Origin of the sequence: Arthrobacter sp. JSM 101049, from assembly GCF_041679245.1 — a bacterium.
Taxonomy (GTDB): Bacteria; Actinomycetota; Actinomycetes; order Actinomycetales; family Micrococcaceae; genus Arthrobacter_H.
The window spans coordinates 790,417-846,847 of the sequence record NZ_JBGFFC010000002.1 but is presented as its reverse complement, the minus strand read 5'-3'; the positions used below and the strand labels follow the sequence as shown (position 1 = coordinate 846,847).

At 70.2% G+C, this 56,431-nt stretch carries 54 protein-coding genes, 1 tRNA gene and 3 riboswitches (1 of these 58 cut by a window edge); of the genes, 37 read left to right on the top strand and 18 right to left on the bottom strand.

Features of this window, described 5'->3' with window-relative positions; translation table 11 throughout:
- Positions 1-347 precede the first annotated feature (347 nt).
- The 16 genes from AB8M85_RS09170 (at position 348) to csrA (ending at position 13,068) form a co-directional block, all read left to right on the top strand.
- Positions 348-956: a flagellar hook-length control protein FliK gene (locus AB8M85_RS09170; protein ID WP_372698472.1), complete on the top strand. Its 609-nt coding sequence runs from the start codon at positions 348-350 to the stop codon at positions 954-956.
- Positions 957-967: 11 nt separating this feature from the next.
- Positions 968-1,456, top strand: a complete 489-nt coding sequence (locus tag AB8M85_RS09165) for a flagellar hook assembly protein FlgD (RefSeq protein WP_372698471.1) — start codon at positions 968-970, stop codon at positions 1,454-1,456.
- Positions 1,457-1,515: 59 nt separating this feature from the next.
- On the top strand, positions 1,516-2,349 hold the full coding sequence (locus tag AB8M85_RS09160) for a flagellar hook-basal body complex protein (protein ID WP_372698470.1): 834 nt from the start codon (positions 1,516-1,518) through the stop codon (positions 2,347-2,349).
- Positions 2,350-2,456: 107 nt separating this feature from the next.
- Positions 2,457-2,717, top strand: a complete 261-nt coding sequence (locus tag AB8M85_RS09155; RefSeq protein WP_372698469.1) for a flagellar FlbD family protein — start codon at positions 2,457-2,459, stop codon at positions 2,715-2,717.
- Between the two features lie 3 nt (positions 2,718-2,720).
- A complete protein-coding gene (locus AB8M85_RS09150) occupies positions 2,721-3,536 on the top strand; it encodes a motility protein A (protein WP_372698468.1) in 816 nt (271 codons plus the stop codon).
- Complete coding sequence (locus AB8M85_RS09145) at positions 3,533-4,360, top strand: flagellar motor protein MotB (RefSeq protein WP_372698467.1); 828 nt, start codon at positions 3,533-3,535, stop codon at positions 4,358-4,360. Before AB8M85_RS09150 ends, AB8M85_RS09145 begins: the two co-directional genes overlap by 4 nt.
- 87 nt (positions 4,361-4,447) lie before the next feature.
- Positions 4,448-5,377 (top strand): flagellar motor switch protein FliM, encoded by a 930-nt coding sequence (locus AB8M85_RS09140; RefSeq protein ID WP_372698466.1) that lies wholly within the window; start codon positions 4,448-4,450, stop codon positions 5,375-5,377.
- Positions 5,374-6,120, top strand: coding sequence for a flagellar motor switch protein FliN (gene fliN / locus AB8M85_RS09135; protein WP_372698465.1), 747 nt, complete (start codon positions 5,374-5,376; stop codon positions 6,118-6,120). Before AB8M85_RS09140 ends, fliN begins: the two co-directional genes overlap by 4 nt.
- Complete coding sequence (fliO, locus tag AB8M85_RS09130; RefSeq protein ID WP_372698464.1) at positions 6,121-6,690, top strand: flagellar biosynthetic protein FliO; 570 nt, start codon at positions 6,121-6,123, stop codon at positions 6,688-6,690.
- Complete coding sequence (gene fliP, locus AB8M85_RS09125) at positions 6,669-7,511, top strand: flagellar type III secretion system pore protein FliP (RefSeq protein ID WP_372698463.1); 843 nt, start codon at positions 6,669-6,671, stop codon at positions 7,509-7,511. The genes fliO and fliP overlap by 22 nt, the downstream gene beginning before the upstream one ends.
- A 1-nt stretch (position 7,512) precedes the next feature.
- Positions 7,513-7,788 (top strand): flagellar biosynthesis protein FliQ, encoded by a 276-nt coding sequence (fliQ, locus tag AB8M85_RS09120; RefSeq protein ID WP_372698462.1) that lies wholly within the window; start codon positions 7,513-7,515, stop codon positions 7,786-7,788.
- Position 7,789: 1 nt separating this feature from the next.
- Positions 7,790-8,551: a flagellar biosynthetic protein FliR gene (fliR, locus tag AB8M85_RS09115; protein ID WP_372698461.1), complete on the top strand. Its 762-nt coding sequence runs from the start codon at positions 7,790-7,792 to the stop codon at positions 8,549-8,551.
- The gene (locus AB8M85_RS09110) at positions 8,551-9,732 is read left to right on the top strand and encodes an EscU/YscU/HrcU family type III secretion system export apparatus switch protein (protein ID WP_372698460.1); all 1,182 of its coding nucleotides are present in this window, start codon (positions 8,551-8,553) and stop codon (positions 9,730-9,732) included. Before fliR ends, AB8M85_RS09110 begins: the two co-directional genes overlap by 1 nt.
- Positions 9,729-11,780, top strand: coding sequence for a flagellar biosynthesis protein FlhA (locus AB8M85_RS09105; protein WP_372698459.1), 2,052 nt, complete (start codon positions 9,729-9,731; stop codon positions 11,778-11,780). The genes AB8M85_RS09110 and AB8M85_RS09105 overlap by 4 nt, the downstream gene beginning before the upstream one ends.
- On the top strand, positions 11,755-12,801 hold the full coding sequence (locus AB8M85_RS09100) for a hypothetical protein (RefSeq protein ID WP_372698458.1): 1,047 nt from the start codon (positions 11,755-11,757) through the stop codon (positions 12,799-12,801). The genes AB8M85_RS09105 and AB8M85_RS09100 overlap by 26 nt, the downstream gene beginning before the upstream one ends.
- A 9-nt stretch (positions 12,802-12,810) precedes the next feature.
- Positions 12,811-13,068: a carbon storage regulator CsrA gene (csrA, locus tag AB8M85_RS09095; protein ID WP_372698457.1), complete on the top strand. Its 258-nt coding sequence runs from the start codon at positions 12,811-12,813 to the stop codon at positions 13,066-13,068.
- A gap of 46 nt (positions 13,069-13,114) precedes the next feature.
- Here csrA and AB8M85_RS09090 read toward each other — a convergent pair whose 3' ends face one another.
- The 4 genes from AB8M85_RS09090 to AB8M85_RS09075 form a co-directional block, all read right to left on the bottom strand.
- Positions 13,115-13,405, bottom strand: a complete 291-nt coding sequence (locus tag AB8M85_RS09090) for a WXG100 family type VII secretion target (RefSeq protein ID WP_372698456.1) — start codon at positions 13,403-13,405, stop codon at positions 13,115-13,117.
- Positions 13,406-13,525: 120 nt separating this feature from the next.
- Entirely contained in the window at positions 13,526-15,013 is a 1,488-nt protein-coding gene (locus AB8M85_RS09085; protein WP_372698455.1) for a sensor histidine kinase, read from the bottom strand.
- 10 nt (positions 15,014-15,023) lie between these two features.
- Positions 15,024-15,734, bottom strand: coding sequence for a response regulator transcription factor (locus tag AB8M85_RS09080; RefSeq protein WP_372698454.1), 711 nt, complete (start codon positions 15,732-15,734; stop codon positions 15,024-15,026).
- Positions 15,735-15,821: 87 nt separating this feature from the next.
- Positions 15,822-16,049: a hypothetical protein gene (locus AB8M85_RS09075; RefSeq protein WP_372698453.1), complete on the bottom strand. Its 228-nt coding sequence runs from the start codon at positions 16,047-16,049 to the stop codon at positions 15,822-15,824.
- 197 nt (positions 16,050-16,246) lie between these two features.
- Here AB8M85_RS09075 and AB8M85_RS09070 point away from each other — a divergent pair, with 197 nt between their 5' ends.
- Positions 16,247-16,630 (top strand): cold-shock protein, encoded by a 384-nt coding sequence (locus AB8M85_RS09070; RefSeq protein WP_372698452.1) that lies wholly within the window; start codon positions 16,247-16,249, stop codon positions 16,628-16,630.
- A 2-nt stretch (positions 16,631-16,632) separates the two neighbouring features.
- On the top strand, positions 16,633-17,256 hold the full coding sequence (locus AB8M85_RS09065; protein ID WP_372698451.1) for a DUF3027 domain-containing protein: 624 nt from the start codon (positions 16,633-16,635) through the stop codon (positions 17,254-17,256).
- 112 nt (positions 17,257-17,368) lie between these two features.
- Here the strand turns inward: AB8M85_RS09065 and serC are convergent, their stop codons facing one another.
- A complete protein-coding gene (gene serC, locus AB8M85_RS09060; RefSeq protein WP_372698450.1) occupies positions 17,369-18,490 on the bottom strand; it encodes a phosphoserine transaminase in 1,122 nt (373 codons plus the stop codon).
- Between the two features lie 180 nt (positions 18,491-18,670).
- On the opposite strand from serC, the gene AB8M85_RS09055 reads away from it, so the two are divergent.
- The 11 genes from AB8M85_RS09055 (at position 18,671) to AB8M85_RS09005 (ending at position 31,490) form a co-directional block, all read left to right on the top strand.
- Positions 18,671-19,366, top strand: coding sequence for a metal-dependent transcriptional regulator (locus AB8M85_RS09055; protein WP_372698449.1), 696 nt, complete (start codon positions 18,671-18,673; stop codon positions 19,364-19,366).
- A gap of 105 nt (positions 19,367-19,471) precedes the next feature.
- Positions 19,472-19,648: riboswitch (cyclic di-AMP (ydaO/yuaA leader) on the top strand.
- 48 nt (positions 19,649-19,696) lie between these two features.
- Complete coding sequence (locus AB8M85_RS09050) at positions 19,697-20,596, top strand: M23 family metallopeptidase (RefSeq protein ID WP_372698448.1); 900 nt, start codon at positions 19,697-19,699, stop codon at positions 20,594-20,596.
- A 117-nt stretch (positions 20,597-20,713) separates the two neighbouring features.
- Positions 20,714-20,907: riboswitch (cyclic di-AMP (ydaO/yuaA leader) on the top strand.
- Between the two features lie 6 nt (positions 20,908-20,913).
- Positions 20,914-21,789 carry a C40 family peptidase gene (locus tag AB8M85_RS09045; protein WP_372698447.1) on the top strand — a complete coding sequence of 292 codons (876 nt, stop codon included), beginning with the start codon at positions 20,914-20,916 and terminating at the stop codon, positions 21,787-21,789.
- A gap of 215 nt (positions 21,790-22,004) precedes the next feature.
- The gene (locus tag AB8M85_RS09040) at positions 22,005-22,502 is read left to right on the top strand and encodes an HNH endonuclease (protein ID WP_372698446.1); all 498 of its coding nucleotides are present in this window, start codon (positions 22,005-22,007) and stop codon (positions 22,500-22,502) included.
- Positions 22,499-23,260: an NTP transferase domain-containing protein gene (locus AB8M85_RS09035; RefSeq protein WP_372698445.1), complete on the top strand. Its 762-nt coding sequence runs from the start codon at positions 22,499-22,501 to the stop codon at positions 23,258-23,260. The genes AB8M85_RS09040 and AB8M85_RS09035 overlap by 4 nt, the downstream gene beginning before the upstream one ends.
- Before the next feature lie 23 nt (positions 23,261-23,283).
- On the top strand, positions 23,284-23,556 hold the full coding sequence (locus AB8M85_RS09030; protein ID WP_372698444.1) for a DUF6457 domain-containing protein: 273 nt from the start codon (positions 23,284-23,286) through the stop codon (positions 23,554-23,556).
- The gene (locus AB8M85_RS09025) at positions 23,556-24,773 is read left to right on the top strand and encodes a molybdopterin molybdotransferase MoeA (RefSeq protein WP_372698443.1); all 1,218 of its coding nucleotides are present in this window, start codon (positions 23,556-23,558) and stop codon (positions 24,771-24,773) included. The genes AB8M85_RS09030 and AB8M85_RS09025 overlap by 1 nt, the downstream gene beginning before the upstream one ends.
- Before the next feature lie 61 nt (positions 24,774-24,834).
- Positions 24,835-25,725: a formate dehydrogenase accessory sulfurtransferase FdhD gene (fdhD, locus tag AB8M85_RS09020; protein WP_372698442.1), complete on the top strand. Its 891-nt coding sequence runs from the start codon at positions 24,835-24,837 to the stop codon at positions 25,723-25,725.
- 10 nt (positions 25,726-25,735) lie between these two features.
- A complete protein-coding gene (locus AB8M85_RS09015; protein WP_372698441.1) occupies positions 25,736-28,093 on the top strand; it encodes an FdhF/YdeP family oxidoreductase in 2,358 nt (785 codons plus the stop codon).
- Positions 28,094-28,172: 79 nt separating this feature from the next.
- On the top strand, positions 28,173-30,068 hold the full coding sequence (locus AB8M85_RS09010; RefSeq protein WP_372698440.1) for an ABC transporter ATP-binding protein: 1,896 nt from the start codon (positions 28,173-28,175) through the stop codon (positions 30,066-30,068).
- A gap of 192 nt (positions 30,069-30,260) precedes the next feature.
- Positions 30,261-31,490 carry an ROK family protein gene (locus tag AB8M85_RS09005; protein WP_372698439.1) on the top strand — a complete coding sequence of 410 codons (1,230 nt, stop codon included), beginning with the start codon at positions 30,261-30,263 and terminating at the stop codon, positions 31,488-31,490.
- 402 nt (positions 31,491-31,892) lie between these two features.
- On the opposite strand, the gene AB8M85_RS09000 is transcribed toward AB8M85_RS09005, so the two are convergent.
- A tRNA-Arg gene (locus AB8M85_RS09000) sits at positions 31,893-31,966 on the bottom strand.
- 120 nt (positions 31,967-32,086) lie between these two features.
- The gene (locus AB8M85_RS08995) at positions 32,087-32,803 is read right to left on the bottom strand and encodes a hypothetical protein (protein WP_372698438.1); all 717 of its coding nucleotides are present in this window, start codon (positions 32,801-32,803) and stop codon (positions 32,087-32,089) included.
- A 75-nt stretch (positions 32,804-32,878) separates the two neighbouring features.
- Here AB8M85_RS08995 and pcrA point away from each other — a divergent pair, with 75 nt between their 5' ends.
- The 3 genes from pcrA to sucD all read left to right on the top strand — a co-directional run bounded on the left by pcrA (position 32,879) and on the right by sucD (position 37,636).
- Positions 32,879-35,299 carry a DNA helicase PcrA gene (gene pcrA / locus AB8M85_RS08990; protein WP_372698437.1) on the top strand — a complete coding sequence of 807 codons (2,421 nt, stop codon included), beginning with the start codon at positions 32,879-32,881 and terminating at the stop codon, positions 35,297-35,299.
- 230 nt (positions 35,300-35,529) lie between these two features.
- Entirely contained in the window at positions 35,530-36,696 is a 1,167-nt protein-coding gene (sucC, locus tag AB8M85_RS08985; protein WP_372698436.1) for an ADP-forming succinate--CoA ligase subunit beta, read from the top strand.
- 19 nt (positions 36,697-36,715) lie between these two features.
- Complete coding sequence (gene sucD, locus AB8M85_RS08980; protein WP_372698435.1) at positions 36,716-37,636, top strand: succinate--CoA ligase subunit alpha; 921 nt, start codon at positions 36,716-36,718, stop codon at positions 37,634-37,636.
- Between the two features lie 104 nt (positions 37,637-37,740).
- Here sucD and AB8M85_RS08975 read toward each other — a convergent pair whose 3' ends face one another.
- From AB8M85_RS08975 to AB8M85_RS08965, 3 genes are read right to left on the bottom strand one after another with little or no spacing between them, the layout of a single operon-like run.
- Positions 37,741-39,309, bottom strand: coding sequence for an APC family permease (locus tag AB8M85_RS08975; protein ID WP_372698434.1), 1,569 nt, complete (start codon positions 39,307-39,309; stop codon positions 37,741-37,743).
- Positions 39,306-40,376 carry an agmatine/peptidylarginine deiminase gene (locus AB8M85_RS08970; protein WP_372698433.1) on the bottom strand — a complete coding sequence of 357 codons (1,071 nt, stop codon included), beginning with the start codon at positions 40,374-40,376 and terminating at the stop codon, positions 39,306-39,308. Before AB8M85_RS08970 ends, AB8M85_RS08975 begins: the two co-directional genes overlap by 4 nt.
- Entirely contained in the window at positions 40,373-41,383 is a 1,011-nt protein-coding gene (locus AB8M85_RS08965; RefSeq protein WP_372698432.1) for a nitrilase-related carbon-nitrogen hydrolase, read from the bottom strand. The genes AB8M85_RS08970 and AB8M85_RS08965 overlap by 4 nt, the downstream gene beginning before the upstream one ends.
- Positions 41,384-41,567: 184 nt before the next feature.
- Here AB8M85_RS08965 and AB8M85_RS08960 point away from each other — a divergent pair, with 184 nt between their 5' ends.
- Positions 41,568-42,314: a TetR/AcrR family transcriptional regulator gene (locus AB8M85_RS08960; protein ID WP_372698431.1), complete on the top strand. Its 747-nt coding sequence runs from the start codon at positions 41,568-41,570 to the stop codon at positions 42,312-42,314.
- 81 nt (positions 42,315-42,395) lie between these two features.
- Complete coding sequence (locus tag AB8M85_RS08955) at positions 42,396-43,478, top strand: zinc-binding dehydrogenase (protein WP_372698430.1); 1,083 nt, start codon at positions 42,396-42,398, stop codon at positions 43,476-43,478.
- Positions 43,479-43,660: 182 nt separating this feature from the next.
- On the opposite strand, the gene AB8M85_RS08950 is transcribed toward AB8M85_RS08955, so the two are convergent.
- Together AB8M85_RS08950 and AB8M85_RS08945 are read right to left on the bottom strand one after the other, a co-directional pair.
- On the bottom strand, positions 43,661-44,095 hold the full coding sequence (locus AB8M85_RS08950) for a universal stress protein (RefSeq protein ID WP_372698429.1): 435 nt from the start codon (positions 44,093-44,095) through the stop codon (positions 43,661-43,663).
- Between the two features lie 86 nt (positions 44,096-44,181).
- Positions 44,182-45,222: a YeiH family protein gene (locus tag AB8M85_RS08945; protein WP_372698428.1), complete on the bottom strand. Its 1,041-nt coding sequence runs from the start codon at positions 45,220-45,222 to the stop codon at positions 44,182-44,184.
- 70 nt (positions 45,223-45,292) lie between these two features.
- Between AB8M85_RS08945 and AB8M85_RS08940 the strand changes: the two genes are divergently transcribed.
- Entirely contained in the window at positions 45,293-46,189 is an 897-nt protein-coding gene (locus AB8M85_RS08940; protein WP_372698427.1) for a LysR family transcriptional regulator, read from the top strand.
- 347 nt (positions 46,190-46,536) lie between these two features.
- On the opposite strand, the gene AB8M85_RS08935 is transcribed toward AB8M85_RS08940, so the two are convergent.
- From AB8M85_RS08935 to AB8M85_RS08925, 3 genes are all read right to left on the bottom strand, one after another.
- The gene (locus tag AB8M85_RS08935; RefSeq protein ID WP_372698426.1) at positions 46,537-46,935 is read right to left on the bottom strand and encodes a hypothetical protein; all 399 of its coding nucleotides are present in this window, start codon (positions 46,933-46,935) and stop codon (positions 46,537-46,539) included.
- A gap of 252 nt (positions 46,936-47,187) precedes the next feature.
- Positions 47,188-48,396 (bottom strand): globin domain-containing protein, encoded by a 1,209-nt coding sequence (locus AB8M85_RS08930; protein WP_372698559.1) that lies wholly within the window; start codon positions 48,394-48,396, stop codon positions 47,188-47,190.
- 119 nt (positions 48,397-48,515) lie between these two features.
- Positions 48,516-51,959 (bottom strand): SNF2-related protein, encoded by a 3,444-nt coding sequence (locus tag AB8M85_RS08925; protein ID WP_372698425.1) that lies wholly within the window; start codon positions 51,957-51,959, stop codon positions 48,516-48,518.
- A gap of 110 nt (positions 51,960-52,069) precedes the next feature.
- Here AB8M85_RS08925 and AB8M85_RS08920 point away from each other — a divergent pair, with 110 nt between their 5' ends.
- The gene (locus tag AB8M85_RS08920; RefSeq protein ID WP_372698424.1) at positions 52,070-53,284 is read left to right on the top strand and encodes an LOG family protein; all 1,215 of its coding nucleotides are present in this window, start codon (positions 52,070-52,072) and stop codon (positions 53,282-53,284) included.
- Positions 53,285-53,386: 102 nt separating this feature from the next.
- On the top strand, positions 53,387-54,379 hold the full coding sequence (locus AB8M85_RS08915) for an SRPBCC family protein (RefSeq protein WP_372698423.1): 993 nt from the start codon (positions 53,387-53,389) through the stop codon (positions 54,377-54,379).
- A gap of 18 nt (positions 54,380-54,397) precedes the next feature.
- On the opposite strand, the gene AB8M85_RS08910 is transcribed toward AB8M85_RS08915, so the two are convergent.
- The 3 genes from AB8M85_RS08910 to AB8M85_RS08900 all read right to left on the bottom strand — a co-directional run.
- Positions 54,398-55,555, bottom strand: coding sequence for a VIT1/CCC1 transporter family protein (locus tag AB8M85_RS08910; RefSeq protein ID WP_372698422.1), 1,158 nt, complete (start codon positions 55,553-55,555; stop codon positions 54,398-54,400).
- Between the two features lie 235 nt (positions 55,556-55,790).
- Positions 55,791-56,069 carry a hypothetical protein gene (locus tag AB8M85_RS08905; RefSeq protein ID WP_372698421.1) on the bottom strand — a complete coding sequence of 93 codons (279 nt, stop codon included), beginning with the start codon at positions 56,067-56,069 and terminating at the stop codon, positions 55,791-55,793.
- Positions 56,070-56,080: 11 nt separating this feature from the next.
- Positions 56,081-56,191, bottom strand: a riboswitch (SAM riboswitch).
- A gap of 180 nt (positions 56,192-56,371) precedes the next feature.
- Positions 56,372-56,431, bottom strand: the 3' end of a protein-coding gene (locus tag AB8M85_RS08900; protein WP_372698420.1) for a sodium:solute symporter. 1,467 nt of this gene lie beyond the right edge of the window; the window shows 60 of its 1,527 coding nt (coding positions 1,468-1,527); the start codon falls outside the window, past its right edge — the gene reads right to left on this strand; its stop codon occupies positions 56,372-56,374.

Below are 56,431 nucleotides of genomic sequence, written 5' to 3'. Positions count from 1 at the left end.
GCGCCGCTGCGTCGGCCAGCCCCGCTGCGGCACCGGTGCAGGTGCCGGCCAACGGTGGCACGACAGCCCGTGCGAACGGCGCTCCCATCGGCACTGCGGCATCAGCCGCCCAGATGCCCGAGTTATCGCCCTCAGGACCTGCCGTATCGGGCGAAAAGTCAGGCGTCACGTCGGATCGAGCTGCCGTGCAGGCTACTGCAACGGCTCGCACCCCAGCGGTCGCACCTTCGGGAGGCACTCCTGCTCAGGTGTCTGTGCCGACCACGGCGCCTGCGGAAGCCCACGTTCTTACGGCGACCCAAGCTCCTACGGCAACCCCCGCCCCTGCGGTGGCAGGACCTGGTCCCGTGCCAGTCCTGACCGGAGCCTCCGCCGTGCCGGCCAGCACCCCCGTTGCTGCTGTACCGGCGCCGGCACCGTTGAACCAGCAGCTCGCTGGTCCCATCGCCACCCTGGCAGCCGGCCCCCACGGCGATCGGACACTGACCGTGAATGTCGCTCCCGAAGGGCTGGGGCCGGTCACCGTCAAGGCCCACCTCGGAGCCGACGGCCTGCGCGTAGAGCTGCTGGCCCCTACGGATGCAGGCCGGGATGCCTTGCGCGGCATGCTTGGGGACCTGCGGCGCGACCTCGCTGTTCTCGGTCACGGTTCGGTGGGGTTATCGACGCCTGCACGACAGGATGCCGGATTCGCCGGCACCGGTGGGGGAGCGCAGCAAGGACAGACGCAAGCTGGCGCCGGCCAAACCGGAACCGGAGGGCAATCCGGCTCTGCCGGTCACCCGATGGGCGCGGAACAGGGAGCCGCCGACCGCGGGCCGACCCGGGATTCAGCCGCCGGTTCCACTGCCGGCGGACCACGGGAAGGCGCTTCCGCCTTCGTCCCCGCATCCGAGGCGGCGGGGACAGCGTCCGGCTCCAACCCGTATTCCACGCAGCTCGACGTCTTGGCTTAGGAAGGAACACCATGACCGTCCCACCCATCGAGGCGAGCCAGATCGGCACGACCGCCGCTCCCGTCCGCACCCCGAAGAAGACCATGGACAGCGAGGTCTTCATGCACCTGCTCGTCACCCAGCTGGCCAACCAGGACCCGAGCTCGCCCATGGACACCAACCAGATGATCGCCCAGACCACGCAGCTGGCCTCCATGGAGCGGCTCAACGCGCTCAGCGCCACGCAGGACACGGCGCTCGCCGTCCAGCAGCGCTCGGCAGCGGCTTCGCTCATCGGCCGGGAAGTGACCGCCGCGGGGGACGAGCCGCTGACCGGGGTGGTTACCGCCGTCTCCTTCGCCGGGCTCGAGCCCACCGTCACGATCGGCACCACCCAGGTTCCGTATTCGCAGATCGCCTCCATCCGCACAACCGAGTCTGCCGCCGGAACCGAGACGGGGGACTCAACAGACACGGACCCGGCGACTGGAACCGAACCCCCGGCAACCACCACCGCCTAGACCACCACACGACAGCACGACCAACCCGCTTCACCGACAGCTTTCCAGAAAGGCACATCATGCTCCGCTCGCTGTACTCCGGAATCTCAGGCCTCCGCGCACACCAGACCATGCTCGACGTCACCGGCAACAACATCGCCAACGTCAATACCGCAGGCTTCAAGTCCTCCTCCACGCAGTTCCAGGACACCCTGTCCCAGATGACCCAGGGCGGGACCACGCCCCAACCCGGAACCGCGGGCTCGAACCCGGCCCAGGTCGGCCTCGGTGTCCAGGTTGCCGGGGTCAGCACGAACTTCGGCCAAGGCTCGACACAGAACACCGGCAAGGCCACGGACATGATGATTTCCGGCAACGGGTTCTTCGTCACCAAGCACGGGGACACCACGGTGCTCACCCGCTCCGGAGCCTTCGACTTCGACGGCATCGGACAGCTGGTCAGCCCCGACGGTGGCATCGTCCAGGGCTGGATGGCCACCGATGGTGTGCTCGACACGACCTCCGATACCAAGAACATCAAGTTGAATCCGAATCTCGAGGGTCTGGAGTCCTACACCTTGGGCTCCGACGGCACCTTAACCGGTAACTTCAGTGACGGGAGGCAAGAGACCATCGCCCGCATCGCTCTGGGTACCGTGGCCAACCCGGCTGGCCTGCAGAAGGCCGGCGGCTCGGGCTACACCGCCACCGCCAACTCCGGGGCCGTGGACATCGTCTCCTCCGGCGAGCAGGGGACCGGTGCGATCATCGGCGGCGCGCTGGAGATGTCCAACGTGGACCTCTCCCAGGAATTCACCAACCTGATCGTTGCCCAGCGCGGCTTCCAGGCCAACGCGCGGATCATCACCACCAGCGACGAGGTCCTGCAGGAACTGGCGAACCTCAAGCGCTAATCCGGGCGGCGGCGCCGTACACCGTGACGCGGGCCTCCCAACAGGGGCGGCCAACGGCTAACGGCGCCGCGCCCGCTGCCGAGAGTGGGTCGTGAAAGGACGGGCCCATGATCGTCGTGACCCGGCTGAACACCAGCCGCTTCGCGATCAATCCCGACCTCATCGAACGGATCCAGGAAAACCCGGACACCGTGCTGGTCATGGTGAACGGCGCGAAGTACGTGGTGGTGGAATCCATGGATGAGGTCATCGGCTTGATCGCGCAATTCCGTGCCCGCGTCGTCTCCCTAGCGCGCGGCCTGGATTCCGCGGTGCCTGACAACCTGCCCCCTGATGGAACACTCCCGCTGCGCCCGAGGACGGTCTAACCGATGGATCCCGCAACCCTGATAGGTCTCGTGCTGGCCTTTGGCGCCATGTTCACGATGCTGATCATGGAGGGCGCCAGCATCACGTCCATCCTGCTGCCCGCACCGATGATCCTGGTGTTCTTCGGGACCATCGCCGTCGGCGTCGCCAGCGGCACGATCAAGGACGCCCTGGTCGCCGTCAAGGCGCTGCCCAAGGCCTTCAAGGGCAAGATCGAATCGCCCAAGGCACTCATCGACCGGCTGGTTTCCCTCGCCGAGGTCGCCCGCAAGGACGGCTTGCTGGCCATGGAACACGAGGCCGCCGAAACCAAGGACCCTTTCCTGGCACGGGCCCTGCAGAACCTCGCCGACGGAATGGACGGCGAGGACCTGCGCCTGCAGCTTGAGGACGACATCGCCACCAAGGAGAACACCGACGCGATCGGTCACAAGTTCTTCTCCACCATGGGCGGCTTCGCACCCACCGTCGGGATCATCGGCACCGTCGTCTCGCTGACCCACGTGCTCGAGAACCTCTCCAAACCCGATGAACTGGGGCACATGATCGCCGCCGCCTTCGTCGCCACCCTCTGGGGGCTGGTCTCGGCGAACTTCATGTGGCTGCCCATCGGCGCCCGGCTTAAGCGCCTCTCCGAACTCGAGACCGGGCGGATGGAACTGGTGATGGAAGGCGTGCTGTCCATCCAGGCCGGCAGCCAGCCGATGCTGCTGGCAGAACGCCTGCGGGCCATGGTCCCGCCCCATGAACTGGCCGAGGAGAAGAAGGGCAAGGGCGGCGACGACGCCCCGCTGGACGGACTGCAGGAAGCGGCATGAGCCGCGGCCGGGGCGGACGGGGCGGACGCCGCAAACGGCAGGAGGAAGGCCACGGCGGCGAGGAACGCTGGATGGCCTCCTACATGGACATGGTCACGGTCCTCATGTGCCTGTTCATCGTCCTCTACGCCATGTCCACCGTCGACCAGGCCAAGTTCGAGAAGCTCAAGACCTCGCTGGCCACCGGCTTCGGCGTCGAGCAGTCGCAAACCGTCGACACCGCCGAGGGCCTGGTCGTCCCCCCGGAGGACACCGGCAAGGAGGGCATGTTCACCGACCAGGAACTGGCGCTGGAAACCCAACAGGACCTGCGCCGGATGGCGGAGGCCGAACGGGCCGACCTGGAGGAGCTCAAGCACCGGATCGAAGTCCGGCTGGAGGAGACCGGGCACCGCGGCGCGGCCGACTTCACGATCGACCAACGCGGGTTGACCATCCGGCTGGTCAGCGCCGAGACCTTCTTCGAACCCAACAGCGCGGACTTGACGGGCAACGCCGTCGAGGTGCTCGAGGCCATTGCCCCCGTGTTGGCACCCACCAAACGCTCCTTCGAAGTCGAGGGGTTCGCCGACGTGGTCCAACCCGTCGACCCGTATCCGACCAACTGGGAACTCTCGGCCAGCCGCGCCACCCGGGTGCTGCGCACCCTGGTGGAGGACGGCGGGATCCGCGGAAACCGCATCGCCTCCGTCGGCTACGGGGACGCCCGCCCCCTGCCCGGGAACAAGGACCTGTCCCTGAACCGCCGCGTCGACGTCGTCGTCCTGTCCGACCAGCCCGAAAGCGTGCGGTCGCTGCTGCCAACCGCCGCCGCCCGCCGGTAGGAAGGGAAACGGCCGGCGGAAGCACGCCGACCGGGAAACCGGACCGAGCTGCTAACGCCGGAGTCGGGGCGTCCGATAGTGGACCCCGTGACAGTCTCGTCAGTGGACCGGCCCGCTGTGGGGGCGCCCGATCCCGAAATCCCGTTCTCCCGTTCCGTGCAGGTCTATGACTTCCGCCGGCCCGCCACCCTGGCCCGCGAGCACTCCCGCGTGCTCGAGTTGGCCTTCGAGACATTCGCCCGGCAGTGGGGCACGCAGCTGACCGCCAAGGTGCGCGTCATGTCGCAGGTGACCCTGCTCAGCGTCTGCATGGACACCTACGACGACTACGTCTCACAGCTCCCCGACACCACCGCCATGATCCTGTGCGAGATCGAGGGCTTCGAAGCCAAGGCGGTCGTGCAGTTCCCGGCCGCGGGTGCCCTGAATTGGGCCTCCCACATGCTCGGCAGCCCCACGGCCGTCGACGTCCCCGAACGCAACTTCACCCGCATCGAACTCTCCCTGCTGCGCCGGATGCTCGATGAGACGCTCGAGGACCTGCACTACTCGCTGGGCGCCCTGCTGACACAGCCGCTGACCGTCGACTCCGTGCAGTACAACTCCCAGTTCGCCCAGGCCGCCGCCAAGTCGGAAGTCGTCATCGTCGCGGCGTTCGACGTCCGCGTGGGGGATCGGACGATCATCTCCACCATTGCCCTGCCGGCAGACGCGGTGCTCCCACAGCTGGGGGCCGCCCACGAGATGACCACCGCCTCCGAGGGGGACCCCGCCGAGCAGCTGGCCCGGCAACTGGCCACCATCCCCATCGACGTCAGCCTGGAGCTGACGCCCAAGCACGTGACCCCGCGCTCGATACTCAACCTGTCGGTCGGCGATGTGCTGGCCATGCCACACCCGTCCCACCAACCGCTGCAACTGAGCGTGGACGGCCGCCGGCTCGGCCGTGCCGCCGTCGGCACCCGCAACGGGCGCATTGCCGCCGTCGTCGTTTCCACCGAGGAGAACCCCGCATGACCATCGACCAGACCCGCCAGCCGGTCCTGCACTCGACCGAGCTCTACGTCTCGGCGGCGGAGGCCCTGGCCTCCGTCCTGCCGACCACCCGCACGCTCGCGGCCCGCATCCACACCGGGGTCCGCGACTGGTCGCTGCTCGGCGGCGCGGGCGAGACCGTGACCGCGACGTTCGTGGGTGAACTCTCGGCCGACGTCGCCGTCCACATCGACGGCAGCCTGCTGGCTGGCACCGAGGGCATGGACGCCTCGCTCGTCTCCATCGCCGACGTCCTGCGCCCGGCCTTCGAGGCCGCCACCGGCGTGCTGGGCACCGGCGTCCTGTCCCCGGCCACCGCGGCCACCGCCGAGGCACTGCTGGACGACCACGAAACCGTCGTCTTCGCCCTCGAGGCCGAAGGCACCATCGCGGGCTGGTTCGGCCTGCGCATCCGCGACCACGCCGGCCGCGACGCCACCGTGGCCGAAACCCGCGAGACCGGGAACGACGTCGGATCCCGCCTCGGGCGCATCAACAACGTCGAGATGGCCCTCACCGTGGAGATCGGCCGCACCCGCATGGCAGTGCGCGACGTGCTGAACCTGGAGCCGGGCGCCGTCGTCGAACTGGACCGCTCCGCCGGTGCCCCCGCCGACGTCCTGCTCAACGGCCGGCTGATCGCCCATGGCGAGGTGGTCGTGATGGACCAGGACTACGGCATCCGCATCACGCAGATCCTCGACGTCGCGGAAGGCCTCGGCTAGTTGGAGAACCTGTTCCTGGTCCTGCGCGTCATCGTCTCCCTGGCGGTGGTGCTGGGGCTGCTCTATGTCCTGCGCCGGAAGCTGGTACCCCGCTCCGGTTCCGGGCAGCGCCGTGACATCTCCGTGGTGGCCCGGCAGGGGATCGGGGCCAAGGCCTCGGTGGCGCTGATCGAGGTCGGCGGCAAACGCTACCTGCTCGGGGTCGGCGACCAGTCGGTCAACGTCCTCGACAGCTACGTGGCGCCCGCCGAGGAGGAGCAACCCGGCGGGAACGACCGCGGCCGCCTGTTCGCGTTGAACCTCGATGATGCCCGCCACCGCAGCCGTGGACCGGCGGGCCCCGGGACCGACACCCCGGAGACGGACGTGGCCGAAGGCACCGGGACCGATGCCTACGACGTCGTCCAGGACGGCACCCCGGCACCGGAGTTCCGGCGCGACCTGCGCGGCAGCCGCAACCACGGCGACGCGGCACACACCCGGGAACCGGCGTCCCCGCTGGCCGGGTCGATCCTGTCCGCCCAGACCTGGCGGCAGGCAGCCGCGGCATGGCGCCGCGGCCCGTCATGACCCCGGCACCCCGGCCGGCAGCAGCATCCCGCCTGCGCTGGCCCGTCCTGCTCGTGGCCATCCTGCTGGCCACAGCCACCCTGCTGCTGGCCGCCGCCGGCACCGGCCACGCCGCACCGGTCGAACCCACACCCGGTGGCGACAACGGCGGGCTCTCCGTGGAGATCAACGGACCCAACGGGACCCCGAGCTCTGCCGTCGTGACCCTGATTGCCATCACGCTGCTCTCGGTCGCACCCGCCCTGCTGCTGATGATGAGCTCGTTCACCAAGATCTTTGTCGTCCTGGCCATGACCCGCAACGCCCTGGCCCTGCCGACGATCCCGCCGAACCAGGTCCTCGCCGGCCTGGCGTTGTTCCTGTCGCTGTTCATCATGGCCCCGGTGCTCACCCAGATGAACGACCTGGGCGTGCAGCCCTACCTCAACGGCACCCTCACCTTCGACCAGGCCCTTGGGGCCGGCGTCGCACCACTGCAGGACTTCATGATGGCGCACACCCGCGAAGAGGACATCGCCCTGATGACCCGGGCCGCGGGGATGGCGAACCCGGCCACCCCGGACGACGTTGCGCTGACCACGCTGATCCCCGCCTTCATGATCTCCGAGCTGCGCGCCGCGTTCATCATCGGCTTCGTGATCTTCGTGCCGTTCCTGGTCATCGACCTGGTCGTCGCCTCCGCCCTGATGTCCATGGGCATGATGATGCTCCCGCCGGTGATGATCTCGCTGCCGTTCAAGATCCTGCTCTTCGTCCTCGTCGACGGGTGGGGCCTGATCGTCACCGCGCTGATCGGCAGCTACGGGTCCGGTGGTGGCTGAGATGGATACCAACGCCGTCCTGGACATCGGGCTCTCCGGCCTGCTCGTCGCCGCCAAGCTGGCGGCCCCGGTGCTGATCACCTCGCTGGTGGTCGGCTTCGCCATCTCGCTGATCCAGTCGATGACACAGATCCAGGAAATCACGCTCTCCTTCGTCCCCAAGGCCGTCGCCGTGGCCATCGCCCTGGTCATCTGCGGGCACTGGATGATCTCCGAAATGGTCCTGTTCACGCACGACCTTTTCGACAAGCTCCCCTCGCTGCTCCAGGGCGGATGAGATGGCCACGACCCTGCCGCTGGAATGGCTCGCCGCGATGATGCTGGCCGCCGTGCGCGTGACGGCCTTCATCGTCATCGCCCCGCCGTTCTCCCACAACTCCATCCCCGCGCGGATCAAGGCGATGATCGGCGTCGGGCTGGCCCTGGCAGTCTCCCCGCGCGTCGTGGCCGACTACGTGCCCCTGGACACCGCCGCCTACTTCGGGGCACTTGTCCTCGAACTGCTCGCCGGTGCCGCCCTGGGCTTCTTGGTCATGCTGCTTTTCGCAGCCGTCCAGGCCGCCGGCGGGCTGATCGACCTCTTCGGCGGATTCCAGATGGCCCAGGCCTTCGACCCGCAGTCCATGGTCAACGGCGCCCAGTTCACCCGGCTGTTCCACTTCGCCGCCCTGGCCCTGCTCGTTGCCTCCGACGGCTACCAGCTGGTGCTCTCCGGGCTCTTCCGCTCCTTCGACGCCATGCCGCTGGGTGCGGGCATCGGCCTGGACGCGGTGGCCGAGGAGGCCGTGGGCGGGCTGACCGACATGTTCCTCTCGGCGGTCCAGATCGCCGGGCCGCTGCTGGTGGTGCTCTTCCTGGCCGACATCGGACTGGGCCTGCTCACCCGCGCCGCACCGGCCTTGAACGCCTTCGCGATGGGCTTCCCGCTGAAGATCATCCTGACGCTGACCCTGGCCGGCACCGTGTTCGTGGTGCTTCCCGCCGTCGTCTCGGCACTCGTCCGTTCCGGACTCGAGGCCCTGCGGGCGGTGATGGGCTGATGGCCGAGGACTCGGGGGAACGCTCCGAAAAGGCGACACCGCAGCGCATGAAGGAAGTGCGCTCGAAGGGCAAGACCAGCAGGTCCCAGGACCTCACCGCCTGGCTGGGGATCGGCGCCGCGGCGCTGATGGTCCCCACCGTGCTGGCCGCCGGGGAACAGGCCGGACGCCGCCAACTGGAAACCGTCACCTCGGTGATCGACCAGCCCGAAACCGCGGGTGTGCTGGCCGCCCTGGATGCGGGCCTGGGGTCGCTGTCCGGGACGCTGATGCCGATGCTGGCCGCCGTGCTGATCGTCGTCGCCGGCGCCGCGGCCCTGCAGGGGGGCATCTACTTCCGCAAGTTCAAGTTCGACGCCTCCAACCTGAACCTGGTCAGCGGCTTCCAGCGGACCTTCGGCCTGCAGGCCGTCTGGCAGGGGGTCAAGGCCTTCCTGAAGATCGCCGTCGTCGGGCTGGTGTTGTGGGTCGTGATTTCCGGGCTGATGCCGCTGCTGCTGCATTCCGGGCTGCTCCCGCTGACCTCGCTGCTGGGATCCGCCGCCGACGGGGCCGCCTCGCTGCTGCAGGCCTCCGTACTGGCCGGGCTCGTCCTGGCTGCGGTGGACCTGATCGTGGTGAGCCGGCGCAACCGCAAGCACACCCGCATGACCCGCAAGGAAGTCAAGGACGAGGGCAAGAAGACCGACGGGGACCCGCTGATCAAGTCCCAGCGCCGTTCGCGCCAGCTGGCCATGAGCCGCAACCGCATGATCGCTGCGATCGGCGATGCCGACGTCGTGCTGGTCAACCCCACCCATGTGGCCGTGGCGCTGCGCTACGAGCCGGGCAAGTCGGCCCCGCGCGTGGTGGCCAAGGGGGCCGGGACGATTGCCGCCCGCATCCGCGAGGAAGCCCAGGACAAGCACGTGCCCATGGTCCGCGACATCCCGTTGGCCCGGGTGCTGCACGCCGGCTGCGAATTGGGCCAGGAGATCCCCGTCGAGCTCTACGGCCAGGTCGCCGTCGTCCTGGCCTTCGTGATGGCCCTGAAGACCCGGGGCAACGCCGCCGGAGTGCACACCGTGCCCGACCCGGCCGCACAGCGCACCGGGCACCCGCCCGACCAGCCCACCCGGACCCCACCCGCCCACCCCACGGCCCTGCCGCCACGACCCCTGACCGAGAAGGCATCCCGATGAACTTCCAGACACTCGCCAAGCTCGCCGTCCCGCTCGGCGTCGTGGGCATCATCCTGCTGCTGATCGTGCCGGTCCCCGCACTGCTGCTGGACGGCCTGATCGCCGTGAACATCCTGCTGGCACTGGTGATCCTGCTGAACACGATGTTCGTGAAGAAGCCCCTGGACTTCTCGGTCTTCCCGTCCCTGCTGCTGGTGGCCACCCTGTTGCGGCTGAGCCTCAACGTCGCCTCGACCCGGCTGGTGCTCGGCAACGGGTACGCCGGCGAAGTCATCGCCGCCTTCGGGCATATCGCCATCGGCGGGAGCCTGATCATTGGCTTCGTGGTGTTCCTGATCCTGGTCGTCATCCAGTTCGTCGTCGTCACCAAAGGCGCCGAACGCGTTGCCGAGGTCGGCGCGCGCTTCACCCTCGATGCCATGCCGGGCAAGCAGATGGCGATCGATGCGGACCTGAACGCCGGGCTCATCACGGATACCCAGGCACGCGAGCGGCGGGCCGAGGTCGCCGCCGAGGCCGACTTCTACGGGGCGATGGACGGTGCTTCGAAATTCGTCAAGGGCGATGCCATTGCCGGGATCGTCATCATCGTCATCAACCTCGTCGGGGGCATCGCCATCGGCATGCTCCAGCGCGGGATGGACGTCGGCGAGGCCCTGAACACCTATGCCCTGCTGACCATCGGCGACGGCCTGGCCACGCAGATCCCGGCACTGCTCATGGCCGTGTCCACCGGCATGATCGTCACCCGTTCCAACGCCGAATCCGACATGGGCTCCACCGCCTCGACCCAGCTTTCGCAGTCGCGGACCGCCCTGATGATCTCCGGGGCGGCGGCCATCGCCCTGGCCGTGGTTCCGGGCATGCCCAAGCTGCCGTTCGTGCTCGTGGGCGGGCTGCTGATTTTCGTCTCCCAGCGGGTGAAGGCCCAGGAGAAGGCGCAGGCAGCCCAGCAGGCCTCGGAGCAGGCCGCCGTCACGGCGGCGCCACAGGAAACCACCGAGGACATCATCGAGGCGATGCGCGTCCACGCCCTCGAGGTCCAGCTCGCCCCGGACCTGGTCGACATCGTCAACGGCGGCGGCGACGACCTGCTGGCCCGGGTCCGCGCCCTGCGGCGGCGCATCGCCAACGAGCTGGGCATCGTCCTTCCGCCGGTGCGCACCCGCGACAGCGTGGACCTGCCGCCGTCCACCTACGTCATCCGCATCGCCGGCGTCGAAGCCGGCCGCGGCCAGGCGCCCCGGGGCAAGATCCTGGCACTGGGGGACCACCTCGAAGCACTGCCCGGACCCAGCGTCGTCGAGCCGGTCTTCGGGCTGGCCGGGAAATGGATCCCCGCCGAACTGCGCCACAACGCCGAGATGGCCGGGGCCACGACCATCGACCGGGTCTCCGTCGTCGTCACCCACCTTTCCTCGGTGGTCCAGTCCAATGCCGCCCGGCTGCTCACGCGTGAGGACGTGCGGGTGCTGACCGATGGCATCAAGGAGATCAACCCGTCGGCCGTCGACGAGCTGATTCCGGGGCTGTTGAGCCTGGCCGAGGTCCAGCGCGTCCTGCAGGGCCTGCTGGCCGAGATGGTCCCCATCAACGACCTGCAGCGGATCTACGAGGCCCTGGCACTGCGGGCCAAGTCCTCGACGGATCCGGAGGGGCTCATCGAAGCGGCCCGCCAGGCACTGGGCCCCGCCTTGGCTGCCGGGCACCTGGACGAGCGGACCCTGCGGGTGATCATGATCGACCCGGCCCTGGAGCAGGGCATGCTCGAGGGGCTGCGGCCCTCCGAACACGGCACGCAGATCCTGCTCGACCCGACGCGGCTCGAGCAGGTCCATGCCGGGGTGAAGGAATCGCTGGCCGAAGTCGGCAACCGGGGGCTCTCGGCGGTCCTGGTGTGTGCCCCGGCGCTGCGCCCGGCCATCCAACGCCTGGTGGCCCCGTTGGCCAGCGGTTTGCCGGTGTTGTCCTACCAGGAGGCCACGGCGGGGGGAGCGGAAATAGAAACCGTGGGAGTGGTGCGTGCAACCAACCAGATTTCAGCTTGAGGCCGGCTCCCTGGAGGAACTCCGCGAACGCGTCAGGGCCGATTACGGGCCAGAGGCCCGCATCGTCTCGGCAGAACGTGTCACGGTCGGGGGCCTCGGCGGCTTCCTGTCCCGCCGGCACATCGAGGCCGTGGTGGAGGTGCCCGCCGGAACTCGGCGTGGCGGTGGGCACGCGGACGCGGACGCCGACCCGGCGAACCTTCCCGAACGCGCCGTCGTCGCCGTCGATGACACGGACGGGGAATCAACGCCCCGACCCCGCGGCCGCCGTGCGGCCGAACCGCACCAGCCGCTGCCCGAGCGCACCGCGCTGGTCGCCCTGCTCGCCGAAGCCGACGTCGATGAAGCCCACGTCAACGGGCGCACGGAACCGGGGGTGTCCACCGAATCGGCGGATTTCGACCGGCTCATGGACGATCTGACCTTCGGCGCCCAGCCCTCGAGCGGGGCACGGGCCGCGCGGGTGGCGGTGGCACCAGCCGACCAGGACGTCCCCACGCCGGCCCGGCATCGGCCGGTACGGCCGGCTCCCCTGCACGGCGCCGGCGACCTGGTGCTCGTCGTGGGCCTGGGCGCCGATGCGCACCGGGCCGCGGCCGCGTTGGCCGGACCCGGCCTGCCGATCCACCAGTCAGGGGCGTCGAACGTGGCGCCCGGCGCCGGGTCGACGGCGACGAAGGCGCTGCGCATCGGAGACCGGATCGGCCGGGTCGAGGCCCAGGCTGCCGGGGTCCGCACGGGGGAGCCGGTGTTCATCGCCTATGGGCTCGACCACGCAGTGGACTTGGAAACGCAGGTCCAGGAGGTCGACGTCTTCGCGGCAGACCAGTTGTGGGTCTGCATCGATGCGGGGCGCAAGAGCGAGGATACGCGGGCCTGGGTGGAGGCGATCGATGCCGTCTGCCCAGTGGATGCCGTGGCCGTCCACGGGCGGTCTACGACCGCCAGCCCGGACACCGTGCTGGAACTGGGCATCCCCTGGCGGGAGATCGACCAGCCGCCGCACGCGGGAGCACGTTAGGATGGCGGGGTGCTAGTACTCTCGCGAAAGGCCGGGGAACAGATCCTCATCGGTGACGACATCGTCGTGACCGTCCTGGAGGTGCGCGGAGACAGCGTGAAGGTCGGAATCGACGCCCCACGCGGCCTGCGCATCCAGCGCCAGGAAGTCGTCGCGGCCGTCTCCGACGCCAACGTCGAGGCCTCCCGGCCGGCAGATCCCGGCACCGAGGACAAACTGCGGGCCCTGCTGGGGTTCCAGCGCGGCCCGGACGGCGAGGACCGGTAGCCGTCCACCGGTGGCAGCCCGACGTGTGGCACCTCGGCGGTAGACCTCAGTAGGTGAACATGCGGGCGTTCGCTGCCTCGGCCTCGTCATATTGCTGCGAGGCATGCGCCAAGGCCGTGTTGATCCCCGTCAGCGACTGCTCGACCTTCAGCTGGGTGGCCCGCCAATCGGCGACCACGGCTTGGAAGTTCGACGCCGCGGCCCCGTGCCAGGACGATTCGAGGTCGCGCAGTCCGGCCTGCATCGTGTCGACCTCTGAGCGCAGCCGCTCGATGGTCCCCTGGACGGCCTGGGCCCGTCCACGCATGTCGTCGGTATTGGCCGCAAAGCTGCCCATGTCCACTCCTTCATCCCCGGACGGCCCGCCGGTGCGGGCCGGAACGCCGTGTGGTGTTCCCCCACGATCCTGCCCGTGGCGCACCCGGTGTGGGGCGCGATCTGTCAGTGGGTGGACAACTCAGGCGTCGCCGTCGTCTGTGGAGGACGGGTCCCCGGGTACCAGGGGCAGGTGGATGGCCATGGTGGCACCACCGCCCGGGGTCTCGGTGAGCCGAACGGACCCGTCGTGCTGGGCGGCGATGGCGGCGACGATCGCCAGGCCGAGCCCTGTTCCGCCGGTTTCGCGTTGTCGCGAGCTATCGGCCCGGTAGAAACGCTCGAACACGCGGGAGGCGTCCTCCTCGGAGATGCCGGGGCCGTGGTCGCGGATCTCCAGGACGGCATCCGAACGTCCGTCGATCACGGGCAGGACCCCGACCGCCACCTCCAGGGGCGAACCGGCCGGGGTGTAGCGCAGCGCGTTCGTCATCAGGTTGCCCACGACCTGGCGCAAGCGCAGCTCGTCACCGCTGCTCGGCGCGCTGCCCGGTTGCGGGCCGTCCAGCCCGACCAGGGCCACCTCGCGGTCCGGGGCATTGACCCGCGCGTCCTCGACCGCGTCGGCGGCCAGCATCAGCAGGTCTACCGGCCGGCGCTCGAGGGGCCGTTGTTCGTCCAGGCGGGCCAGCGTGAGCAGGTCCTCGACGAGCTGGGCCATGCGCTTGGCCTCGCCTTCGATCCGGCCCATGGCCGTGCCGATCTGCTCCTCGCCGGTGACCCCGCCGTGCCGGTAGAGCTCGGAGTAGCCCTGGATGGTCACCAGCGGGGTGCGCAGTTCATGCGAGGCGTCCTGGATGAACCGACGCATCTTGCGTTCGGAGGCGGCGCGGCCGCGGAAGGCGTGCTCGATGTGCGTGAGCATGGCGTTGAGCGACCGGGACAACCGGCCGACCTCGGTCTCGGGCGGATACTCCTCGACACGGCGTGAGAGGTCCCCGGCGGCAATGGCGGCGGCGGTGCGTTCGACCCGCACCAGCGGGCGCAAGGCCCGGCCGGTGATGCCGTAGGCGATCATCGACATGACCAGGGTGACGAGCGTGCCGCTGGTGACCACGAGCTTGGTGGCCATGTCGACGGTGCCCATCGTGGAGTCCAGCGGCAGGGACACGACGATGTACCCGCTCTGGTTGCCCAGCTGGTAGATCCCGGCGCGCCACCCGTCCGAGCCGGGCTCGGTGCCGGGGACCTGCATGGTGGGGGACGTAAGGTCGCGGACCTGGTCGATCGTCATGGTCGGGACCACCGGGGCGTCGATGTGCTTGGGGTGGGGCAGCTCGTAGAGGATCTTGCCGTCGTTGTCGCGCAGGGTGCCGCGGAAGCGGTTGAACTCCAGCGTCGCGCCCTCGCTGGGCGTCTCCTGGTTCTTCCAGGACGACCACATGATGTTGGCCAGGGCGATGGAGTTGTCCTTCAGGTCCCCGTCCATCTGCTCCTGCAGCGTCAGGCGCAGCGAGGCCGAGGCCGCCATCGCGGTGACGATGACCCCGCACATCATCAACGTGGCCATCAGGGCCACGAGCTTGGAGCGGAGCGAGACCTGCCGCAACAGGCGGGGGAGGGAGCGCACCCGGGAGGGCCTAGCGCCGGTCGGCGGACCGCAGGAGGTAGCCGACCCCGCGCTTGGTCTGGATCATCGCCGGCCAGTCCTCGCGGGCATCGATCTTCCGCCGCAGGTAGGAGATGTAGGACTCCACGATCGAGGCGTCCCCGTTGAAGTCGTACTCCCAGACATGGTCGAGGATCTGCGCCTTGGACAGCACCCGGTTCGGGTTCATCATCAGGTAGCGCAGCAGCTTGAACTCCGTGGGGGACAAGTCGACGATCTCGCCCGCCCGCCGAACCTCGTGCGCATCGTCGTCGAGTTCCAGGTCGTCGACGCGGATGACGGCGTCGTCCTCGTCGAGCGGCTGGGTCCGGCGCAGCACGGCACGGATGCGGGCCACGACCTCGTCGAGGCTGAAGGGTTTGGTGACGTAGTCGTCCCCGCCGACGGTCAGGCCCTGGACCTTGTCCTCGGTCCCGTCGCGGGCGGTGAGGAACAGCACGGGAAAGTGGCGTCCTGCGGCCCGGAGCTTGCGGGTGACGGTGAACCCGTCCATGTCCGGCAGCATGACGTCCAGGACGGCCAGGTCGGGAAGTTCCTTTTCGACGGCGGCCAACGCCTCCCGCCCATTGGCGGCGGCGACGACGTCGAACCCGGCAAAGCGCAGGGAGGTGGACAGCAGTTCGCGGATGTTGGGCTCGTCGTCGACGACCAGGAGCCGGGCTTCCGCTGGTTTGTCAGTCATGCCAGCCATTGTGCGTGCAAAGTCTGGGAGTCCGCTGGGTGTCGGCTGTGCGAGGATGCGCTCCGGGGGACTGTGCGGCGGGGTGGCTCAGCTGTGGCGGCGCGTCCGGATGCGCAGGAGCAGCAGGGCGATCAACAGCAGGAACGCGACCGGCAACCCGTACAGGCCCACCGCCACCAGGGCGGTGAACGGGGTGGCCCCGGCCATGTACTGCACCAGCACGAACGCCAACGACAGGATCGAGACCACCGCGAGCGTGGCGGCCAGGACGGTGACGACGTGCTGGACGGTGGCAGGGGCTTCGGCGGTATTCACCCCGTCAAAATATCAGCGTCGTGACGGCGCACAAAGTCCGTGGCATCGCGCCCATGCCGTACCCTAGGGGAATAGACTTCCCCGGCCCGACCGTACCCGCGCGCAGACGCAGCCGGTACGGGGGCGGGCCGGGAATCCACACGCGGCGCGGCCACCGGGCCCGGCGCCGCCGGTACGCGAGAACTGAGGTAAGTGCAGTGCCTTTCGGCAAAGTGAAGTGGTTTGAGGCCTCGAAGGGCTTCGGGTTCCTGGTGGCCGACGACGGGCAGGAGGTGTACCTGCATGCCTCGGCGCTGCCCGAGGGGACCTCCGAGGTCCGCGCCGGCACCCGGATGGAGTTCGGCATCGCCCAGGGCCGCAAGGGCGCCCAGGCGCTGTCGGCCCGCATCGTCGACGCCGCCCCGTCGGTCGTGCGCGCCAAGCGCAAGCCCGCGGAGGAGACCGCCGTGCTGATCGAGGACCTCATCAAGGTGCTCGACAGCGTCTCCAACGGCCTGCGCAAGGGCCGTTACCCGGAGAAGGCCCACGCCACCAAGATCGCAGCCGTCCTGCGCCGCGTCGCCGACGACCTGGACGCCTGATCATGGCCCGGGCACCGAAACTCGACGCAGTCCTCGGCGCGGGGATCGACCTGGCCCGCAGCACGCTGCTCGGGACCGTGGACGCCAGCCAGGTCGGCGCGCACCTGGGGGCCACCGCCGATGCGGACCGCGTGCTCACCCACCGGTTCGAGGCCAAGCTGGCAGGCTACGCCGGATGGAACTGGTACGTGACCCTGGCACGCGTCCCGCGCGGCAAGGTCCCCACCGTGTGCGAGACTGGCCTGCTGCCAGGTGACGGCGCCCTGCTCGCGCCCGATTGGGTTCCCTGGGCAGACCGTGTGCGTCCCGAGGAACGCGAAGCCCAGCAGGCTGCCGAGGCCGCCGCTGCGGACGGCACCGAATCGGCGAAGCCGACGCAGGACCCGTCCCCGGAAACATCCGAGGCAACGCACGACGACGGTGCCCCCACCCGCGCCGATGCCGCCGCAGACGCGGGTTCCGAGGCCCCCGCCGCCGAAGCCGGCACCGACGTCGAGACCGTCGATACCGCTGCCAGCCCCGATGAGCCGGACGAAGTCGTCGAGGACGACGCGGAACTGGTGGACGCCGAACAGGCGGCCGAGGCCGCGCCCCGGCGCAGCCGCTCCCGCCGCCGCCGCCGGTAGCCCCGCAAACCAGGCCCAGCGGCCGACCCCGCACGCCGACCCGCAACGCACCACGGGCCGCGGCGCACCCCACGCCAGGTGGGGGCGCCGCGGCCCGTTGCGTTTGGTGTTGCTAGAGGTTCTCCAGCACGTAGTCGATGCAGGCGGTCAACGCGCTGACGTCGTCCGGCTCGATCGCCACGAACGTGGCGATGCGCAGCTGGTTCCGCCCCAGCTTGCGGTACGGCTCAGTGTCGACCACGCCGTTGGCCCGCAGGACCTGGGCCACGTGGGCGGCATCGACGGAGTCGTCGAAATCGATGGTGGCGATGACGTTCGAGCGCTCGTCGGCGTTGACCACGTAGGGGGTGGCCACCGGCGAGGCCTCGGCCCAGGAGTAGACGCGCTGGGCCGAATCGGCGGTCCGGGCCGCCGCCCAGTCCAGGCCGCCCTGGCCGTTGAGCCACTCGATCTGGTCGTTCAGGGTCACCAGCGTCGACAGCGCCGGGGTGTTGTAGGTCTGGTTCTTCAGCGAGTTGTCGATCGCGGTGCGCAGGTCCAGGAAGTCGGGGATCCAGCGGCCGCCGGCGCCGATGCGTTCGGCGCGTTCGAGCGCCGCGGGGGAGAACAGGCCCAGCCAGAGGCCCCCGTCGGAGGCGAAGTTCTTCTGCGGGGCGAAGTAGTACACGTCCGTTTCGGCCACGTCCACGGCCAGCCCGCCGGCGGCGGAGGTGGCGTCGACCAGCACCAGGGAGCCCTCGTCGGCGCCGGCCACGCGGCGCACCGGGGCGGCCACGCCGGTGGAGGTCTCGTTCTGCGGCCAGGCGTAGACGTCCACGCCGGCCTCGGCGTCGGCGTCCGGCCGGGTGCCCGGGTCGGAGGTGATGATCGAGGAGGCCTGCAGGAAGGGGGCCTTGTCGGTGGCCTTGGCGAACTTGGAGCCGAATTCGCCAAAGGAGAGGTGCTGGGCCTTCTGGTCGACCAGCCCGAAGGTGGCCACGTCCCAGAAGGCGGTGGAGCCGCCGACGCCGAGGACGACTTCGTAGCCGTCGGGGGCGGAGAAGAAGGAGGAGAGCCCGTCGCGGATGCTGCCGACCAGGTTCTTCACCGGTGCCTGGCGGTGCGAGGTGCCCAGGATCGCGGGGTTGGCCGCGGCGAGGGCCCGCAACTGCCCGGGGCGGACCTTGGAGGGGCCGGCTCCGAAGCGACCGTCCGCCGGGAGAAGGGATGCGGGGATGCTCAGCGAATCGGTCAAGTTCTGCTCCTGCCATGGGGTGGATTCTGCGTGCGGACGCGCTCCGGGGGAGGCAACGCCCGGGTTCCATGCTCGCGCACGCACGGGGGGAATGCCGAAAGCCGACGGCATTGTTAACGCAGGTAGAGTTGGAGTCACGGGTTCACCATCAAACGCCCCGCCCTACAGGAGTGCCACGCAGTGACAGATCTGATCGACACCACGGAAATGTACTTGAGGACCATTCTGGAACTCGAGGAAGAGGAAATCACGGCCCTGCGTGCGCGCATCGCCGAGCGGTTGGACCACTCCGGACCGACCGTCTCGCAGACGGTGGCCCGCATGGAACGTGACGGACTCGTCGTGGTGACCCCCGACCGCCACCTCGAGCTGACGGCAGCCGGCCGCGAGCGGGCCACCTCCGTGATGCGCAAGCACCGCCTGGCCGAGCGCCTACTGGCCGACGTCATCGGGCTGGAATGGGAGTACGTCCACGACGAGGCCTGCCGCTGGGAACACGTCATGAGCGAGCGCGTGGAGAAGCGCCTCTACAATCTGCTGGGCAAGCCCTCCGATTCGCCCTACGGCAACCCGATCCCGGGCCTGGAGATCCTCGGGGGCCCGGCCGCCCACGAATTCGCCCTCGGCGTGCAGAACCTGGATGCCGCACTGCGCGATGGCAACACCGGCCCGGTCGCCGTCGAACGCCTCGCCGAGGCGATCCAGGTCGATCCGGAACTGCTGGCCCAACTGAACGACGGCGGAATCCGCCCGGGTGCACAGGTCACCCTGGAGCGCGCCGGCGAGTACGTCGTCGTGCGGGTGCAGGGGATCGAGGGGGCCCTGGAGCTGCCCGTGGAGGTCAGTGCGCACGTGTTTGTCGCCCGCCAGATTTGATAACGGGATTGTTACTTTGTATCTGATTCCGGTACTCTGGTAACAGATGGGGCTTCGTCCCCTTCACCCCTTCCGACCGCCTAGCCCTGCCTGCGGAACGGGTCCGTTCGTTTTTTGTCAGGCAGGGGTGGAGAACCCATTTTTCCGGCGGTCCGCCATGCCCGGGCATCCCGGCATCCGGACGCCTCGGGGTGAAGCCGCGCTGCAGGTCCCACTGCAGGCGGCCGGGCCTGACCGGCCCGAATCCGACAGCTAACTCCGCCGGCGCCCATGAGAGGTCACCGTTTGACAGAGCAAAAGCGTTCCGGCCGCCGTGCCGCCATGGCTCGCATGGCCGTCGCACCCGCAGCGGACACCGACGACGCCTGCTACGTAGCGCGCCGATTCGCCGGCGGCATGCGCTATGCGCCGCCCGCGACCCCCGTGGCCGCGGATGCCGTGGCCGCCACCGCTGCGGAACCGCAAGCTCCTGCGCTGGCCTTTGTCCCCGAGTCCGCGGCTGCCCCCGAGCTGGCCGCCGCCCCGGACCGGTCCGCCGCACACCGTCACGCCCCCAGCGAGGGCTCGCCCCGCCGCCCGGCCCTGGCGTGGAGCCACCGGTTTGCCGCCGTTGCGGCCGTGTCGGGACTGGCCCTGGCCGTTGCCTACCCCACGATGACCGGGAGCGGAAGCGACGCCGAACGCGTCGCCCACCAGTCCGCCGCCAGTGTCGCCGACGTCACCGTGCCGGCCACCGAGGACTTCTCGATGGTGAAGGCCTCCGTGACCAGCAGCTTCACCAAGGACGACCAGCTCAGCTACCTGATGTCGGCCTCCGGTGGCGACATCAGCACCATCGACACGCATGGCGTTCTGGCCCAGCCGCTCAACCACGTCCGCATCACCTCGCCGTTCGGCGCCCGGGCGAATCCGACCGGCGAAGGGGCCCAGGTCCACATCGGCCAGGATTACGGCGTCGCCTGTGGAACCCCTGTCAAGGCGGCCGCCTCGGGCACCGTCGTGCAGGCCGGCTGGGCCGGGCACTCGGGCAACCGCGTGCGCATCGACCACGGCAACGGGCTCGAGACGACCTACAACCACAACACGAGCCTGAAGGTCTCCGTCGGGCAGCAGGTCAAGCGCGGGGATGTGGTGTCCCTGAGCGGAACCACCGGGAACTCGACCGGCTGCCACCTGCACTTCGAGGTGCTGGTCAATGGCGATGCCGTGAACCCCGCCGGGTGGCTCTAGGGGCCCACGATCACGGTCCGTGATCGGGAAATAACCGATTCGTGACCGGAACGTGACTTTTACAAACATTTCAGATAAAGTTGTCGTCGTGCCAGACCGCATAGGGGTCGGGCGCACTCGGGCAGATTGCCGAATACTGCCACTGCCCGAGGTCCGTTCGCAAAGAATCGCTTGGCAGTAGCGGGGGAACCACATTCCGGATCCGCAAGGGTCCTAGGGGTTAAGTGTCCCGGTCCGGCTCACCGGACAGGACACCGAGTGACTCCCACTCGAACCCGACAGCTCACCTCGTAGGCATTGGGAGAGGTAATCAATTTATGACCAAGCGTCAAGCTCTGGGCCGGCACCGCGCCACCCCTGTTCGCACCAACCCGTTGGAGTCGATCTCCAAGGCTGTTTCCTCCAACGCAGGTTCCGTCGGCCGCCAGGCCGCCGTCATCGCCGCCGCTTCCGGCCTCGTCCTGACGCTCGGCGTTCCCGCCCAGGGTGCCACGGCAGTCCGTGAGGCCGACAAGGCCCCGGCCGCCGACCTGCTGCGCGCCTCCGTGGCGACCCCGGCGACCGTCAAGGTCCCCGAGAAGAAGACCTCCAAGTCCGCTCCGGTCACTGTCTCCGTTGCCGACATCGAGTCCACCGATGGCTCGGCCTACCGCGCCGCACAGCGCGAGGCCGCTGCCGAGCGCGAAGCCGCCCAGGAAGCTGCCGCCGAGCGCGAAGCCGCCCAGGAGGCCGCTGCCGGCGCCGCCATGACCCGCGAGAGCCGCCAGGCCTCGTCGTCGCAGGGCACCACCACCGTGGCCTCTGCGGAAAAGCCGAAGAAGATCGCCTCGGCCCCGAGCGCCGGCCTGTCCGGCATCGCCGCCACGGCCATGGCATACAAGGGTTCCCCGTACGTCTTCGGCGGCGCGACCCCCGGCGGCTGGGATTGCTCCGGCTTCGTGAAGTACGTCTACGCACAGCACGGCATCAGCCTGCCGCACGGCACCTCCGCGCTGCGCTCCTCCGGCAAGTTCGTTCGCACCTCCAACCCGAAGCCGGGCGACCTGGTGTTCCAGAATGGCGGAAGCCACGTCGGCATCTACATCGGCGGCGGCCAGATCATCGGGGCCCAGAACCCCTCGGTCGGCACCGTCCTGCGCCCGGCCAACAGCCCGTACGGCCCGCTGACCGGCTACTACACGTACGCCGGCTAGTCGAACAAGCCCCTAGTGGAGTCCTCACCCGTTTGGGTGGGGGCTTCGCTGCTTTAACGCCCCTTGTCCGGAGCCGGACACGCCACAACCGGCACCCACGGCGTTCCCCATGGCGGGGCCCCCGGGCTTAGGCTGGTGCCCGACGGACGTTGTACGGCACCCCGGGCGACGGTTTGGACCGCCATCCGGGGGAGACACCACGACGAGGAACGCGGATGCGAACCCTGGTACTGAATGCAGGATACGAGCCACTGGCGGTGGTCAGCTTCCGCCGTGCACTGCTGCTCGTGCTCACCGGCAAGGCCAGCGTCTTGGCCGAGGTCGGCGAGCCGGTCATGACACCCCGGATGGCCATCGGCAGGCCCTCGGTGATCCTGCTCAACCGGTACATCAAGGTGCCCTACCGCGAGGCGGCCACGGTGACCCGGCGGGGCGTGCTGCGGCGCGATGGCCACCGCTGCGGCTATTGCGGAAAGGCCGCCACGACCGTCGACCACATCATGCCCCGGTCCCGCGGTGGCTCCAACACCTGGGAGAACCTCATCGCCTGCTGCCTGGCCTGCAACCGCGCCAAGGGAAACCGGACCCTGGCACAACTGGGGTGGAAGCCACGGTTCACCCCCAGTCGCCCACGCGGCCCGCATTGGTTCATCACCGAACTCGAACGACCGGCACCCGAGTGGTCGGATTTCCTGACGGGAACAGCAGCATGAACTTCGACGCCATCGTCGTCGCCGGTGGACGCGGCAGCCGCCTGGGTGGACGGGACAAGCCCCTGCTGCGCCACCGCGGGACCACGTTGCTCGACCACGCGCTGCGGGCCACGGCGGCAGCCCACCGCATCGCCGTCGTCGGGCCCACGGAACTGAACCCCGTGGTGTCCCGGTACGCGACCGAAGCCGATACCGGGCAGGTGATCACGCTGACGCGCGAATACCCGGCCTTCGCCGGGCCCGCAGCGGCCGTCGCGGCCGGGGCACGCGCCCTCGGCGATGGGGCAGCCGGCGAGGTGCCCGTGCCGGGTGCCCACTCGCCGCTGACCCTCATCCTGGCGGCCGATCTGGTGGAGCCCGCCCCGATCGCCGCCGGCATCCTGCGCTACGCGGTCGACCATCCGCCCGAGGCGCCCGCCGGAACGCCCTCGGGGGCAGCGGCGCGGACGGCGCCGGACGAAGACGAGCCTGACGGGCTGGCCCTGGAGGAGTTCGGCACGGCGTGGGTCCCCGTCGACGCGGACGGACGACTCCAGCCACTGAGCTGCGTCATCGAGACACCGGCCCTCCTGCGGGCCATCGACGCCGCGGAGAAACCCGGCGAGGGCCTGGCCAACTCCTCGATGATGCGCCTGCTTGCTAAGGTGCAGATAGTCAGGGTGAGCCTCGACGGGGTGGACTACGCGGACGTGGACACCTGGGAAGATGCCGACAACGCGGGCATCGTCCGCCCGCCTGCCGACGGGAGGGCCACCTAGCCCGCAATGCACAGGAGGTACGGATGTCCGAGATACCAGAGCTGGATGCCTGGGTAGCCGAGCTGTTGGCAGGCCTGGAGATCCCCGACGCCCCCATCGACGTCGACGACATCCTGGGCATGGCAGGGGTCGCGGCCCACACCATCGTGCGTCCGGCGGCACCGGTGACGACCTACGTCGCCGGGTTCGCCGCCGGGTTGGCGGCCGGTGCCGGCATGGCCGGCGAAGCCGCCTCCATGCAGGGCGCCCATGCGCGCGTCAAGGCGCTGCTCGCCCTCCGCGGCTCCGACCAATAGTGCACGAGGTCGACTGGGAGGAAGCCCGCCGCCTGTCCCACGACGCGGGCCGGGCCCTGGCCGTTGCCACCGCACGCCCGGAGACCGTCCCGCTGGCCGCAGCCACCGGACGGATCCTCGCTCGGGACATCACCTCGCTGCACAACATGCCGCACTACGCCTCCTCCGCCATGGACGGCTGGGTGGTGTCAGGCCGCGGGCCCTGGCACGCCGAGGCAACCGCCCGCCCGCATGCCACCGCCGGAACCGAACCGGCGCCCCTGGCCCCCGGAACGGCCCGGAGAATCGTCACCGGCGAGGCGATTCCTGCCGGGGCCACCACGGTCCTGCGGCAGGAGCACGCCACCGTCGACGCGAGCCGCAACCTGCTCCTGGCCGACCCCGCCCCGCGGGACGGCGCCGACATCCGGGCCCCCGGCCGCGAGGCCTCCGCCGGGGAGTCGCTGCTGCGCGCCGGGATGCGGTTGAACCCGGGACGGATCGCCGTGGCGGCCGTCGGCGGACACGACGTCCTGGCCGTCACCGCTCCCGTGCGCGTGCGGCTGGTCCTCACCGGGGACGAGGTCGTCACCAGCGGCATCCCCGCCCCCGGCCAGGTCCGGGACGCCTTCGGCCCGGTGCTGCCCGCCTGCATCGAGGCCCTGGGAGGGACCCTGGTGGACGCCGTGCGCATCGGCGATGACCGGCAGGCCACGCTCGATGCCCTCGACTCCCCGGCCGCCCGCGGAGTCGACGTGCTGGTCAGCACCGGCGGGACCGGGCATTCACCAGCCGACCACCTCCGCCCCGCCGCGGCGCAGCTCGGCGCGACGACCCTGATCGGCTCTGTGGCCATGCGCCCCGGGCACCCCGCGATGCTCTCCCGCCTGCCCGGCGGCCGGCTGCTGGTCGCACTGCCGGGCAACCCGCTGGCCGCGTTGATGGCCGTGGTGACCCTGCTGGAACCGCTGCTGGCGGCGGCCACCGGACAACCGCCGTCGTCCCCGGTCCGGGCACGGGCAGGGGAGGGGATCCGCGGCGCCGGGCACTCGCACCGCCTCGTGCCGGCGAGCTGGGCAGACCCCGTGGACCGGCAGGTGCTGGTGGCTTCCGAACACACCGGCTCGGCCATGATGCGCGGGCTGGCCCACGCCGACGCCGTGCTGGTGGTCCCGCCCGCCGGGACGGCTGCCGGGGCGGGGATCGGCTGGCTCCCGCTGCCGTGGTACGGTCGGTGAAACACCCCCGGTGGGGCGCTTCCACCGCGCCCTGAGGGCGGCGGAGCAAAGGAGGTCCACGGTGAGCAGACTGACCCAGCGGCGCCGGATCGTGCGGTACTCGCTGGAGGCCGGATCCCGCGTCCGCGAAGAGACCATGGCCGCCGAGGAACCGCTGGAAATCCGGCTGGGCGGCCGCGTCTTCAGCGTCACCATGCGCACCCCCGGCGACGACTTCGACCTGGTCGCCGGCTTCCTGGTCAGCGAGGGCGTCATCGCCCATCCCGGCGAACTGGCCAGCATGCGCTTCTGTGCCGGCGAGGACGAGGACGGGCGCCAGACTTTCAACGTCGTCGAGGCCCAACTGGGCGAGGGCGCCATCGTCCCCGACCCCTCGCTGGATCGCCACGTCTACACCTCCTCCTCCTGCGGGATCTGCGGCACGGCCTCCATCGACGCCGTGGCCAAGACCAGCCGCTTCACCCTGGACCCCGGCGCCGGCCACGTGGACGTGCGCACGCTGCTCGGGCTCTCCGACACCCTGCGCGCCAGCCAGACCCTGTTCGGCAAGACCGGCGGGGTCCACGCCGCGGGCCTGTTCGACACCGACGGGACGCTGTTGTGCCTGCGCGAGGACGTCGGACGGCACAACGCCGTGGACAAGGTCGTGGGCTGGGCGTTGCGCGAGGGCCGCCTGCCGCTGCAGGACACCATCCTGCAGGTCTCCGGCCGCGCCTCCTTCGAGCTGGTCCAAAAGGCCTACCTCGCGGGCATCCCGGTGCTCTGCGCCGTCTCCGCCCCGTCGTCGCTGGCCATCGAGCTGGCCGACCAGGCCGGGCTGACCGTTGCCGCGTTCGCCCGCGGCAACAGCGTGAACCTCTACACCCACCCCCACCGGATCGACACCGACGAACCCGGGGCCCAGCCGGCCCCGTCGCAGGACGTGTCGACCGCCTCCGGCAACAGAAAGTAGGACTCCCACCGTGAAGCGCTCGGCACCCGAACAGGACATCAACGAGGATGCGCTGGAAGTCGGCGCCCCGAAGACCTCGGCAGCCGGGGTCAAGGCCGTCATGGTCGCCCTGGAACGCGGCTACGCCCAGGCCGGGGTCAGCCGCACGCTGCGCTCCATGCTGCGCGTGAACCAGCGCGGCGGCATCGACTGCCCCGGCTGCGCCTGGCCCGAATCGATCACCGGGGCCCGCAAGCCCGCCGAGTTCTGCGAAAACGGGGCCAAGGCCCTCGCCGAGGAGAACACCACCCGCACCGCCGACGCCGCCTGGTGGGCCCGGCATTCCATCGCCGAACTGTCCGACAAGACCGAGTACTGGCTCGGCAACCAGGGCCGCATCACCGAACCGATGGTCATCCACGAGGGGGAGACGCACTACCGGCCCATCTCCTGGTCGCAGGCATTCGCCACCATCGGCGAGCACGTCAACGCCACCACCGCCGACCGCTGCGTCTTCTACACCTCGGGACGCACCGCCAACGAGACCGCCTTCATGTACCAGCTGTTCGCCCGCAGCATCGGGACCAACAACCTGCCGGACTGCTCGAACATGTGCCACGAGTCCTCCGGCACCGCGCTGGCCCCGACCATTGGCATCGGCAAGGGCACCGTCTCGCTGGAGGACTTCGAACACGCCGAACTGATCTTCGTCGTCGGGCAGAATCCCGGCACCAACCACCCGCGCATGCTCTCCGCGCTCGCCGATGCCCGCAAGCGCGGCGCCACGGTCGTGGCGGTGAACCCGCTGCCCGAGGCCGGGCTGCTGAACTTCCGCGACCCGCAGACCGTCGAAGGCGTCGTCGGGAACGGCACCCGGATCGCCGACGAGTTCCTGCAGATCAAGGTCGGCGGCGACCTGGCGCTGTTCCAGGCGTTCGGCCACCTGTTGCTGGCCGAGGAGGCCCGCGTCCCCGGCAGCGTGGTGGACCACGACTTCATCGCCGCCCAGACCGACGGATTCGACGCCTACATGGCGGCCCGCTCCGAGATCGACTGGGCCGCCACCGAGGAGGCCACCGGACTCACGCGTGCGGAAATCACCAAGATCGCCGGGCTGCTGGCGGCCTCCCGGGGCACCATCATCTGCTGGGCGCTGGGGCTGACCCAGCAGCCGCACTCGGTGGACACGCTCAAGGAGCTCATCAACGTCCTGCTGCTGCAGGGCAACTTCGGCAAGCCCGGCGCCGGTGCCTGCCCGGTGCGCGGGCACTCCAACGTCCAGGGCGACCGGACCATGGGCGTGTGGGAGAAGCCGAAGGAGGAGTGGCTGGCCGCCCTCGACGCCGAGTTCGCCATCACCAGCCCGCGCGCGCACGGCTACGACTCCACGGACACCGTCGAGGCCTTCGAAAACGACGACGTCGATGTCTTCGTCTCCATGGGCGGGAACTTCTCGCTGGCCTGCTCCGACACCGCGGCTCTGGAGGCCGGGATGCGCCGCACCGGGTTGACCGTGCACATCTCCACCAAGCCCAACCGCTCCCATGTGGTGCACGGGCGGACCTCGCTGATCCTGCCCACCCTGGGCCGGACCGACCGGGACGACAAGCACCCGGGAGGACCGCAGTTCCTCTCGGTGGAGGACTCGATGTCCGTCGTGCACAGCACGCAGGGACGCCTGGCCCCGGTGTCCAAGCACCTGCTGGCCGAACCGGTGATCGTCGCGCGCATGGCCGCCGCGACCCTGGGCGAGGACCACGCCGTGGACTGGCGGGCCATGGCCGAGGACTACGACGTGATCCGCGACCACATTGCCGCGGTCTGCCCGGGCTTCGAGGACTTCAACCGGCGGGTGCGCACCCGCAACGGCTTTGTGCTGCCGAACCCGCCGCGGGACACCCGGACCTTCGCCACCGACATCGGCAAGGCCCGCTTCACGGTCAGCCCGCTGGAGTACCTGCAGGCGCCCGCCGGGCACCTGATCCTGCAGACCATGCGCAGCCACGACCAGTACAACACCACGTTCTACGGCCTGGACGACCGCTACCGCGGCATCTCCAACGGCCGCCGGGTCATCCTCGTCCACCCCGAGGACCTCGCCGAGCTGGGCTTCGCCGACCGCGACCTGGTCGACGTGATCTCCACGTTCGCCGGCACCGAACGCCGGGCCAACCGCTTCCGGCTGGTGTCTTACCCGACGGCGCGCGGCTGCGCAGCGGCCTACTTCCCGGAGGCCAACGCCCTGGTCCACCGCGGGCTGGTCGCCCGGGAGTCGAACACGCCCGGCTACAAGGCCATGACGGTCAGCTTCGTGGCGCACACGGCCGAACCGAACCGGATCTTCGACGAACGCGAGCGCCCGGCCGTCGACGCCGTCCCGGCCCGGTAGCCGGGCGCCGCGGCGGCGCGGGTAGCATGGGGGCGCGGATCGGCACGGTGCCGGACGACGACGAAGGAGGCACCCCGCCGTGAGCATGGACCAGGCCGCCTGGAACTCCCTGTGGAGGATGTCCTCCGGGCACGCGGGGCGGCAGTTCGCCCCCGGGACCGTGCGCCGTGTCATCGGGTTCGCCCGCGGCTATGGCGGGCGGCTGGCGCTGTTCGTCGTCCTGTCGGTCATCGCCGCGGTCCTGGCCGTGGCCACCCCGGTGCTGGCCGGCCGGGTCATCGACGCCATCGTCGACGGGGGCCCGCGGTCCGCGGTCGTGGCCCTGGCCCTGCTGATCGCCGCCGTGGCGCTCGCCGAGGCCGGGGTCTCGTGGTGGAACCGCTGGTTGTCCTCGGGCCTGGGGGAGCAGGTCATCTACGACCTGCGCACTGCGGTGTTCGAACACGTCCAAAAGATGCCGATCGCCTTCTTCACCCGCACCCGCACCGGCGCACTGGTCAGCCGGCTGAACAACGACGTCATCGGCGCCCAGCAGGCCTTTTCCGGCACGCTCTCCGGCGTGGTGAGCAATTTCGTCGCCCTGGTGCTCACCGCGGCCGTCATGCTCGGGACCTCCTGGCAGCTGACCGTGCTCGCGGTGCTCATGCTCCCGGTCTTCCTGGTCCCCGCCCGCAGGATGGGCTCAACGCTCGCGCGCCTGCGGCGGGAGGCCGCGGAGTACAACGCGGAGATGGGCAGCCAGATGACCGAGCGGTTCTCCGCCCCCGGCGCCACCCTGGTCAAGTTGTTCGGCCGCCCCGAGGCCGAGGTGCAGGCCTTCGCCCACCGCGCCGCCCGGGTGCGCGACATCGGGGTCAAGACGGCCATGCGCCAATTCACCTTCGTCACCGCCCTGACCCTGGTCGCCGCCCTGGCGCTGGCACTGGTCTACGGCCTGGGCGGGACGTTCGCGCTGTCCGGGCAGCTGGAGGCCGGCGACGTCGTCACCCTGGCCCTGCTGCTGACCCGGCTCTACGCGCCGCTGACCGGGCTGGCCAACGCCCGGGTCGAGGTTATGAGCGCGCTGGTCTCCTTCGACCGGGTCTTCGAGATCCTGGACCTCAAGCCGCTGCTGACCGAGAAGCCGGACGCCGTGGACGTGCCGGCCGGTCCGGTGACCGTGCGCTTCCGCAACGTGCACTTCGGCTACCCCAGCGCCGACAAGGTCTCCCTGGCCTCCCTCGAGGAGGTCAGCGTGCTCGACACCCGCGGTGGCCAGGAAGTCCTGCACGGCATCGACTTCGAGGTCCCGGCCGGGCAGACGTATGCGCTGGTCGGGTCCTCCGGGGCGGGCAAGTCGACCATCGCCCAGCTGCTGGCCCGGTTGTACGACGTCGACGAGGGCGCCGTGGAGTTCTCCGGGCTCGACCTGCGCGACGCGCGGATGGCCTCCGTGCGCGAGACGCTGGGCATGGTGACCCAGGACGGGCATCTCTTCCACGATACGTTGGGCGCGAACCTGCGCCTGGCCGCCCCCGAGGCGACCGATGGCGCGCTGTGGCACGCCCTGCGCCGGGCGCGCCTGGAGCACCTGGTGCGTTCCCTGCCCGACGGGCTCGAGACGATGGTCGGCGAACGCGGGTACCGGCTCTCCGGCGGGGAGCGCCAACGCCTGACCATCGCCCGCCTCCTGCTGGCCGCCCCGCGCGTCGTCGTGCTCGACGAGGCCACTGCGGCGCTGGATTCGACCAGCGAGGCCGCGGTGCAGGCGGCCCTGGCCGAGGCACTGGCCGGCCGCACCGCCGTCGTCATCGCCCACCGACTCTCCACGGTCCGCACCGCCGATGCGATCCTGGTCGTCGAGGACGGCAGGATCGTCGAACGCGGCACCCATGCCGAACTGCTCGCCGCCGACGGGCGGTATGCCCAGCTGTACCGCACGCAGTTCGCCACTACCGGGCCTGGCGAATCCGGCAGTGATTCCGCCGATCGATAGGGCCGGGGGATCGGTGCCAACGGCACATCACCGCTCCGGGCAACGCGCCGTTGGCTTGCTGGGAGGCTGTGACGCAAACGATATGTAGAATCAAAGACCATGCGCCCACTGGGGCGTATCCGGGTGCGATGTGCAGTTGGGGTTGCGCGTTCGGGCACCCTTACTTGTTGCCACAAACGATCTGGAGATTAAATGCAGCGCGGCACCAACCTCGGGCGGCTAGGCGATTTCAACCAGGCAGTGATCTTTGAATCGATCCGGCGTGCCCTCGACGGCGTCAGCCGCGTCGAATTGGCCGAATCCACCGGCCTGTCCCCGCAGACGATCTCCAATGTCGTCCGTCGGCTGCTCGACGAGGGGCTCGTCCGTGAGGACCGCACCATCGTCTCCGGTCCGGGCAAGCCCCGCACCGTGCTCGAACTCGAGGCGAACCGCCAACTCGCCATCGGCATCCACCTCGACCCGGCCAGCATCACGCAGGTGATGCTGAACCTGCGCGGGGAAGTCGTCGAATCGAAGCGCTACCTCACCCCGTCCGTCGAGGACCCCGAAGCCACGGTGTCGCAGATGGCCGAGGCCGTCGAGGAACTGATCAGCGCTTCCGGCCAGCCCCGGGGCAACGTGATGGGCGTGGGCGTCGTGGTTCCCGGTCCCATGGACACCGATGGCGGGCACGTCACGGGCCCGCCGTTGCTCGACGGCTGGACCAAGGTCGAGGTCGTCAAGCCGCTGGCCGAGAAGCTGGGCCTGAATGTCATCCTGGAGAAGGATACGATCGCGGCGAGCATTGCCGAGGTCTGGAACGGCTCGAACGAGGACGACAAGCAGAACTTCGTGTTCGTCTACGTCGGCGCCGGGATCGGCGTCGGGATGGTGGTCAACGGGGAGATCATCCGCGGCGTAAGCAACAACGCCGGGGAAATCGGCCACTTCTCGGTGGGCGAGGAGACCATCATGTGCTCCTGCGGACGGAGTGACTGCCTGGCCGGGGCGACCTCGTTCGAGAACATCGCGCGCAAGGCCGCCGATGCCGGACTGGACCTCGGGATCGCCGAGAACGCCGGCGTGGCCGAACGTGCCGCGGGCATGGGCCGGCTGGTCGAGCTGGCGGACCAGGACGATGCCGCGGCCATCGGGCTCCTGCGGGACTTTGCCCGCCGCACCGCCGACATGGTCGGGCAGCTGGCCAACGTCCTGGACGTGGACAAGGTCGTCTATGGCGGCCCGTACTGGGAGCACATCCGCCGCCACGTCGCCGTCGATGCCGCGGAGGTCATCAACGACCGGTTCAGCGCCAAGGACGTCCACGGGATCGACGTCGTCGATTCCGCCCTCGGCCCCGAGGTCGCCGCCATCGGCGGCGGCTGCGCCGTGTTGGATGCCAGCTTGTCCCCGAAGGCGAGCGTCCTGCTGCTGCGCTGAGCAGCTGCCACAACACACTCCTACACGTCCCGTCGGCCCAACGCGTGGTCCCGCTGGGGGCCGCCGATGACGGCACGCAACGGAATGCGTCCCGGAATGGCGAACGAGTTGACAATCTAACTCCAGTGGAATTAGATATGGGTGTCGGCGTTGCGGCCACCAAACTGCCCATCGGAGCGGAACTGCGAGTCTCAAAGGCTTCCGTGCCCGGTGGGGGAACGGCAGGTTGGCGGTCAAGGGGAGTGGCGCTGGCATGGGTGCCGACTGGGATTGTTGATGCATTAAAGGGAGCCATCAGCGATAGGCCAGTCGGCCCCAATTACTTAACCCCCCCCCGTACCGCATCTGTGGGGGCGTGTGCGCCGGAACCGGGGGTATGCCGGGGCGGATGCGCTGCCTGGGTGCCCCTGACCGGAATCGAACCGATGGCCTACCCTTTAGGAGAGGGTCGCTCTATCCGACTGAGCTACAGGGGCCGACGTTCCGGATCTGCGACCCGGACGAACAGCACCCATCCTAGCGGCAGTTGCGCCGCGCGCCGAAAACCAGCCCACTGCCGGCCGCGCCCGTCGGGACAGCGCCAGGAGACCGGCCCGTCAGGAGAGTCCGGCCTCGCCCCACTTCTGCCGGAACGTGCGCACGAACGCCGCGACGGCGACGACGATGACCACCGCCGCGGTGGCGAAGAGCAGGATCCAGCTGGCCACGGTCAGCCCCGAGGCCAGGGCCACCGCAGGGGCATCGGCCGGGGCCGCCAGCAGTCCGTCGATGAGGGCGTTGTCCCACAGGTCCGTGATGGCGAACGCCAGCGGCAGCGCCCAGAGCGCCCATCGCGCCGGGCGGTGGCGCACGTGCAGCCCGATGACGAGCATCGACAGCAGCGCGGTGAAGAGCGGGAACAACGTGCCGGCGGTCTTGTGCACGTACCGCAGCTGGCCCCGTGCGTCGTCATCCATCGCCTGGCGTAGCGCGTCGATGTGCCCCGCGTCGTAGCCGCCGATGAGCTGGTCCGGCATCGCCAGTCCGCCGGAGAGGTCCGTCATCTGGTTCAGCACCAGCAGATGGTAGTACCAGAACAAGAGCACGACGGCACCGAACCCCGCCCAGAGGATCAGGTTCCCGTTGCCCTGGGCCTGCTCGGGAGTGCGGCCCGTCGTCGTGTTGGCCAGCGCACTGCCCGGCCGCGGGGCCGGGCCCGTGGCACGCCGGGGAGCTGCGGCGCCGGTGCCGCGGGCCGCCGGCGTTCCCGCGCCAGGCTGCTGGTTCGGGCGGTTGCGGGGCTTCTTGCGGCGTTGCGCGGGCTTCTTGGACATGCTGCCCATTATGCCGCCGGGGCCTGCGGGCACCGAAACCACACCGAAGCGCTCCGAACGTAGACTGGAGGCACCATGGATTTTCTCTTCGACGACTTTTCCGAGGCGCGCTCGCGCCTGACTGCGGACGACGCCGGTGCCGCCTCGGTGCCGAATGCCGCCGAGCTGCTCGAGGGCCTGAACCCGGAACAGGAGCGCGCGGTCAAGCACGCCGGCAGCCCGCTGCTGATCGTCGCGGGCGCCGGTTCGGGCAAGACCCGGGTGCTCTCGCACCGCATCGCCTACCTGCTGGCCACCGGCCGGGCCCGCCCGCACGAGATCCTGGCGATCACCTTCACCAACAAGGCAGCAGCCGAGATGCGCGAACGCATCGGCGCCCTGGTGGGGGAATCGGCGCAGAAGATGTGGATCTCCACGTTCCACTCCTCCTGCGTGAAGATCCTGCGCCGCGAGGCGACCCACGTGGGGCTGAAATCCAACTTCTCGATCTACGACTCGGCCGATTCGCTGCGCCTGGTCACCCTGGTGGCCAAGGGCCTGGACCTGGACCCGAAGAAATTCGCCCCCAAGGCGATGCAGCACCGCATCTCGGCGTTGAAGAACGAGCTGGTGGACGACGAGGACTACGCCGCCACCGCGAACCTGAACGACCCGTTCGCCGCCGCCGTCGCCGAGGTCTACCGCGGCTACACCCAGCGCCTGCGCCAGGCCAACGCCATGGACTTCGATGACCTCATCGGGCAGGTCGTGAACATTTTCCGGGCCTTCCCGGCCATCGCGGACAACTATCGGCGGCGCTTCCGGCACGTGCTGGTCGACGAGTACCAGGACACCAACCACGCCCAGTACTCGCTGGTGCGCGAACTCACCGGTCCCGACGGGCAGACCCCCGGCGGGGAACTGACGGTCGTGGGCGACTCGGACCAGTCGATCTACGCCTTCCGCGGCGCCGACATCCGCAACATCGTCGAGTTCGGCAAGGACTACCCGGACGCGGACACCATCAAGCTGGAGCAGAACTACCGCTCCACCCAGACCATCCTCAACGCCGCCAACGCGGTGATCTCGCGCAACGAGGACCGGCCGGAGAAGCGGCTGTGGACCGCCGAGGGCGACGGGGCGAAGATCATCGGCTACGTCGGGGAGTCCGAGCAGGACGAGGCCCGCTGGATCGCCGACGAGATCCTGCGCCTGAACGACGACGAGGGCATCCGGCCCGGCGACGTCGCCGTGTTCTACCGCACCAACGCCCAGTCCCGCTCCCTCGAGGAGCAGCTGATGCGCGTGGACCTGAAGTACAAGGTCGTCGGCGGCACGCGGTTCTACGACCGCAAGGAGATCAAGGACGCCCTGGCCTACCTGCGGGTGCTGGCCAACGAGGAGGACGACGTCAACGTCCGCCGGATCATCAACGAGCCCAAGCGGGGGATCGGCGACCGCGCCGAGTACGCCGTCGCCGCCCTGGGCCAGAAGGAGCGCATCAGCTTCATGACAGCGCTGCGCCGCGCCGACGAGGCCCCCGGACTGGCCACGCGCAGCGCGAAGGCCGTGGCCGGCTTCGTGAAGATCATCGACGACCTCTCCGTCGTCGCCCAGGGCTCCGGCCCCGCCGCCGCCGTCGAGGCCGTCCTGGAGCAGACCGGCTACCTGGAGATGCTGCGCAAGTCGGAGGACCCGCAGGACGAGTCCCGGGTGGAGAACCTGGCGGAACTGGTCGCCGTCGTCCGCGACTACGAGCGCGACAACCCCGAGGGCACCCTGGGGGACTTCCTCGAGCAGGTCTCCCTGGTCGCCGATGCGGACTCGATCCCCGCGGCACCCACCGACGAGGAGGGCGCCCAGATGGCCGAGCAGGAGGGCGTGGTCACGCTGATGACCCTGCACACTGCCAAGGGCCTGGAGTTCCCGGTCGTCTTCCTGACCGGCATGGAGCACGGGATCTTCCCGCACCAGCGCTCGATGGCCGACCCCAAGGAGCTCGCCGAGGAGCGCCGGCTCGCCTATGTGGGCCTGACCCGTGCACGACGGCGGTTGTATGTCACGCGCGCCGAGTACCGCAGCCTCTGGGGCCAGTCGCAGTACAATCCGGCGAGCCAGTTCCTGGAGGAGATCCCGGCGCCGTTGCTCGAGTGGAAACGCGAAGGTGCCGTGCGTTCGGCCCCCGGCACGTTCGGGGGCACCCGGGATTTCGCCACCAGCCGCTACGACAACGGGTCCTACTGGGGCTCGGGGGTCGGTGGGGCCGGGCGCCGGTCGGGGGATGCCGAATCCGGTTCCCTGCGGACCGCCCCGACGGCCCGCGCCGCCGGACGCGTCCAGCCGCAGAAGGAGGTCATCCAGCTCTCGGTGGGGGAGAAGGTCGCGCACACCACCTTCGGCGAGGGCGTCGTGCTGGCCCTCGAGGGCGCCGGGGACAAGACCGTCGCGAAGGTCAAGTTCGCAGCCGAGGAGAAGCGCCTGCTGCTGCGTTACGCGCCCCTGAGCAAGCTCGAATAGCGGCCGTCGAGGGCGTGTCCGCGGGCCCGCGAGGGGCCGGTCCGACCGCCAAAACCCCGGAATGACGCAGCTATTCGTCTACTGGTCGTAGAACTGTGCTCTTGCTCACGAAAGCGATAGCCTAGGCAGGGCATCAATCGCCCAGGGGCTAAAGTTCCCTGTGGAGCCATCGGGCCATCATGTGCCGGCGCTCCGAGTCAGAAACGACTTCGACGTAGAAGGACACACCTGTGGACCTGTATGAATACCAGGCGCGCGATCTGTTCGAGCAGCACGGTGTCCCCGTGCTTGCCGGCATCGTTGCGTACACCCCTGAAGAAGCCAAGGCTGCCGCCGAGAAGATCGGCGGAGTTGTCGTGGTCAAAGCCCAGGTCAAGGTCGGAGGTCGCGGCAAGGCCGGCGGCGTCAAGGTCGCCAAGACCGCCGATGAGGCTTTCCAGTACGCCACCGACATCCTCGGGATGGACATCAAGGGCCACACGGTCAACAAGGTGATGATCGCCCAGGGCGCCGACATCGCTGAGGAGTTCTACTTCTCTGTCCTGCTGGACCGCGCCAACCGCAACTACCTGGCCATGTGCTCCGTCGAGGGCGGCATGGAAATCGAGGAACTCGCTGTCGAGCGTCCCGACGCCCTGGCCAAGGTTGCCGTCGATCCCGCCGTGGGAATCGACCAGGCCAAGGCCGACGAGATCGTCGCCGAGGCCGGCTTCGCCGCCGAGCTGCGCGCCGACGTCGCCGCCGCCATCATCAAGCTCTGGGACGTCTTCGTGAAGGAAGACGCCACCCTGGTCGAGGTCAACCCGCTGGTGCGCACCGGCGCCGGCGAGATCATTGCCCTCGACGGCAAGGTCTCCCTGGACGAGAACGCCTCCGAGGTCCGCCACCCCGAGCACGAGGAGCTCGAGGACAAGGGCGCGGCCGATCCGCTCGAGGCCAAGGCCAAGGCCGCCGGCCTGAACTACGTCAAGCTCGACGGCCAGGTCGGCATCATCGGCAACGGCGCCGGGCTGGTCATGTCCACCCTGGACGTCGTCGCCTACGCCGGCGAGAAGCACGGCAACGTCAAGCCCGCCAACTTCCTGGACATCGGCGGTGGCGCCTCGGCCGAGGTCATGGCCGCCGGCCTGGACGTCATCCTGAACGACGAGCAGGTCAAGTCCGTGTTCGTGAACGTCTTCGGCGGCATCACCGCCTGCGACGCGGTCGCCAACGGCATCGTGAAGGCCCTGGAAATGCTCGGCGAGAAGGCCACCAAGCCGCTCGTCGTCCGCCTCGACGGCAACAACGTCGACGAAGGCCGCAAGATCCTGGCCGACGCCAACCACCCGCTCGTGACGCTGTCCACCACCATGGACGAAGGCGCCGACAAGGCCGCCGAACTGGCGAACGCCTAAGGACCAGGGGAAAGAAAACATGTCAATCTTCATCAACAAGGACTCCAAGGTCATCGTCCAGGGCATCACCGGCGGCGAGGGCTCCAAGCACACCGCCCGCATGCTCGCGGCCGGCACCCAGGTCGTCGGCGGCGTCAACGCCCGCAAGGCCGGCACCACCGTCACCCACGGCGAGAAGACCCTGCCGGTCTTCGGCGCCGTCTCCGAGGCGATCTCCGAAACCGGCGCCGACGTCTCGATCGTCTTCGTCCCGCCGAAGTTCACCAAGGACGCCGTCGTGGAGGCCATTGAGGCCGGCATCGGCCTCGTCGTGGTCATCACCGAAGGCGTGCCCGTGCAGGACGCCGCCGAGTTCTGGGCCCTGGCCCAGTCCAAGGTCGACGCCAACGGCAACCAGGTCACCCGCATCATTGGCCCGAACTGCCCCGGCATCATCACCCCGGGTGAGTCGCTGGTCGGCATCACCCCGGCCAACATCACCGGCAAGGGCGGCGTCGGACTGGTCTCCAAGTCCGGCACCCTGACCTACCAGATGATGTACGAACTGCGCGACCTGGGCTTCTCCACCGCCATCGGCATCGGCGGCGACCCGGTCATCGGCACCACGCACATCGATGCGCTGGCCGCCTTCGAGGCCGACCCGGATACCAAGGCGATCGTCATGATCGGCGAAATCGGCGGTGACGCCGAGGAGCGTGCGGCCGAGTACATCAAGGCCAACGTCACCAAGCCGGTCGTCGGCTACGTTGCGGGCTTCACCGCCCCGGAGGGCAAGACCATGGGCCACGCGGGCGCCATCGTCTCCGGCTCCTCGGGCACCGCGCAGGCCAAGAAGGAGGCCCTCGAGGCCGCTGGCGTGAAGGTCGGCAAGACCCCGTCGGAGACCGCGCACCTGCTGCGCGAGGTCTACCCGGAGCACGTCGAGGCCTCCAACCTCTAGCAGTTGGCCGCGTCCCCGGCCCGGTCCTCCGGGTCGAGGGCACCAGGACGACGACGGCGCCCACCTCCCCAGCGGGAGGTGGGCGCCGTCGTCGTCCTACGCGGTCACCGCTCCGGGGCCGAGACCGGCAGCGATTCCCCGGTGAAGTACCGCGGATGGCGCCTGCGGGCGCCGGTGAGCAGCAGCAGGCCCACCGCCAGGATCCCCACGCCGACCACGAAGACCAGCCCGACGCCGAAGACCTCCGAGCCCGATCCGTAGGAGGGGTCCCAGCTGTCGAACGCCGTCTGCAGGAACACCGCCGTCAGCGCGATCCCGCCCAGCAGTGGGGCCAGGAAGCGGAAGGCGAAGTTGCGCAGCGAGGCGAAGGCGGTGCGGCGGAAATACCAGACGCAGGCCACCGCGGTCAGCCCGTAGTAGAAGCAGATCATCATGCCCAGCGCCAGGATCGTGTCGTTCAGGACGTTGGTGGACAGGACCCGCATCAGCGCGTAGAACGCCGTGGAGACGCCGCCGGCGAAGATGGTCGCGAACACGGGGGAGTAGGACCGCGGGCTGATCCGGGCGAAGCGCGGCGAGAGCGCCCCGTGGTGGCCCATGGCCAGCAGCGAGCGGGCCGGGGAGATCATGGTCGACTGCAGGGAGGCCGCGCAGCTGGAGAGCACCGAGAGCGAGAGCAGGATCGCGAAGGGCCCCATCACCGGGGAGGCCAGGGCCGCGAAGACGTTCTCGGCATTGTCCGGGTTGCCCAGCCCGGTGCCCGCTTCCCCGGTCCCGGCGAACATCACCACGGCGATCGAGCCGAGCAGGTAGATCGCCAGGACCACCACGGCCGTGAAGCCGGCCGCCAGCCCCGAGGTCTTGCCGCCGTTGCGGGTCTCCTCGTTCATGGTCAGGCACACGTCCCAGCCCCAGAAGGCGAAGATCGACAGGCTCAGCCCGACGGCGAAGGCCGAGAACGAGCTGATCTGCAGCGGGTTGAACCAGTCCCAGCTGAACGCCAGGTGCCCCGGCTGCGCGGAGGCCTTCGAGATCCCGGCGACGACGAACCAGGCCAGGACGACGACCTGGAAGCCCACCAGCAGGAACTGCACGGTCCGGGTGGTGTGCAGGCCCCGGCAGGAGACCCAGGCCGCCAGGCCGACGAACACCAGGCAGGTGGCGATGTTCACCGGGACGTTCTGGGCCAGGGCGGCCAGTTCCGGCCGGCCGGTCGCCTGGGCCAGCAGCAGGTAGAAGAAGTCGACGGCGACCCCGGCCAGGTTCGAGAGCACGATGATGTTCGCCGCCAGCAGCCCCCAGCCGCCCATCCAGCCGATCCTCGGGCCGAAGGCCTTCGAGACCCAGGTGAACGTCGTGCCGCTGTCGGGGGTGTCGGTGTTCAGCTCCCGGTAGCCCAACGCGACCAGGAACATGGGGATGAACCCGACGATGAAGATCGCCGGCAGGTACGGGCCGATGGCCTGCACCGTCGGGCCCAGCGAGGAGGTCAGCACGTAGGCCGGGGCGATGGTCGAGACGCCGATGAGGATGGCGGGCCCCAGCCCGATCTGGCTGGCCGCCAGGCCCTTGGACGAGGTCCCGGTGCCGCTGGGGCCGGTGCCGCTTGGGCCGGTGCCGCTTGGGCCGGACTGCGGCGCCGTGGCCGCGGATGCTGTGGTCTTGAGGGTCATGGCTGCCTCCGGGGCGTTGGCTGTTGCTGGGTGATGCAGTGGATGCCGCCGCCACGGGCGAAGAGCTCGCGGGCGTCGACGCCGACGACCTCCCGGCCGGGGTAGGCGGCGGAGAGGACCGCCAGGGCCTCGTCGTCGTGCCGGTCCGCGAAGGTGCAGGCGATGACGCCGCCGTTGACGACCAGGTGGTTCAGGTAGCTGTAGTCGACCCAGCCCTCGTCGTCGTGCAGGGTGGCCGGTGCCGGGACGGGGACCGCGCGCAGGGGGTGGCCGGCGGCGTCGGTGGCGGCGGCGAAGAGCCCGGCGAGCTCGGCGCTCAGGGCGTGGTCGGGGTGGGAGGGGTCGCGCTGGTCGTGGTAGAGCACGACGCCGGGTTCGGGGAACGTGGCGACGATGTCCACGTGGCCGCGGGTGCCGAATTCGCCGTTGTCCCGGGCCAGGCCGCGGGGCAGCCAGATGACCTTCCCGACGCCGAGCAGGCGGGAGAACTCGGCCTCGACGTCGGCCTTGGTGGCGCCGGGGTTGCGGTACGGGTCCAGCTGGACGGTCTCGGTGGCCAGCGCGGTGCCGATGCCGTCGACGTGGAAGCCGCCGCCCTCGTTGACCAGCGACGAGGCGATCCGGGGGACGCCGGCCAGGGAGGCCACGGCCCCGGCGATGCGGGCGTCGTGCTCCCAGTTGGCCCAGTCCTGCTGCCCCCACCCGTTGAAGACCCAGTCGACGGCGGCGAGGCCCCCGTCGTCGTCGTGCACGAAGGTGGGGCCGATGTCGCGCATCCACGCGTCGTCCAGGGGCAGTTCCACCAGGTCGACACCGTGGCCGGCGGAATGGTTGCCGGTGGAATGGTTGCCGGCGTTGCCGAGGTGGCGCCGGGCGGCCTCGCGGGAGGAGGGGTCCACGACCAGGGTGACGGGGGCGAAGCGGGCGGTGGCCCGGGCGACGGCGGCCCAGCAGGCGCGCGCGGCCTCGGCGTCGGTCTCGGTCTCGCCCAGCGTGTACCCGGAGGAGGGGAAGGCCATCCAGACGCGGTCCTGCGCGGAGGTCTCGGCGGGCATCGTCCAGCTCATGGCCGGCCTCCCGCGGTCGCTGCGGCGAGCGGGGTGGGGGCCTCGGGGGCGGCGTCGCCGAGCGGGGTGCCCAGGACCGGGGCGGTCAGGGCCCCGTAGGTGTCCGGGCGGCGGGTGCGCAGGAACGGGAAGAGCGTGAGCCAGTCGCGGCGCAGGTCCAGGTCCAGGTCGGCGACCAGCACCGCGGAGGCATCGCGCGGCGCCCGGGCCAGGACGCGGCCGTACGGGTCGCAGATGAACGAGGACCCGTAGAACTGCAGCGATCCCTCGTCGCCGTACCGGTTCGGGGCGACCATGAACAGGCCGTTGGCGATGGCGTGCCCGGTGATGACCTGCCGCCACAGCGGCTCGGTGTCGAACCCGGGGTGGTCGGGTTCGGAGCCGATCGCGGTGGGGTAGGCCAGCAGGTCGGCCCCGGCCAGGGCGTAGCTGCGCGCGACCTCCGGGAACCATTCGTCCCAGCACGTCGGCAGGCCCACGCGCAGCCCGCCGAGCCCGGCCGGGGCGTGCACCGGATACGGGTCGGCCGCCGGTCCGGGCCGGAAGTAGAGGTCCTCGTGGTAGCCGGCGGTGACCGGGATGTGCAGCTTGTGCGTGGCGGCCTGCAGGGTGCCGTCGGGTCCGACGAGGATCGCGGTGTTCAGCCCCAGCCCGTCGCCGGCGTCGGCGCGCTGGTAGAGCGAGGCGTGCACGCTGGTGCCGTGCCGGCGGGCGGCCTCGGCGGCGAAGGCGAATGTCGGCCCGGACTCGAGGTCCTCGGCCGCGTCTGCCGGCACGCCCCCGGGCCGGGCGTCGGCGGGGTAGCGCGAGAGCGTCAGCTCCGGCAGGAAGACGACGGCGGCACCGTGGCCGGCGGCCCGGCCGATGCCCTCGTCGAGTTCGGCGCGCAGGGCAGCGGGGTCGGCCTGCCAGCGGTGCTGGACCAGTCCCACGCGGACGGTGCCGCGTTCGGGGGCCTCGGTCCGGCAGGGCGGGGGCAGGGGTGTCGTGGCGGTGATCTCGAGCATGGTGGGCTCCTGGAAGTCTGCAAGTTCTATATGAATGGCGTTCGTTTAGTATGAACCGCGTCACATGCCGGCCGCAAGGGGTTTAACGAATTTGATTCGTTTCGGCGCGGGAGTGCGATACTCGAGGGGACACCGGGCCGCAGCCCAGCGCGGCGCCCCGCCCCGCCACCCCCACGGAGGACGATTGGCACGCCCCAGCACGCCGAAGCTGAGCCGGACGGTGATCGCGTCGGCCGCCCTGCGCCTCGTGGACCGCTCGGGCGAGTTCACCATCCCGGACCTGGCCAGGGCCCTGCACGTCAGCCCGTCCTCGCTCTACAACCACATCGGCTCCAAGGCCGACATCGTCGAGCTCATGCGCGGGCAGGCCATGTCCGCCGTCCGCCTGCCCGCACCACCGCCGGAACCCCCGCACGACGCCGGAATCCCGCACGACGCCGGGATCCTGCACGACGGCGGAATCCTGCACGACGGCGATGCGCCGCCGGCCGCTGTGGATCCGGACTGGCGCTCCACGTTGCGCGCCATCGCCATCGGCTACCTGGACTCCTACGCCCGGCACCCCAGGCTCATCCCGCTGCTGACCGCCTACACGGTGCGCGACGCCACGACGCTGCGGGTCTACGACGCCATGGCCCGCGCCCTGGCCGCCGGTGGGTTCGCCCCCGCGGCCCGGCTGCGCGCGGTGACCATCCTGGACTCCTTCATCCTGGGCTCGGCCCTGGACGCGGCAGCCCCCGCCGTCGTCTGGGAAGCGGACGAGGCGGCCAGCGGGGAGTTCGCCGAGGCCCTCGCCGCCGGCCTGGACGAGCCGGACCGCGCCCGGCGGACCTTCCTGGAGGGCCTGGACCTCATCCTCGAGGGCTTCTCAGCCCAGGCCACCCGCGCCGACGACAACGGCGCACCACCCCGGCCGCAGGTCCTAGGCTAGGGAAGTGGCCCGGGCGCCGTCCGGCCCACCCCCTCGTCATCCACCGACATCCACCGTCACTACACCCGCAGGAGCAGCAGCATGCGCGCCACGATGATCCACGCCCCCTACGACATCCGCGTCGAGGACCGGCCCGACCCGGCCATCCAGCACCCGACCGATGCCGTCGTCCGGGTCGCCGCCGCCTGCGTCTGCGGCTCGGATCTCTGGCCGTACCGCGGCGTCCGCGACACCGGGGAACCGCACCCCATCGGCCACGAGTTCGTCGGCACGGTGACCGAGGTCGGATCCGATGTCACCACGCTTTCGCCCGGCGACTTCGTCATCGCCCCCTGGGCGAACAGCTGCGGGACATGCCCGGACTGCCGCAACGGGATCACCGTCGCCTGCCGGCACCGCGCCATCTGGGGCGGACAGGACGAACAGGGCCTGGCCGTCGAGGGCGGCCAGGGAGAGGCGGTCCGCGTCCCCAACGCCGACGGAACCCTCGTCGTCGTCCCGGGCATCAGCGAGCCCGACGAGGGGCTGCTCAAGAGCCTGCTCTCCCTCTCCGACGTGATGGGAACCGGCCACCACGCCGCCCTCGGGGCACAGGTCGGGCCGGGCCGCACCGTGGTGGTCGTCGGCGACGGAGCCGTCGGGCTGTGCGCGGTACTGGCCGCCAAGCGTCTCGGGGCCACGCGGATCATCGCGATGTCGCGGCACGAGGACCGCGCTGCCATCGCCCGCGCCCTCGGGGCCACCGACATCGTGGCGGAGCGCGGCAAGGAGGCCGCCGCCCGCGTCTCCGAGCTGCTGGGCGGCGTGTTGGCGGATTCCGTGCTCGAATGCGTGGGGACCGCCGAATCGATGGACCAGGCCTTGCGGTGCATCCGCGCCGGCGGCGCCCTGGGATTCGTCGGCGTGCCGGCCGGAGGGGCCGAACTGCCCATCGGGGTGCTCTTTTCCCGGAACATCACCGTCTCCGGCGGGGCCGCACCGACCCGCGAATACATCCCCGAGCTGCTCGACGACGTCCTGTCGGGGGCCATCAACCCGGGCCTGGTCTTCGATGCGGTGATGCCGTTGGAGGACGCGCCCGAGGCCTACCGCGCCATGGACGAACGCCGTTCCACCAAGGTCATGCTCATTCCAGGAGGCCGGGAAGCACCAGCCGCCGGCTGATGCCGGGGCAGCCGCCCCTGGGCGGGCCCGGGTGGCCGCTGGCGACCGCAGGCGGTTCCGGCGGCCGCCAGCGCTCCGCCCGGCCCCCGTTCGGCCGTGTGGGCCCGGAACGGGGACCGGGAAGCAGCGCCGGTGGCAGCGGGTCGTCGTCGCGGCAGGACGGGATGGCGTCGATGGCGCTGCTACGTCTCCCGAACCGTCAACACGGGACAGTTCGCGTGGGCAATGCATTCGAGGCTCACCGAACCCAGGAGCAGGTTGACGAATTCCCCGTGGCCCCGCGTGCCGAGCACCAGCAGTTGTGCCTGGGCGGAGGCCTTGACGAGTTCGGTGCCGGGCCGTCCCTCGCAGACCCGTTTCTGCGCATGGACCGGGCAACCGCTCTCGAAGGCCGTCGCCAGCGCCGCTGCCTGCCGCTCCCTGGCATCGCGTTCGAAGGCCGCGTCATCCAGTTGCGTGATGCCGTTGTAGAAGTTCGGGACGCTCCAACAGGTGACGATGAGCAGCTCCGTCTGCAGCGTTGCCGCGAATTCAGCTGCCTTGCGCAATGCGAGGATCGACGACGTCGACCCGTCAACTCCTACGACGACGGGCGAGGGATCGTTCATCGGGTTCATGTGGTCTCCTAATCTCGGGCCAACGATCGGATTGGCCTGGTTCTCAATGGGCATGGCATTGGGCGGCGGGCCAGGGGCGACCGCGGCTAGCCGAGGTGGACGAGCTCGATCCCGGCCAAGGCAATGCCGGCGACCAGGATCGTCGAAGCCACTGCCAGCAGGAACGGCCGGACTCCGACCCGGACCAGGTTGCGGATCTTGACTCCGCAACCCAGTCCGAACATGGCCGCGGACAGCAGCGCCGTCTGGATGAATTTCCCCGCGTGGAGCACGGAACCGGGGAGGTCGAAGGTCGAACCCACGACGACCATCACCAGGAAGCCGATGATGAAGATCGGGACGATGGGAGGACGCTTGCCATCCGGGGTGGCGGTGCCGTGACGGCGCTGGCGCACGCTGAGGACGGCCACGACCGGCGCGAGCAAGAGGATGCGGGCCAACTTGACGATGACAGCCACTGCCAGCGCGCCGCCGCCGATGACGCCACCGGCAGCCACCACCTGTGCGATTTCGTGGATGGAACCGCCAGCCCACATGCCGTTCAGCTCGGGACCCATGCCGAGCAGCTTTCCCGCCAGGGGGATCACGGGAATCATCAGGGTGCCGAAGATGACCACGAGGGCGACGGCGGTGACGACATCCTCTTCGTCGGATTCGGTGACGCCTTCGACCCCGGCCACGGCGGCGGCGCCACAGATGGAGAATCCACAGGCGATGAGCAGGACCTGGCCCGGGCGCATCTTCATGAGCCGTCCCATGAGGATCGTTCCGAATATCCCGCCGGCAACGATGCAGACGATCACCAGGAGCATCGGTGCACCCAGCGACACGATGTCGGAGAGGACCAGTTGAAGCCCGAGGAACACGATTCCAAGCCGCAGGAGCTTCTTGGATGACAGGGTGATGCCGGGGGCGACGATATCCGGCAAGGGCACCACGTTCGTCACGGCTATGCCCAGGACGATCGCGATGATCAGCGAGCTCACTCCGGGAAGGAAGTTGCTCACGGTCATCGAGATGGCTGCGGCTACGGCGCACAGGAGCAATCCTGGCGCATGCTTCTTGAGTGCGTCCGAGCCGCGGTGGGCAACCGGCCGTGCGTCTTGTGTTGGTGTTTTCGTAGGCATGTATTCAGCGTTCCAGTCGGCGGCCAGCGCCAGTAGCCGCCGATCGGGCATGGGCACATACACTTTTCATATGAGTTTCCAGTGGCCGAACCTGCAAGCGTTGGAGCTATTCGTTGCCGTCGTGGACGAGGGCAGCGTGGGTGCCGGCGCCCGGAAGGTGGGCATCGCCCAGCCCAACGCGAGCAGGCTCGTGGCCCAGCTGGAAGCCAGCACGAAGACCTCGCTGCTGGAGCGCAGCCCGCGCGGCTCGGTGGCCACACCCCGTGGGCTGCTTGTCGCGGACCAGGCCCGTGATGTCCTCGATGCGGCGCGGGGTTTCCTCGACTGGCTGCATTCGGGGCAGGCCGAGGGCGTCGTGGAGCTGCGGGTCGGCGCCAGCATGACGATCGCCGAGACCCTGTTGCCTGCGTGGTTGGCGGCCTTGAAGGGCCTCCTGCCGATGGTGCGCGTCGACGTCCACGTGATGAACTCCGCGACGGTCTTGGAGGAGGTCCAAAAAGGGGCGTTGCAACTCGGTTTTGTCGAGACCCCGCATGTCCCGGTGAGGCTCAACGCCATGGTGGTGCAGGAAGATGAACTGGTGGTCGCGGTTTCACCGGCGCACGAGTGGGCATCCCGCCGCGGCAGTGTCAGCTTGCAGGAGCTGGCCGAAACGCCGCTCGTGGTCAGGGAACGCGGTTCGGGAACACGCGAAGCGCTCCGGGAACTCCTGGCAGGATACGTCCCCGTGGAGCCGGTCCAAGTACTGGGCAGCAATGCGGCCATCAGGGTCGCGGTTGCCTCCGGTGCCGGGCCCGCCGCACTGAGTCGGCTCGCGCTGCGGGATCAGCTGGCGAGCGGGGAACTCCTGCGTGTGCCGCTCCAGGACCGGGCGCCCAACCGTCCGCTGACTGCCGTTTGGTCGGGGCCGCAGCGGCTTTCGGGTCCGGCCGCGGAACTCGTGGCCGTTGCGGCCCGCAAGTCCTGAGGACGAGCCAGCGGATCATCCCCTGAGGCGGTCATGATCGCCGGGAAATGCGGGTGCCTCCGAAGTGCCTCCGGGATGCCTCCCGGGTGCCTCCGGTCCCGAGGCGCGCTGTCTTGGGGTACGTGTTCGGGGGTGCAGGTCTGGCTCGCCTTCCCGCTGCGGATTCAGGCATGGTGTCGACCGGCGGCGGTCCCCGGCACGATGGCCCGGGGACACCGCACGTCGACCGTGAACCGGCAGCGGCGAAGGCACCAGTTGGCTCCCCGTGCCCCCGTGTTCCGGGAACCGGGGGGGCCGATTCGACGAGCCCGGGAGCCCGCGGTGGAGCCGGTGCCTGGGCAGTACTTCTAGCCGTCCTCGGCGGGCCGCGGTGCCGGGTGGACCGGGAAGAACGAGCGGCCGGCGCGGTGGTGGCCGCCGGGTACCAGCAGCATGCCCAGCGCCTGGTTGAACTGCACGGTGGACGTGCCTGCAGCTTGCCGCGGGGCGACCGGGGCCAACGCGGCACGCAGGGCCGCGAAGTCCTCGGCGATGAGGTGGTGCCCCCGGCCCGCGGCATCCACGCGGATGGTGCCCTCGCCCAGGACGACGGCGGCATCCACCCAGTCGCCGTCGAAGCGCTGGCTGCCGTGGGGCGGCTCCGGGTGGTCGAGGAGATGGTCGAGGGGGTCGTGCAGCAAGGCCGGCATGGTGGTGCCTTTCGGATCGTCCTTGCCCCTGGCGGCTACCGGGGGCCGCTTCGTCATCCGAACCACCCGCCGAACCGTGTGCCGGCGGCCTGGGCCGCCCGCGGTGGGGTTGGTGCATGGCCAGTCGGAGCTTTCCGCCTGCCCTCCGCGGGGGAGCGGCCGGCGGGGCCATGTCTCGTGAAGCTGGTTCCAGCCTAGCGAGCGGGCCCGACGGTTTGAAGCACCGGTGTCGGCGTCGTTCATGTGGCGCCATCTGCGGCAACATGGGCAGACCGCTCGACCCCGGGCGGCACCCCAGGGCGCGGGGGCCTACTGGAAGTCGGCTTGCCAGAGGTCCGGGCCGAACACCTCGTACTGGATGTCGCGGGCAGGCGTTCCCCGCTCGATCAGGGCGCCGCGCACGGCCTTGAGGAAGGGCATCGGCCCGCAGAGGTAGTACATGGCCCCCTCCGGCAGGTCGACGTCGCCGAGGTCCATGAAGCCGGCATGGGAGGAATCCACCGGCACGGAGCCCGGCTGCCCGTCCTCGTACCAGACATGCAGCGAGGCATCGGGCAGGGCCTGGACGTCGGCCGCGACCTGGCCGCGCAGCGCGAAGGTGGCCTCGGACGCGTCGGCATGGAGCATCTGGATGGGCAGCGCCGAACCGGCGTTGACCAGGTGCGAGAGCATCCCGGCCATCGGGGTGATCCCGATGCCGGCGCTGGCGAAGACCACGGGCCGGCCGGAGTCGTCGAGCACGACGTCGCCATAGGGCAGGGACATGGTCAGCCGGTCCCCGACCTGCACCGCGTCGTGCAGCAGGTTGGAGACCTCGCCGTCGGGCTTGCCGCCCCCGGTGACGCGCTTGACCGAGAACTGCCGGTGCCAGCCGTCGTCGGCGGCCGTGAGGCTGTATTGCCGGGGCTGGCGGACCCCGTCGGGCATCGGGGCCTGCACGGTGACGTACTGCCCGGGCAGGGACGTCTTGACCAGCCGGTCGTCGATGCGCCGCATGGTGAAGGTGACGACGTCGTCGGTTTCGGTGGTCTTTTCGGCGACCTCCCATTCGCGCCAGACGGTGCCGGCCGTGACGCCGCGGGCGCTGTAGAGGCCGCGTTCGAGGTTGACCAGCGCGTTGGCCATGAGCCAGTAGACTTCGTCCCAGGCGGCTGCCACCTCGGGGGTCACGGCGTCGCCGAGCACGTCGCCGATGGCCCACATCAGGTGGTCGTGCACGATGTGGTACTGGCCGGGTGCCAGGCCGAGGGAGACGTGCTTGTGCGAGATCCTGCTCAGCAGGGCCTCGGGCATCTGGCCGGGATGGTCCAGCAGGAACGAGGCGAACGCGGCCACCGACCCGGCCAGTGCCTGCTGCTGGGCGCCGTCGGCCTGGTTCCCGCGGTTGAAGAGCCCGTCGAGCAGTTCCGGGTGCTCGCCGAACATGTGGGCGTAGAAGCGGCCCGCGATCTCCGTGATGTTCCCGCCGACCACCGGCAGGGTGGCCTGGACGACGGGCCGGGACGTTTCGGACAACAACATGGCTGACCTCCATTGCCTGGGCGGGTCCCCATTAACCCGCCGGGACGCCAGCGTAGGCCCCTGCCCGGCCCCCGGGCCAGCGATGGCGCCCACATGACGCGGGGCTACTCGCGGGGCTATTCGATGAGCAGGTTGCGGATGTCGTCGGCCGTCATGGCCGAGCCGAAGCCCTCCCCGGCGTCCATGACCGAGGAGATCAGCTCGCGCTTGGCATCCTGCAGCGCCACGACCTTCTCCTCGATGGTGTCCTTGGCGACCATCCGGTAGACCATCACGTTGCGGGTCTGCCCGATCCGGTGGACCCGGTCCACGGCCTGCGACTCGGCCGCCGGGTTCCACCACGGGTCCAGCAGGAAGCAGTAGTCCGCCTCGGTGAGGTTCAGCCCGAACCCGCCGGCCTTCAGCGAGATGAGGAACACCGGGGCCTTGCCGGACTTGAACGAGTCGATGACCTCGGCGCGGCGCCGGGTGGATCCATCCAGGTAGGCGTAGTCCACGCCCTCGGCCTCCAGCCGGGCGGCGGCCTTCTTCAGGAACGAGGTGAACTGGCTGAACACCAGCGCCCGGTGGCCCTCGGAGAGCACATCGGCGAGTTGCTCGAAGAGGACATCGAGCTTGGCGGAGGCGACGCCGTCGTACTCCGGGTCGACCAGGGAGGCATCCAGGGAGAGCATGCGCAGCAGCGTCAGCGACTGGAAGATGGTGAAGCGGTTCTTGTCCATGTCGTCGACCAGGCGCAGGATCTTCTGGCGTTCGCGCTGCAGGTGCGTGTCGTAGATCTTGCGGTGGCGCGGGGCGAGCTCGACGTTCAGGACCTGTTCCTGCTTCGGGGGCAGGTCGGTGACCACCGCGTCCTTGGTGCGCCGGAGCATGAACGGGCGGATGCGCTTGCGCAGCCGGACCAGCGGCTCCTCCAGGCCCTGCTTCTCGATGGGACGCTGGTAGTTCTCCGCGTAGCGCAGGGCGGACGGGAACAGCCCGGGGGAGACGATCGCGAAGATGGACCACAGCTCCATCAGGTTGTTCTCCATCGGGGTGCCGGTGATCGCGAGCTTGAACGCGGCGTTCAGGTCGCGGGCGGCGTGGTGGGCCTTGGTGGCCTTGTTCTTCACGAACTGCGCCTCGTCCAGGATCAGCCCCGCCCAGGTCTGCGACTGGTAGGCCTCCGCGTCGAGCCGGAAGAGCGTGTAGGAGGTGACCACGACGTCGTTCTCCGCGGCGATGGCTGACAGCGGGCGGGCGGCGCGGCCCTGGGTGTCGGAGATGGCCTCGACCGTCAGCCCCGGGGCGAAGCGCGCCGCCTCGTCGGCCCAGTTGCCCACCACGGAGGTCGGGGCGACCACCAGGAAGGGGCCCGGGACGGCGGTGGAGGACGACGCCGGGGCGCCGGCTGCCCGCCCGGGCCCGGGCTGGGCGCCGGCCGGGCCCGCCCCGGCCGGGTCCGCCCCGACCGGGTCCGAGCTGTCGGGCAGGGCCGCGGCCCACTGCTCCTTCGCGTGCAGGACCAGTGCCAGGGTCTGCACGGTCTTGCCCAGGCCCATGTCGTCGGCCAGGACGCCGCCGAGCTCGTTGCGCCAGAGCATCGCCAGCCACTCGAAGCCCTCGCGCTGGTAGGGCCGGAACGTGGCCTTGAGCCCGGCGGGCAGGGCCGGCGGGTCGGCCTCGGCGACGTTGAGCAGCGAGTTGACCCCGGCGAACCAGGAATCGGGCCCCTCCACGACGGTCGCCAGTTCCTCCAGCTCCTCCCAGAGGGAGGCCTGGTAGCGGGTGATCTGCAGGTCGGCGTTCTTGTCGTTCAGCGCCCCGGCCTCGGCGACGAGTTCGCGCAGCTTGTCGAAGAGCGGGTGCTCGAGCGAGAAGTACGTCTTGTCCGGCATCAGCATCCGGTTCTGCCCGCGGGAGAGGGCGCGCAACACGTCGGCGAAGGGGATGCGGCGGTCGCCGATGGCGATGACCAGGCCCAGGTCGAACCAGTCGCGCTTTTCCGATTCGACGGTGGTCACGGTCAGTTCGGGCGCCTCGGTGAGCTCGCGGTACTCCGGGGCGGTGCCGGTGGTGTGGATCCGCACGCCCTCGACGGCCTCGAGCAGCGGCAGCGAACGGCGCACGAAGTCCACCGTGTCCAGCCCGTGCAGGGTGCGCGGGACCAGGGCGCGGCCGGCCAGGGCGGGGGAGTCGGCCAGTGCGGCCAGCGCGGCCTCCTCGAGCGCGTCCTCGGCCTCGGTATCGCGCAGGTCCGCCTCGAGGGGGCCGTGCCCGTAGTCCATCTCCCACGAGAGCTCGACGGCGTCTCCGCCGGGGTAGTCGACGGAGAGCACGAGCGTCGGCGGCAGGATCGGGGGCAGCTCGACCGAGTCGTCCAGCGCGCTGATCGCCACCCGCCGGCCCAGCCGCGGGTAGACGGTGGCCAGGAAGTCCTCGACGTCCTCGGCGGGGACGACCACCTCGGCGGGGCGGTGCAGCAGGGCCACCTCGGCGGGGCCGAGCCGCTGGGGGACCGGGGCCAGGACGACCAGCCCGCCGTCGGCGCGGGCGGCGTAGACGCCGTGCGTGCCGATCGCCCCGACCGGGGTCTCCGGGCCCAGGGCCAGGTCCCCGCCCTCCAGGGTGAGGGTGGGCACCAGCCCCAGCGCCCCGCCGTCGTCTGCTGCCCGTGCCGCGGTGAGGCCGACGGAGGCGGTGTCGGCGAGCCGGATCTCGGTGCTCGTCTGGGGGCCGATGAGCCGGATGCCCAGGGCCGCGGTCTCGGCCAGCAGCGACCAGAGCAGCGGGGAGGAGAACTCGTCGAGGTAGAGCCAGTCGTTGTCCTCGCCGAAGTAGAGCTGGCCGTTGGCGCGGTAGAGCGGGACGAACTGGCAGAACCAGCGGTGCTGCTCCGGATCCAGGTTCAGCCCGTAGGTCTTGAAGCTGATGGTGTTCCAGCGCAGGTTCCCGCGGATCCACCGCCCGTTGCCGGAGCGGACCATGGGGCGCACGCCCAGGCGCCAGCGGTGCCCGGAACTGCGCTGGTGGCCGACCCCGGAGCCCGGCGCCCACTGCCGGTGGGCCACCTGGGTGGTGTCCTGCAGCTCGAACTGCAACGCCATCGGCTGGACGTGCTGGCGCTCGGCGGCACCCCGGGAGCCGTGGCCCGCGGTAGCGGTGGTGGCCGTGGCGGGCTGCTGCCCGGCGCCGAGCAGCGCATCCAGGCTCTCCTGCCAGGCCGGGACCTTCGCCGGGACCCTGGTGTTCTCGAAGAAGACCTGCTGGGCGCGCAGGTGCAGCGTGTTGGACAGGATCAGCACGGCCGCCGCGTGCTTGCAGTCGATCCCCACCGCGCAGCTGCACCAGGTCTCGCCGACGGTCCAGGCGCCCGGACGTCCGGCCAGCAGGACAGTGGTCTCGTAGGGTTCCGCGGAGGAACCGACAACACGGGCCGAGAGCATCGTCTCGGACGGCTCGAATGCCAGGTCCAGCACGTGCTCGGCGTTGGCGTAGCCCTTCCCGCGGGTGAACGCGGCACCGCCGACCACGCGCAGGATTTCGCGGGCATCGACGAGCGGGAATTCGGAATCGGCCATCCTCCCATCGTTTCATGGCGCGGGCCCCCGCAGCGAACCGGGACGGCGCTTCGGCGACGCGTCGCGGGCGTGGCGGGCGTGCCGGTGCGCCGAGGTCGTAGGGTGTCGTCATGGACACGTCTCCGGCGCTGCAGCCCTCGCCCCGCGAGCTGGACATCGACACGCTGGCCGAGTTCGACGCCCGCACCGCCCCGGACAGCGTGCGGATGGCCGGCTGGCACCTGCAATCCCTGGACCTGGCCGACCGGCGGGCCGTGCTGGACCGGGTCGACGTCTCCGGGGCGGTCTTCCTGGGCTGCGAGCTGCCCGCCGGGACGATCGACGGCTTGCGTGGCCGCGGCGCACTGATCTTCCCCGAGCTGCCGGGCCTGCCGTTCGACCCCTACCGCGGCGGGCTGTATACGGCGGCGGAGCTCTACGCCGGGCTCGGCGATGACGCCTACGAGCACACCCCCGACGCCCTCGTCTACGCGTGGACCCGCCGGGACGATGCCGGCCGCAGCGGCCTCGACGCCGCCTTGGCCACCACCTTGCACGACCACGCCATCGGCGCGGCCCTGGCGCAGCTGCTGGCCGCCGGCCCGGGATCCGGCACCTCCGGTGTCCCCGGCGCCTCCGGTGCCCCCTGTCCAGGGCACGACGGCGATGCCCCCACAGTACGCATCCCCGGTCGCGGGGTGGTCGGGGTGATGGGCGGGCATGCCGCCGGGCGCGGCAGTGCGACCTTTACCGCCGCGGCTCGGCTGGGCCGCGACCTGGCCCGTGCCGGCTTCACCGTCGCCACCGGCGGGGGACCGGGGGCCATGGAAGCAGCTAACCTGGGTGCCTACCTCTCGGCGGCGGGGGCCCCGGCGCTCCAGGAGGCCGTCGCCGCCCTGGAGGCGACGCCGTCGTTCCGGCCATCGGTCTCGCGGTGGGCCCGGGCCGCGCTCGCCGTGCTGGCGCGGCATCCGCAGGGGACGCCGACGCTCGGGATCCCGACCTGGTTCTACGGCCACGAGCCGCCGAACCTGTTTGCCACCCACATCGCGAAGTACTTCGCCAATTCCATCCGCGAGGACGTGCTGCTCAGCGTCTGCGACGCCGGGCTGGTGGTGCTGCCCGGTGCGGCAGGGACCGTGCAGGAGATCTTCCAGGACGCCTGCGAGAACTACTACGGCACCGCGCAGACGCAGACGCCGATGGTGCTGGTCGGGCGGCGGCATTGGACCCGGGAACTTCCGGCCTGGCCGCTGTTGCAGTCGCTGGCGCGGGGACGGGAGATGGCCGGGGCCATCCACCTGGTGGATTCCGTCGAGGAAGCGGTGGCCATCCTCGCCCGGTGAGGCACGGCGTTTCCGCCACGGCGCGCCGGGGCCGGGAAACGCCCGGCGCACCACGCCCGGGAGATCCAGCTGGTTGACAGATGTGCTGGGTAAGGTGGCCGCATGGAATCGTCACCGTATTTCGTGACCCGACAGCGGCTGGTCCAGGCCCCGCCGGGTGCCATCTTCGAGCTGCTGGCTGATCCGTCGAAGCATCCGCTCATCGACGGCTCCGGCACGGTGAAACGCGCCCGCGCCGAGGAACCGCAACGGCTCAGCCTCGGGGCCGAATTCGGCATGGACATGCGCATCGGCCTGGGGTACCGGATCCAGAACACGGTCGTGGAGTTCGAGGAGGCCCGGCTCATCGCCTGGCGCCACTTCAACGGCCACCGGTGGCGCTACGAACTCATTCCCGCGCCGCGCGGAACGCTGGTGCGCGAGACCTGGGACGCCTCGCGGCTGAAACGGCAGTGGCCGCTAAAGGTCATGGGGTTCACCCGCAGCACGCCGGTGAACATCGAGCGCACCCTGGACCGGTTGGCCGACTACTTCGATCCCACCACACCGCGGCCCACCGACCCGCAGCCGCCGTCCGGCCCCACGCGGCCCCGGAAGGCGAAGCCCCGGACCCCGAAGCAGGCCGCCAAGCAGGCGGCGAAGAACGAAGCGCAGCGGCAGGCCAGGGCCCGGAAAGCGGTGCAGGCCGACGAGGCCGCTGCTGCCCACCAGGCGGCGAAGGCCGAGCGGGCCACCCGGGCAGCTGAAGTCCGGGCGGCGCGCAACGTGGCCCGTACCGAGAAGGCGGCCCAGGGCGAGCAGAAGCCCGTCAAAGCAGCAAAGCCGGCTCAGGTCGCGAAGGCGGCCAAGGCCGTACACGTCGAGCCGATGCCGCCGATCGGGGCCACACCGCGACCACCGGCCTCGCCCCCGCGTCTGCCCTCGCGCGAGGCCATTGCCGCGGCGAAGTCGGGCCGGCCGTTGAAGGCCGCCCCGGCTGCGGAGCCCCAGCCCGCCGCGGCCGCGGCGGCGGACCAGCCGAAGCCGAAGCCCACCGGAGGCCCGGCCACGGGCCGGCCGGAGGTTCCGGCGCGCCGGATGCGCCGCGCCAGCTGACCGGCCGGGTTAGGACGGTCAGGACACGCTGCTGCCGAACAGCAGGCCGAGCAGGTAGGTCACGCCCGCGGCGCCCATGCCGATGGCCAGCTGGCGCAGCCCGCGTTTCAGCGGCGACGCACCGGACAGCAGCCCGACGACGCCGCCGGTCATCAGCAGGGCCAGGCCGACCAGGACCAGGGCGACGATGACGGCGGGCAGGCCGGTGAGCCCGAAGAGGTAGGGCAGGATCGGGATGAGCGCCCCGGAGGCGAAGAAGCAGAAGCTTGAACCGGCCGCTCCGTAGGCCGATCCGAGGGCCTCGTGTTCGTCGTCCCCGGTGTCGGGCAGTTCGGGCTGCAGTGACAACGACGGGTCGCAGTCGCAGGTGAACTTGCCCATGCGCTCGGCCGCCCGGTGCTCGGCGGCCTCCCGGCTCATGCCGCGGGCGCGGTAGACGAGCACCAGCTCGTTGGCCTGCAGGTCCAGATCCGGGGCGGCCACCAGGGTGACCTGCGTGGGTTGCGAGGCGGTGAGCAGTTCGCGCTGCGAGCGGACGGAGACGTATTCCCCGGCGGCCATCGACAACGCCCCGGCGAGCAGGCCGGCGATGCCGGAGAACAGGACGAGTGCGCTGGAGACTCCGGTCGCGCCGATGCCCATGACCAACGCCAGGTTGGACACGAGTCCGTCGTTGGCGCCGAAGACCGCCGCACGGAAGTTGCCGGAGAGGCGGTTGCGCCCCCGCGTGGCCAGACCGCGGACGACCTCTTCGTGGACGAGCTCGTCGGCGGCCATGGTCGCGGTGGCATCGGCGTCGTCCTCATAGGGGGAAGCGCCTTCGGCGCGCTGGGCCAGGGCCAGGACGAAGACGGAGCCGAAGTTGCGGGCCATGAAACGCAGCATGATCCGCCTGGCGGACGGGCGGACCGGTTTGCCGACCTCATCGCCGAGCAGGCCCGCCCAGTGTTCCTCGTGGCGCTTTTCCGCGGCGGCCAGGCCGAGCAGGATCTGGCGTTCCTCGCCGTCCTTGCGGGAGGCCAGGGCATCGTAGATCGCCGCCTCGGCGCGTTCATCGGCCAGGTACTTGCGCCACCTGCGGATATCGGCGGCGGTGGGCTCGGCCGCGGTCCCGGCAGAGGCGGGCGGATCGTCGTCGGCGGGCGGGGGCACTGGCATCGGCGCAACCGGTGTCATCGGGGGTCCTCTAATCGGTTCGTAGTTTCCGCGCTGCGGCGGGGGCGCCGGTCAAAGGGCTGCGGATGCAACGAACCCCGGACCGCCACCAGCGGGCCGAAGGTCTCGTTCGCCCGGCGGTGCCGCCGGGTGGAGTGCCGGACCGCATCGTGGCGGTCAGTATGTCGACAGATCCTCTGTCGCCCGCACCGGGGCCAGCGGTCCGAGTGCGGGCGGGGTGTGGAACTACTCCCCTTCAGCCAACCATCATAGCCGAGCCGCGGTGTTCGCGGACGGGGAGGCGTTCGAGGAAGAACACCTGGGCCTCGCCGTCGGAACGACCGGCGCGGGGGACGCGGACCGTCAGGGCGCAGGACTCGTGGTCCCACACCGGCCGACCAGCGGTGTTGGCCAGGGCATGGTCGAGGTCCTTGGGGTGGGGGGCGATGAAGCGCTCCCATTGGCCGTCTACGTTGAGGCAGACGGTGCCGAGCATCGAATCGAATATGGGAAGAACGGAGACGCTGTGCGTCACGGATTTCCTTTCGTGCGTTCTTACCCGACACGTTGTCGTGCGGGCCGCTTCCTCATCCGAACCACCCGCGAACCTGGGGTTGGTGCGCGGGTAGTCGGAGCTGTTGCCCGCGTCTCATGAAGCTCTTTCCAGCCTAACGCGGATGGACGCGCGACCCAAGCTGTGTCCGGCGCCACCACCGCTGCATCCCAGTGTGGGCGCGGCTAAACCCGCCTGCCGTAACAGGCGGGATTAGCCGGTTTGGGGGTGCTCAGGGCCCACCGGGGCCGGGGACAGGGCACGACGGCGGTGCCCCGCCCCGCTCAGCGGCCTGCGGGGACGCCCTCTGCTTCCACCCGCCCGGAGACCCGGTCGGACCAGTG

What these genes read in the sequence shown, in the direction of transcription:
- AB8M85_RS08915 (WP_372698423.1), top strand. Translation starts at nt 53,387, where the DNA reads ATGGAATCGTCACCGTATTTCGTGACCCGACAGCGGCTGGTCCAGGCC.
- AB8M85_RS09050 (WP_372698448.1), top strand. Translation starts at nt 19,697, where the DNA reads ATGGCCGTCGCACCCGCAGCGGACACCGACGACGCCTGCTACGTAGCG.
- AB8M85_RS09110 (WP_372698460.1), top strand. Translation starts at nt 8,551, where the DNA reads ATGGCCGAGGACTCGGGGGAACGCTCCGAAAAGGCGACACCGCAGCGC.
- AB8M85_RS09080 (WP_372698454.1), bottom strand. Translation starts at nt 15,734, where the DNA reads ATGACTGACAAACCAGCGGAAGCCCGGCTCCTGGTCGTCGACGACGAG.
- fliR (WP_372698461.1), top strand. Translation starts at nt 7,790, where the DNA reads ATGGCCACGACCCTGCCGCTGGAATGGCTCGCCGCGATGATGCTGGCC.
- fliP (WP_372698463.1), top strand. Translation starts at nt 6,669, where the DNA reads ATGGCGCCGCGGCCCGTCATGACCCCGGCACCCCGGCCGGCAGCAGCA.
- AB8M85_RS08965 (WP_372698432.1), bottom strand. Translation starts at nt 41,383, where the DNA reads ATGCTCGAGATCACCGCCACGACACCCCTGCCCCCGCCCTGCCGGACC.
- AB8M85_RS08920 (WP_372698424.1), top strand. Translation starts at nt 52,070, where the DNA reads ATGGACACGTCTCCGGCGCTGCAGCCCTCGCCCCGCGAGCTGGACATC.
- AB8M85_RS08975 (WP_372698434.1), bottom strand. Translation starts at nt 39,309, where the DNA reads ATGACCCTCAAGACCACAGCATCCGCGGCCACGGCGCCGCAGTCCGGC.
- sucD (WP_372698435.1), top strand. Translation starts at nt 36,716, where the DNA reads ATGTCAATCTTCATCAACAAGGACTCCAAGGTCATCGTCCAGGGCATC.
- AB8M85_RS09145 (WP_372698467.1), top strand. Translation starts at nt 3,533, where the DNA reads ATGAGCCGCGGCCGGGGCGGACGGGGCGGACGCCGCAAACGGCAGGAG.
- AB8M85_RS09030 (WP_372698444.1), top strand. Translation starts at nt 23,284, where the DNA reads ATGTCCGAGATACCAGAGCTGGATGCCTGGGTAGCCGAGCTGTTGGCA.
- AB8M85_RS09150 (WP_372698468.1), top strand. Translation starts at nt 2,721, where the DNA reads ATGGATCCCGCAACCCTGATAGGTCTCGTGCTGGCCTTTGGCGCCATG.
- AB8M85_RS08935 (WP_372698426.1), bottom strand. Translation starts at nt 46,935, where the DNA reads ATGACGAAGCGGCCCCCGGTAGCCGCCAGGGGCAAGGACGATCCGAAA.
- AB8M85_RS08995 (WP_372698438.1), bottom strand. Translation starts at nt 32,803, where the DNA reads ATGTCCAAGAAGCCCGCGCAACGCCGCAAGAAGCCCCGCAACCGCCCG.
- AB8M85_RS08945 (WP_372698428.1), bottom strand. Translation starts at nt 45,222, where the DNA reads ATGCCTACGAAAACACCAACACAAGACGCACGGCCGGTTGCCCACCGC.
- AB8M85_RS08925 (WP_372698425.1), bottom strand. Translation starts at nt 51,959, where the DNA reads ATGGCCGATTCCGAATTCCCGCTCGTCGATGCCCGCGAAATCCTGCGC.
- fliQ (WP_372698462.1), top strand. Translation starts at nt 7,513, where the DNA reads ATGGATACCAACGCCGTCCTGGACATCGGGCTCTCCGGCCTGCTCGTC.
- AB8M85_RS09045 (WP_372698447.1), top strand. Translation starts at nt 20,914, where the DNA reads ATGACCAAGCGTCAAGCTCTGGGCCGGCACCGCGCCACCCCTGTTCGC.
- AB8M85_RS09065 (WP_372698451.1), top strand. Translation starts at nt 16,633, where the DNA reads ATGGCCCGGGCACCGAAACTCGACGCAGTCCTCGGCGCGGGGATCGAC.
- AB8M85_RS09160 (WP_372698470.1), top strand. Translation starts at nt 1,516, where the DNA reads ATGCTCCGCTCGCTGTACTCCGGAATCTCAGGCCTCCGCGCACACCAG.
- AB8M85_RS08910 (WP_372698422.1), bottom strand. Translation starts at nt 55,555, where the DNA reads ATGACACCGGTTGCGCCGATGCCAGTGCCCCCGCCCGCCGACGACGAT.
- AB8M85_RS08970 (WP_372698433.1), bottom strand. Translation starts at nt 40,376, where the DNA reads ATGAGCTGGACGATGCCCGCCGAGACCTCCGCGCAGGACCGCGTCTGG.
- AB8M85_RS09155 (WP_372698469.1), top strand. Translation starts at nt 2,457, where the DNA reads ATGATCGTCGTGACCCGGCTGAACACCAGCCGCTTCGCGATCAATCCC.
- AB8M85_RS09005 (WP_372698439.1), top strand. Translation starts at nt 30,261, where the DNA reads ATGCAGCGCGGCACCAACCTCGGGCGGCTAGGCGATTTCAACCAGGCA.
- AB8M85_RS09040 (WP_372698446.1), top strand. Translation starts at nt 22,005, where the DNA reads ATGCGAACCCTGGTACTGAATGCAGGATACGAGCCACTGGCGGTGGTC.
- fliN (WP_372698465.1), top strand. Translation starts at nt 5,374, where the DNA reads ATGACCATCGACCAGACCCGCCAGCCGGTCCTGCACTCGACCGAGCTC.
- AB8M85_RS08950 (WP_372698429.1), bottom strand. Translation starts at nt 44,095, where the DNA reads ATGAACCCGATGAACGATCCCTCGCCCGTCGTCGTAGGAGTTGACGGG.
- AB8M85_RS08940 (WP_372698427.1), top strand. Translation starts at nt 45,293, where the DNA reads ATGAGTTTCCAGTGGCCGAACCTGCAAGCGTTGGAGCTATTCGTTGCC.
- AB8M85_RS09035 (WP_372698445.1), top strand. Translation starts at nt 22,499, where the DNA reads ATGAACTTCGACGCCATCGTCGTCGCCGGTGGACGCGGCAGCCGCCTG.
- pcrA (WP_372698437.1), top strand. Translation starts at nt 32,879, where the DNA reads ATGGATTTTCTCTTCGACGACTTTTCCGAGGCGCGCTCGCGCCTGACT.
- AB8M85_RS09090 (WP_372698456.1), bottom strand. Translation starts at nt 13,405, where the DNA reads ATGGGCAGCTTTGCGGCCAATACCGACGACATGCGTGGACGGGCCCAG.
- AB8M85_RS08955 (WP_372698430.1), top strand. Translation starts at nt 42,396, where the DNA reads ATGCGCGCCACGATGATCCACGCCCCCTACGACATCCGCGTCGAGGAC.
- AB8M85_RS09165 (WP_372698471.1), top strand. Translation starts at nt 968, where the DNA reads ATGACCGTCCCACCCATCGAGGCGAGCCAGATCGGCACGACCGCCGCT.
- AB8M85_RS09105 (WP_372698459.1), top strand. Translation starts at nt 9,729, where the DNA reads ATGAACTTCCAGACACTCGCCAAGCTCGCCGTCCCGCTCGGCGTCGTG.